This window comes from Paraburkholderia sp. RL17-368-BIF-A (genome assembly GCF_046054045.1).
GTDB classification, from domain to species: Bacteria; Pseudomonadota; Gammaproteobacteria; order Burkholderiales; family Burkholderiaceae; genus Paraburkholderia; species Paraburkholderia graminis.
Genome location: NZ_JARESN010000009.1, coordinates 1 through 57671 on the forward strand (window position 1 = coordinate 1; position 57671 = coordinate 57671).

The 57671-nt window shown below is 63.4% G+C and carries 50 protein-coding genes (1 of these 50 running past the window's edge); 33 read left to right on the forward strand and 17 right to left on the reverse strand.

All coding sequences use genetic code 11. The features are described from left to right. The 3 genes from P0D87_RS16985 to P0D87_RS16995 form a co-directional block, all read left to right on the forward strand. Nucleotides 1-1379 (forward strand): DUF2345 domain-containing protein (locus P0D87_RS16985; RefSeq protein WP_408636964.1); only part of this gene is annotated, 1379 nt, incomplete at its 5' end. Between the two features lie 2 nt (nucleotides 1380-1381). After that, nucleotides 1382-2263 (forward strand): hypothetical protein, encoded by an 882-nt coding sequence (locus P0D87_RS16990; protein ID WP_053860072.1) that lies wholly within the window; start codon nucleotides 1382-1384, stop codon nucleotides 2261-2263. A gap of 79 nt (nucleotides 2264-2342) precedes the next feature. After that, on the forward strand, nucleotides 2343-3515 hold the full coding sequence (locus P0D87_RS16995) for a WD40/YVTN/BNR-like repeat-containing protein (protein ID WP_053860819.1): 1173 nt from the start codon (nucleotides 2343-2345) through the stop codon (nucleotides 3513-3515). A 246-nt stretch (nucleotides 3516-3761) separates the two neighbouring features. Here P0D87_RS16995 and gabD read toward each other — a convergent pair whose 3' ends face one another. The 3 genes from gabD to P0D87_RS17010 form a co-directional block, all read right to left on the reverse strand. Then, the gene (gene gabD, locus P0D87_RS17000) at nucleotides 3762-5222 is read right to left on the reverse strand and encodes an NADP-dependent succinate-semialdehyde dehydrogenase (protein WP_053860073.1); all 1461 of its coding nucleotides are present in this window, start codon (nucleotides 5220-5222) and stop codon (nucleotides 3762-3764) included. A 12-nt stretch (nucleotides 5223-5234) separates the two neighbouring features. Next, nucleotides 5235-6524 carry a 4-aminobutyrate--2-oxoglutarate transaminase gene (locus tag P0D87_RS17005; RefSeq protein ID WP_029970101.1) on the reverse strand — a complete coding sequence of 430 codons (1290 nt, stop codon included), beginning with the start codon at nucleotides 6522-6524 and terminating at the stop codon, nucleotides 5235-5237. A 156-nt stretch (nucleotides 6525-6680) separates the two neighbouring features. After that, nucleotides 6681-7517, reverse strand: a complete 837-nt coding sequence (locus P0D87_RS17010; protein ID WP_053860074.1) for an EamA family transporter — start codon at nucleotides 7515-7517, stop codon at nucleotides 6681-6683. Between the two features lie 289 nt (nucleotides 7518-7806). Here P0D87_RS17010 and P0D87_RS17015 point away from each other — a divergent pair, with 289 nt between their 5' ends. From P0D87_RS17015 to P0D87_RS17035, 5 genes are all read left to right on the forward strand, one after another. Further along, nucleotides 7807-8841 carry a M14 family zinc carboxypeptidase gene (locus tag P0D87_RS17015; protein WP_053860075.1) on the forward strand — a complete coding sequence of 345 codons (1035 nt, stop codon included), beginning with the start codon at nucleotides 7807-7809 and terminating at the stop codon, nucleotides 8839-8841. Further along, a complete protein-coding gene (locus P0D87_RS17020; protein ID WP_053860076.1) occupies nucleotides 8838-9617 on the forward strand; it encodes an alpha/beta fold hydrolase in 780 nt (259 codons plus the stop codon). The genes P0D87_RS17015 and P0D87_RS17020 overlap by 4 nt, the downstream gene beginning before the upstream one ends. A gap of 179 nt (nucleotides 9618-9796) precedes the next feature. Next, nucleotides 9797-14653, forward strand: coding sequence for an NAD-glutamate dehydrogenase (locus P0D87_RS17025; RefSeq protein ID WP_053860077.1), 4857 nt, complete (start codon nucleotides 9797-9799; stop codon nucleotides 14651-14653). A gap of 137 nt (nucleotides 14654-14790) precedes the next feature. Then, nucleotides 14791-15696, forward strand: a complete 906-nt coding sequence (locus P0D87_RS17030) for a cation diffusion facilitator family transporter (protein WP_006049441.1) — start codon at nucleotides 14791-14793, stop codon at nucleotides 15694-15696. Nucleotides 15697-15867: 171 nt separating this feature from the next. Further along, the gene (locus tag P0D87_RS17035; protein ID WP_053860078.1) at nucleotides 15868-16941 is read left to right on the forward strand and encodes a purine-nucleoside phosphorylase; all 1074 of its coding nucleotides are present in this window, start codon (nucleotides 15868-15870) and stop codon (nucleotides 16939-16941) included. 244 nt (nucleotides 16942-17185) lie between these two features. Here the strand turns inward: P0D87_RS17035 and P0D87_RS17040 are convergent, their stop codons facing one another. Beyond that, complete coding sequence (locus P0D87_RS17040) at nucleotides 17186-17497, reverse strand: DUF4148 domain-containing protein (RefSeq protein ID WP_006049439.1); 312 nt, start codon at nucleotides 17495-17497, stop codon at nucleotides 17186-17188. 223 nt (nucleotides 17498-17720) lie between these two features. Further along, nucleotides 17721-18725 (reverse strand): LysR family transcriptional regulator, encoded by a 1005-nt coding sequence (locus tag P0D87_RS17045; RefSeq protein ID WP_006049438.1) that lies wholly within the window; start codon nucleotides 18723-18725, stop codon nucleotides 17721-17723. Nucleotides 18726-18897: 172 nt separating this feature from the next. Between P0D87_RS17045 and P0D87_RS17050 the strand changes: the two genes are divergently transcribed. From P0D87_RS17050 to P0D87_RS17095, 10 genes are all read left to right on the forward strand, one after another. Then, nucleotides 18898-19752 carry an alpha/beta hydrolase gene (locus P0D87_RS17050; RefSeq protein WP_029970114.1) on the forward strand — a complete coding sequence of 285 codons (855 nt, stop codon included), beginning with the start codon at nucleotides 18898-18900 and terminating at the stop codon, nucleotides 19750-19752. Nucleotides 19753-19797: 45 nt separating this feature from the next. Further along, nucleotides 19798-21006, forward strand: a complete 1209-nt coding sequence (locus tag P0D87_RS17055) for an efflux RND transporter periplasmic adaptor subunit (protein WP_053860079.1) — start codon at nucleotides 19798-19800, stop codon at nucleotides 21004-21006. A gap of 70 nt (nucleotides 21007-21076) precedes the next feature. Further along, complete coding sequence (locus P0D87_RS17060) at nucleotides 21077-24262, forward strand: efflux RND transporter permease subunit (protein WP_006052751.1); 3186 nt, start codon at nucleotides 21077-21079, stop codon at nucleotides 24260-24262. Between the two features lie 13 nt (nucleotides 24263-24275). Then, nucleotides 24276-25865, forward strand: coding sequence for an efflux transporter outer membrane subunit (locus P0D87_RS17065; RefSeq protein ID WP_053860080.1), 1590 nt, complete (start codon nucleotides 24276-24278; stop codon nucleotides 25863-25865). 211 nt (nucleotides 25866-26076) lie between these two features. Further along, on the forward strand, nucleotides 26077-26916 hold the full coding sequence (locus tag P0D87_RS17070; protein ID WP_053860081.1) for a MetQ/NlpA family ABC transporter substrate-binding protein: 840 nt from the start codon (nucleotides 26077-26079) through the stop codon (nucleotides 26914-26916). Between the two features lie 43 nt (nucleotides 26917-26959). Continuing rightward, nucleotides 26960-28357: an LLM class flavin-dependent oxidoreductase gene (locus P0D87_RS17075; RefSeq protein ID WP_053860082.1), complete on the forward strand. Its 1398-nt coding sequence runs from the start codon at nucleotides 26960-26962 to the stop codon at nucleotides 28355-28357. Nucleotides 28358-28375: 18 nt separating this feature from the next. Further along, the gene (locus P0D87_RS17080; protein ID WP_053860083.1) at nucleotides 28376-29536 is read left to right on the forward strand and encodes a methionine ABC transporter ATP-binding protein; all 1161 of its coding nucleotides are present in this window, start codon (nucleotides 28376-28378) and stop codon (nucleotides 29534-29536) included. Then, a complete protein-coding gene (locus P0D87_RS17085) occupies nucleotides 29529-30185 on the forward strand; it encodes a methionine ABC transporter permease (RefSeq protein ID WP_053860084.1) in 657 nt (218 codons plus the stop codon). Before P0D87_RS17080 ends, P0D87_RS17085 begins: the two co-directional genes overlap by 8 nt. Before the next feature lie 204 nt (nucleotides 30186-30389). Continuing rightward, complete coding sequence (locus P0D87_RS17090; RefSeq protein ID WP_053860085.1) at nucleotides 30390-31592, forward strand: acyl-CoA dehydrogenase family protein; 1203 nt, start codon at nucleotides 30390-30392, stop codon at nucleotides 31590-31592. Nucleotides 31593-31653: 61 nt separating this feature from the next. Beyond that, nucleotides 31654-32982, forward strand: a complete 1329-nt coding sequence (locus P0D87_RS17095; protein ID WP_029970124.1) for an Nramp family divalent metal transporter — start codon at nucleotides 31654-31656, stop codon at nucleotides 32980-32982. 123 nt (nucleotides 32983-33105) lie between these two features. On the opposite strand, the gene flhC is transcribed toward P0D87_RS17095, so the two are convergent. The 4 genes from flhC to P0D87_RS17115 form a co-directional block, all read right to left on the reverse strand. Next, nucleotides 33106-33684: a flagellar transcriptional regulator FlhC gene (gene flhC / locus P0D87_RS17100; RefSeq protein WP_006052743.1), complete on the reverse strand. Its 579-nt coding sequence runs from the start codon at nucleotides 33682-33684 to the stop codon at nucleotides 33106-33108. Between the two features lie 13 nt (nucleotides 33685-33697). Further along, nucleotides 33698-34018, reverse strand: a complete 321-nt coding sequence (gene flhD / locus P0D87_RS17105; protein ID WP_006052742.1) for a flagellar transcriptional regulator FlhD — start codon at nucleotides 34016-34018, stop codon at nucleotides 33698-33700. Between the two features lie 531 nt (nucleotides 34019-34549). Beyond that, on the reverse strand, nucleotides 34550-35773 hold the full coding sequence (locus tag P0D87_RS17110; RefSeq protein ID WP_053860086.1) for a YeeE/YedE family protein: 1224 nt from the start codon (nucleotides 35771-35773) through the stop codon (nucleotides 34550-34552). A 671-nt stretch (nucleotides 35774-36444) separates the two neighbouring features. Further along, nucleotides 36445-37329: a helix-turn-helix domain-containing protein gene (locus P0D87_RS17115; protein WP_321175821.1), complete on the reverse strand. Its 885-nt coding sequence runs from the start codon at nucleotides 37327-37329 to the stop codon at nucleotides 36445-36447. Between the two features lie 524 nt (nucleotides 37330-37853). Between P0D87_RS17115 and P0D87_RS17120 the strand changes: the two genes are divergently transcribed. The 5 genes from P0D87_RS17120 to P0D87_RS17140 all read left to right on the forward strand — a co-directional run bounded on the left by P0D87_RS17120 (nucleotide 37854) and on the right by P0D87_RS17140 (nucleotide 40115). Further along, the gene (locus P0D87_RS17120) at nucleotides 37854-38222 is read left to right on the forward strand and encodes a nuclear transport factor 2 family protein (RefSeq protein WP_006052739.1); all 369 of its coding nucleotides are present in this window, start codon (nucleotides 37854-37856) and stop codon (nucleotides 38220-38222) included. 65 nt (nucleotides 38223-38287) lie between these two features. Next, nucleotides 38288-38563: a hypothetical protein gene (locus P0D87_RS17125; RefSeq protein ID WP_006052738.1), complete on the forward strand. Its 276-nt coding sequence runs from the start codon at nucleotides 38288-38290 to the stop codon at nucleotides 38561-38563. A 109-nt stretch (nucleotides 38564-38672) separates the two neighbouring features. Next, nucleotides 38673-39134 (forward strand): RbsD/FucU family protein, encoded by a 462-nt coding sequence (locus P0D87_RS17130; protein ID WP_006052737.1) that lies wholly within the window; start codon nucleotides 38673-38675, stop codon nucleotides 39132-39134. 209 nt (nucleotides 39135-39343) lie between these two features. Next, a complete protein-coding gene (locus P0D87_RS17135) occupies nucleotides 39344-39775 on the forward strand; it encodes a DoxX family protein (RefSeq protein ID WP_006052736.1) in 432 nt (143 codons plus the stop codon). A 67-nt stretch (nucleotides 39776-39842) separates the two neighbouring features. Next, nucleotides 39843-40115, forward strand: a complete 273-nt coding sequence (locus P0D87_RS17140; RefSeq protein WP_006052735.1) for a hypothetical protein — start codon at nucleotides 39843-39845, stop codon at nucleotides 40113-40115. Nucleotides 40116-40328: 213 nt separating this feature from the next. On the opposite strand, the gene P0D87_RS17145 is transcribed toward P0D87_RS17140, so the two are convergent. Beyond that, entirely contained in the window at nucleotides 40329-41783 is a 1455-nt protein-coding gene (locus P0D87_RS17145) for an MFS transporter (protein ID WP_149029235.1), read from the reverse strand. Between the two features lie 181 nt (nucleotides 41784-41964). Beyond that, on the reverse strand, nucleotides 41965-43266 hold the full coding sequence (locus tag P0D87_RS17150) for an MFS transporter (protein ID WP_053860089.1): 1302 nt from the start codon (nucleotides 43264-43266) through the stop codon (nucleotides 41965-41967). 396 nt (nucleotides 43267-43662) lie between these two features. Between P0D87_RS17150 and P0D87_RS17155 the strand changes: the two genes are divergently transcribed. Further along, nucleotides 43663-44385, forward strand: a complete 723-nt coding sequence (locus P0D87_RS17155; protein ID WP_006052731.1) for a response regulator transcription factor — start codon at nucleotides 43663-43665, stop codon at nucleotides 44383-44385. A gap of 39 nt (nucleotides 44386-44424) precedes the next feature. Here P0D87_RS17155 and P0D87_RS17160 read toward each other — a convergent pair whose 3' ends face one another. Continuing rightward, nucleotides 44425-45330, reverse strand: coding sequence for a dihydrodipicolinate synthase family protein (locus P0D87_RS17160; protein ID WP_053860090.1), 906 nt, complete (start codon nucleotides 45328-45330; stop codon nucleotides 44425-44427). A 359-nt stretch (nucleotides 45331-45689) separates the two neighbouring features. Here P0D87_RS17160 and P0D87_RS17165 point away from each other — a divergent pair, with 359 nt between their 5' ends. From P0D87_RS17165 to P0D87_RS17190, 6 genes are all read left to right on the forward strand, one after another. After that, nucleotides 45690-46646 (forward strand): 4-hydroxyproline epimerase, encoded by a 957-nt coding sequence (locus P0D87_RS17165; RefSeq protein ID WP_053860091.1) that lies wholly within the window; start codon nucleotides 45690-45692, stop codon nucleotides 46644-46646. Next, nucleotides 46643-47770 carry an NAD(P)/FAD-dependent oxidoreductase gene (locus tag P0D87_RS17170; RefSeq protein WP_408636970.1) on the forward strand — a complete coding sequence of 376 codons (1128 nt, stop codon included), beginning with the start codon at nucleotides 46643-46645 and terminating at the stop codon, nucleotides 47768-47770. Before P0D87_RS17165 ends, P0D87_RS17170 begins: the two co-directional genes overlap by 4 nt. Further along, nucleotides 47763-48038: a (2Fe-2S)-binding protein gene (locus P0D87_RS17175; RefSeq protein ID WP_053860092.1), complete on the forward strand. Its 276-nt coding sequence runs from the start codon at nucleotides 47763-47765 to the stop codon at nucleotides 48036-48038. Before P0D87_RS17170 ends, P0D87_RS17175 begins: the two co-directional genes overlap by 8 nt. After that, the gene (locus P0D87_RS17180; RefSeq protein ID WP_053860093.1) at nucleotides 48035-49351 is read left to right on the forward strand and encodes an FAD-dependent oxidoreductase; all 1317 of its coding nucleotides are present in this window, start codon (nucleotides 48035-48037) and stop codon (nucleotides 49349-49351) included. Before P0D87_RS17175 ends, P0D87_RS17180 begins: the two co-directional genes overlap by 4 nt. A 186-nt stretch (nucleotides 49352-49537) precedes the next feature. Beyond that, entirely contained in the window at nucleotides 49538-50305 is a 768-nt protein-coding gene (locus tag P0D87_RS17185; protein ID WP_006052725.1) for an AraC family transcriptional regulator, read from the forward strand. A 9-nt stretch (nucleotides 50306-50314) separates the two neighbouring features. Beyond that, nucleotides 50315-50644 (forward strand): hypothetical protein, encoded by a 330-nt coding sequence (locus tag P0D87_RS17190; protein ID WP_053860094.1) that lies wholly within the window; start codon nucleotides 50315-50317, stop codon nucleotides 50642-50644. 31 nt (nucleotides 50645-50675) lie between these two features. Here P0D87_RS17190 and P0D87_RS17195 read toward each other — a convergent pair whose 3' ends face one another. The 3 genes from P0D87_RS17195 to P0D87_RS17205 form a co-directional block, all read right to left on the reverse strand. Further along, nucleotides 50676-50936: a hypothetical protein gene (locus tag P0D87_RS17195; protein ID WP_006052723.1), complete on the reverse strand. Its 261-nt coding sequence runs from the start codon at nucleotides 50934-50936 to the stop codon at nucleotides 50676-50678. 165 nt (nucleotides 50937-51101) lie between these two features. Continuing rightward, a complete protein-coding gene (locus tag P0D87_RS17200) occupies nucleotides 51102-51434 on the reverse strand; it encodes a hypothetical protein (RefSeq protein ID WP_006052722.1) in 333 nt (110 codons plus the stop codon). Nucleotides 51435-51710: 276 nt separating this feature from the next. Beyond that, nucleotides 51711-53594 (reverse strand): bifunctional sugar phosphate isomerase/epimerase/4-hydroxyphenylpyruvate dioxygenase family protein, encoded by a 1884-nt coding sequence (locus tag P0D87_RS17205; protein ID WP_053860095.1) that lies wholly within the window; start codon nucleotides 53592-53594, stop codon nucleotides 51711-51713. A 307-nt stretch (nucleotides 53595-53901) separates the two neighbouring features. Here P0D87_RS17205 and aroQ point away from each other — a divergent pair, with 307 nt between their 5' ends. Genes aroQ through P0D87_RS17220 form a run of 3 tightly spaced genes read left to right on the forward strand, consistent with a single transcriptional unit; the run spans nucleotide 53902 to nucleotide 56676 of the window. Continuing rightward, nucleotides 53902-54357 (forward strand): type II 3-dehydroquinate dehydratase, encoded by a 456-nt coding sequence (gene aroQ, locus P0D87_RS17210; protein WP_006052720.1) that lies wholly within the window; start codon nucleotides 53902-53904, stop codon nucleotides 54355-54357. A gap of 8 nt (nucleotides 54358-54365) precedes the next feature. After that, nucleotides 54366-55244, forward strand: coding sequence for a shikimate dehydrogenase (locus tag P0D87_RS17215; protein ID WP_149029236.1), 879 nt, complete (start codon nucleotides 54366-54368; stop codon nucleotides 55242-55244). Between the two features lie 58 nt (nucleotides 55245-55302). Next, a complete protein-coding gene (locus P0D87_RS17220; protein WP_006052718.1) occupies nucleotides 55303-56676 on the forward strand; it encodes an MFS transporter in 1374 nt (457 codons plus the stop codon). Between the two features lie 117 nt (nucleotides 56677-56793). Here P0D87_RS17220 and P0D87_RS17225 read toward each other — a convergent pair whose 3' ends face one another. Together P0D87_RS17225 and P0D87_RS17230 are read right to left on the reverse strand one after the other, a co-directional pair. Continuing rightward, on the reverse strand, nucleotides 56794-57504 hold the full coding sequence (locus tag P0D87_RS17225) for a TetR/AcrR family transcriptional regulator (RefSeq protein ID WP_053860097.1): 711 nt from the start codon (nucleotides 57502-57504) through the stop codon (nucleotides 56794-56796). Nucleotides 57505-57660: 156 nt separating this feature from the next. Then, nucleotides 57661-57671 carry the 3' portion of an NAD(P)/FAD-dependent oxidoreductase gene (locus P0D87_RS17230; protein WP_053860098.1) on the reverse strand. It continues 1279 nt past the right edge of the window, so only the last 11 of its 1290 coding nucleotides appear in the window; its start codon lies beyond the right edge, outside the window; it ends in the stop codon at nucleotides 57661-57663.

Below are 57671 nucleotides of genomic sequence, written 5' to 3' on the forward strand. Positions count from 1 at the left end.
CGCTCGAACCCGACAAATGGGCCCGCATTTCTGGCACGCTCAGCGCCCGTATCTGCAGCCCGGACAAATACACCTACGGCTATCTGAATGCCGCCGGCTATTACACCGTCCGTCTGGATGCGGATTTCGGCAACTGGCCCAAGGGTGCTGAGAGCGTACCGCTGCGGCTTGCAAAGCCGTTCGCGGGCAAGCTGCAAACCGGCATGCACTTCGTCGCGCTGGACAACGACGAGGCCGTGATTGCCTTCCGGGACGGCGACCCGAACAAGCCCGAAATCACCGCGTTCCACCATCACAGCCAGGCGCGCGACCTGGTGACGAACGACCGGCGCTGGCTCTCACGCAACGTGATCCGCACGCAGGCGAACAACAAGCTGCGCATGGAGGACTGGGAAGGTCAGGAAGGCATCAAGCTGAGCACCGAGCATTCGGGCAAGTCGCAACTCAATCTGGGTTACCTGGTCAACAGCAAGCTCGAATATCGGGGCGAAGGCTATGAGTTGAGGTCATCGGGCTGGGGGGCGCTGCGCGCGGGCAAGGGCATCATGGTCACGACTTATGACCGCCCCGGCGCGAGCGGCAGGCAACTCGACATGCAGGAAACCCTCGCGCAGCTTGAGAGCGCGCTGGAACTTGCAAAGGCACTCGCTGCGTCCGCCAGCAGCGCAAAGGCCGAGCCTGCCGACACGGACGCGCAGCAGCAGATGAAGGAGGCTTTCGACGGCCTGAAGAAGCCGGGGCTGCTGATGAGCACGCCTGCATCAATGGCTATCGTCGCGGGCGACGGCGTGCAGTTCGCGGCGCAGGAAAGTATCTCAACCGTTGCCGGCAAGAACGCCGACTGGAGCGTGGCGAAACGCTTCACGGTTGCGGCGGGCGAGAAGATCTCACTGTTCGCGCAGAAGCTCGGCATCAAGATTTTTGCGGCCAAAGGCCCGATTGAAGTGCAGGCACAGAGCGATGCCATGTCGCTGATCGCCGCACAAGACCTGACGATGGCAAGCGTCAACGGCACAGTGCGCATCAGTGCGAAGAAGGAACTCACGCTCGAGTCAGGCGGCGCGTTCATCCAGTTGAAGGACGGCAGCATCACCCTGGGCGGGCCGCTCGATCTTTTCCTCAAGTTCATCACGATCCAGAAAAAAGGCGCGCAGAGACTGTCAACCGTGGTTCCGGCACTGCCGCAATCCACCGGAACGTTCGACGAGGCTTTCGTCGTGCATTGGGCGGGCTCCGAAGTTCCGGTCGCCAATACACGTTATCAGATGTTCTCCGAGGGCAAGCTGATTGCCGAAGGTACAACCAATGAGTATGGCGAAACGTCGCTGGCGCAGAGTCATGTACCGCAAGGCGTTTCGATCCGGTTGAAGGGCAACTAAAAATGGCAGATCAAGAGAAGGATGTGGGCTACGCAGAGTCGTACATGACACTGAAGTCATACACGAAGCGCGCTCGCGTGGAGCGTACTGTCTGTGACGATCATGTACCGCCTGCTGCGGATTCGATAATCGGGCATTGCGAGTACTACTACCGGCCGTTGCAGTGCGAATACACGGAGACAGTCGAGAAGGTCACTGCGGGCAGTGCCTGGGCCACGGTGAAGGCGTTTGCCACGTCCTGGAATCCGTGGACCGACAAGGAAGTTTCTGCACGCCTGCTGCGCCAGCGGCAAACGCTAATCCAGCCCGACTGCACGGCCTCCGACTGGTCCCGGCATAGCAACTTCATGATGCGGCACATCGGCTGCGGGCATAAGCCGCCCAGCTATTACGTCAGCTATGGTTACTTTTACTGTTCTAACTATGGCGCGAAATTGAAGCCAACCTTATCCAAAGATGGGCAGGAGTGGCTAGACAATGCGAGGTTCTACCTCCAAAGAAACATGGAAAGAGGACTTGCGCAAAACATGCAGGGAAATGCAATCCAGATGCGCAGTGTAAAGCCGGGAAACGGCAGTTTCACAATGGCGGCTCCTCGATACAAGCTTGAACTGGACAGTGACATGTTCAGGAGCTTCGCGTTCAAGACACATCCGCTCGCCTACCTTGACGGCGGGCTGGCCGGTTTGCAGCTTGCGGACATGACGAAGATCACGGGCGGCCCCGCGTTGGAAGAATGGGCCGACTGGCGAACTTACGAGCAGGTATGGGACAGCGGCAAGGTCGTTGCACGCAAGGTCATCGGCGATGCATGGGATGCCACGAAGGCCGATATTGACGACCCGGTGAGCAAGGCGCTGGGGCGGCTGATGGGCGGGAAGTGACATGCGGATGCCCAGGCGCAGGACATTCATTTTCGGCAGCCTTCTCCTGGCCGCCATCGCAACTTACGGATATCACAGCATGACGAACCCAGGCTGGCAGACCATTTCAACGACGTTCATGAAGAACGACAAATCATACGGGGGCGGCAATGCCCGGATAAACGGCAACGATGTTATCAGTCTCAAGATTGCTGATCCGGAAATTACGTTCAAGCCCGTTAGTCAGCGGAAAGATCCGGAATATGCGGAACCTACTGAAGCCTGGATGAACAACACAGCGGAAACCCTCAACCGCAATACCGTTAGTTTCTTCCGCGGTACGATCGACGGAGGGCTGAGACGCTACTTCCTGCAGCCGGGACAGGACGCGTCCTGGTGGTATTCGAAGGACTGGAGCACGCAGTACATCAGCACGGACTGGATGGACTACAAGGCTGCTGAGGCGACGAATGACCTGTCACCGCATATCACGAAGCTCTGGCGCTCGCGCGACGGCGGCAAGAACTGGACACAGCTTGACTGGCCGGAGAACCGCAATATCGGCCAGCTACTGTTCCTGGATCCTGACCGGGGGTACGCAGTTGGCTGGGGACCGCGCGTCTGGCGCACAGCGGATGGCGGGCGCACGTGGAAAGCAATTACGGTTTCGCTGCACGCAACGGAAGACGACGCGCCGCGAAAGACGTTTGACGCCGTGGACCTGGGTCCGGACGGCACGCTGCGTGTTGCCTACTACGTGCCGCAAGAAATGGAGGATGTGCAAGCTGAAGCCATGGTGGAGCGGCTGAATTGGGATAGCGACGCGTTCGAGCCTGACGTGAAGCTTCCCGGTCAGATAATCGTTTCACTCCAGACCGAGCAGGTGCTGCCCGATGACGCCTATGCGGTCTATGCGCTGTCGCGGATTGGGCCGCCGAGAGACTTCATCAAGAACCCAAACGAGAATGGCCACCGGACCGGCGCGCTATCGGCATGGGGCAATCGCGGCAAGCAGACGGCCGAACAGATCCATACCTTCGATTCACGCCTGATGCTGGACGGACTCAGCGTGGGCAAGCGCGGCGTACTACTCGTGTATGCGACCGATGCCACCGGGGAAGGCGCGCCGCGCGACATTACGCTTGCCAGCAGGGACTACGGCAAATCCTGGACCGAGACCAACGACGGCATTACGCAGGGCGTCTATTTTGACGCTGCGACAAACACACAGTACGGCCTGTACGCCTATACGCTGAAAAAGCGGATCTGGTAGGCGTCGGCGTGGCTCTGTGCCTGGTGGTTGCTACCCCGCGGGCCGTGCGCCGTCACCGCGCGTCCACTGATATTGCCCCTGACACAAACTCATCGGCCATCACTATCTCCTGTACCTACTGCATGCGCGTCGGCTTCTGAACATGAGACAGCTATCAAGCAACAAAGCCCGGCGCATGGCCAGGCTTCGCAGATACTTTGTCAGCAGCAGTCCGAGAACGGCACGCCTCAGCCTGCCGTCCCCCCTTCAAACCCCACCCACACACATATACTTGACGACCACATAATCGTCGATGCCATAGTGCGAGCCTTCGCGCCCCAGACCCGACTGCTTGACGCCGCCAAACGGCGCCACTTCGTTCGAAATCAGTCCGGTGTTGATCCCCACCATGCCGTACTCGAGCGCTTCCGCGACGCGCCATACGCGCCCGATGTCGCGGCTATAAAAGTACGACGCAAGACCGAACTCGGTATCGTTCGCGAGCCGGATTACTTCGTCGTCCGATGAAAAACGGAACAGCGGCGCGAGCGGCCCGAAGGTTTCGTCGCGCGCCACTTTCATCTCGGGCGTGACATCCGCGAGCACGGTCGGCTCGAAGAAGCCGTGACCGAGCGCATGACGCTTGCCGCCCGTGAGCACGCGCGCGCCTTTGGCGAGCGCGTCCTCGATATGCGATTCGACCTTGAGCACAGCCGCTTCGTTGATCAGCGGACCTTGCGTGACGCCCGCCTCGGTGCCGCGGCCCACCTGCAGTTGTTCGACGGCGGCGCGCAATTTGTCGGCGAAGGCATCGTAGACCTTGTCGTGCACGTAGAAGCGGTTCGTGCACACGCAGGTCTGGCCGCTGTTGCGATACTTCGACGCAATCGCGCCGGCCACGGCGGCGTCGAGATCGGCGTCGTCGAAAACGATGAACGGCGCGTTGCCGCCCAGTTCCAGCGATACCTTCTTCACCGTCGGCGCGCACTGCGCCATCAAGAGACGCCCGACCGGCGTCGAGCCCGTGAACGACAGCTTGCGCACGATCGGATTGCCGGTCATTTCCGCGCCGATCGCTTTCGGCTCGCCCGTCACCACATTGAACACACCGCGCGGCACGCCCGCGCGTTCCGCGAGCACGGCGAGCGCAAGCGCCGAGAGCGGCGTGGCTTCGGCCGGTTTGACGATGATCGGGCAGCCCGCCGCGAGCGCCGGGCCGACCTTGCGCGTAATCATCGCGGCCGGGAAATTCCACGGCGTGATGGCGGCGCACACGCCGACCGGTTCCTTCGTCACGACAATGCGCTTGTCGCTCGCGGGCGTCGGAATCGTGTCGCCATTCACGCGCTTGCCTTCTTCCGCGAACCATTCGAGGAACGACGCGGCGTACTGGATCTCGCCCTTGGCCTCGGCAAGCGGCTTGCCTTGCTCGGTGGTGAGAATCAGCGCGAGGTCGTCGGCGTTCTCCAGCATCAGGTCGTGCCATTTGCGCAGGACCACCGCGCGTTGCTTCGCGGTGCTTGCCCGCCATGCGGGCCACGCGGCGTTCGCCGAGTCGATGGCGCGGCGCGTTTCCGCCGCGCCCATGCGCGGAACCGTCGCGATTACCTCGCCGGTCGCGGGATTCACGACGTCGAAGGTCGCGCCGTCGTCGGCGCCTTGCCATTCGCCCGCAATGTACGCGGTGGTCTTCAGCAGGGACGGGTCTTTCAAAGTTAGCGTGGTCATCGGTCGATTTCCTCAGGCTGCGACAGCAACGCTGTCCTTGATGACGTCCTCGAGAATGGCGAGCGCCTCGTCGAAGACGGCGTCCTGAATCGTCAACGGAAACAGGAAGCGCACCACGTTTGAATAAACGCCGCACACGAGCAGCAGCAGGCCGCGTTCGAGCGCGCGCGCCTGCACGCGCTTCGTGAAGTCCGCGTCCGGCTCCACGCTGCCCGGCTTGCAGAACTCAACGGCCACCATGCCGCCAGGGCCACGCACATCGGCGATTTGCGGCGCATCTTTTTGCAGTTCGATCAGCTTGGCCTTGACGCGATCGCCGAGAACGACGGCGCGCTCGCACAGCTTCTCTTCGTCGATGATGTCGAGCACCGCATGCGCCGCCGCCAGCGCGAGCGGATTGCCCGCGTACGTGCCGCCGAGTCCGCCGGGCGCCGCGGCGTCCATCACGTCGGCGCGGCCGATCACGCCCGACAGCGGCATGCCGCCCGCGAGGCTCTTTGCGACCGTCATCAGGTCAGGCACGACGTCGTAGTGATGCATCGCGAACAGCTTGCCGGTGCGCGCGAAGCCGGTTTGCACTTCATCGGCGATCAGCAGAATGCCGTGCTCGTTGCACAGCTTGCGCAGCGCGCGCACGAACTCGGCCGGCGCGGGATAGAAGCCGCCTTCGCCCTGAACCGGTTCGAAGATGATCGCGGCCACGCGCTTGGGATCGATGTCGGCCTTGAACAAAAAGTCGATGGCCTTCAGCGAATCGGCGGTGGTCACGCCATGCAACGGATTCGGAAACGGCGCATGGAACACGTCCGACGGGAACGGCCCGAAGCCGAGCTTGTACGGCGCGACCTTGCCGGTCAGCGCCATGCCCATCAGCGTGCGGCCGTGAAAGCCGCCGGTGAAGGCGATCACGCCCGGACGCCCGGTCGCGGCGCGCGCGATCTTGATCGCGTTTTCGACGGCTTCGGCGCCGGTCGTGAAGAAAGCGGTTTTCTTCGGATGATCGCCGGGCGCACGCTCGTTGAGCTTTTCCGCGAGCTCGACATACGACGCGTAGGGCACGATCTGATACGCGGTGTGCGTGAAATGATCGAGCTGGTCGCGAATCGCGGCCACGATCTTCGGATGACGATGGCCCGTGTTGCACACGGCGATTCCGGCGGCGAAGTCGATGAAGCGGCGGCCTTCCACGTCCCAGAGTTCCGCGTTTTCGGCCCGCGCCGCGTAAAAATCGCACATTACGCCGACGCCGCGCGGCGTGGCTGCGTCCTTGCGGCTCTTCAGTTCTGCGTTCTTCAGGTTCATCACGTGGCTCCTCGCTGTCGGCGGACGCCGCGCGGCAAGGCGCGGCACATGCAGCGACTATAGTGAGATTTGGCTCTGAGCTTCAGAGCCATTTCTATAAAAATGTAGGAGCCAATTTGGCCGGCGAGCGGATTCACCGGGCGCGGCGGATTTGCGTCAGATGCGAATCAGCACTGCCCCGAGCGTAACAAGCGCGCACGCCACGATGCGCCGCGCGGTCAGCTTCTCGCGCATGAACAGCCAGCCGATCAGCACCGCGAAGATCGAGCTCAATTCGCGCAGCGCGGAGACCATCGCGATCGGCAGATAGCGGTAAGCCTCGATGATCAGGCAATACGCGGACAACGCGAGCGCGCCCGACGCGATGCCCTTGAACACCACCGCGCGGCCGATGAACAGCCCCTTCGCCCCGCCGCGCCAATGCCACGCGAGCAGAAACTGCGGCACGTTCCAGATCAGATAGACCCACATGATGTAACTGAGGCCATTGCCCGCGACGCGCGCGCCGATTCCGTCGACAACCGAATAGGTCGAGATGAAAAAGCCCGTCAGCAGCGCGAACGGCACGCTCTCGCCGGAGAAGCGCATGCCGCGCCGAAACGCGAGCGAAACGATGCCGCACGACACCAGCGCGACGCCGATCGCCGCGAGCGGTTTCAGCGATTCATGAGCGAACACGAGCGCGCCGACGAACACCAGCATCGGCGACAGGCCGCGCGCAATCGGATAGATCTGGCCGAAGTCGCCGCTTCGATAAGCGCGGATCAACGCGAGCAGATAGCCGAACTCGAGCACCACCGACGCGAAGATATACGGCCACGCGGCAGGCGCGGGCATCGGCAGGACGATCACGCCGACCGCGCTCACGGCGAGGTAAGGAATCGCCATCATGCCGAGCAGCCAGATGCGGTCTTCCGACAGATGCAGGAACGCATTCCACGTCGCGTGGAGCAGCGCCGACAGCAGGACCAGCAGGACGACGACGGTTTCCATGGAAGGCGAGAACGGGCCAAGGGTTAGCTGGCCCGACTCCGGCCGCAAGCCCGTGATTATTCCAGCAGAACGCGCGACGCGATGAGTGGGCGACTAAAGCAAAGGGGCTTTATGGGGCGAAAATCGCAAATTTGTGGCACCGAAAATGACGGGCGAATGACGGCCAAATGACGTCCGTGTGACGGCGTTTCACATCTGCTCAGCCGTCATGCTGGCTGACTTGCAGCCAGGCTATATTGCGTCATTCGCCGTGCCGTCCCCGACCTCCCGCACTCCTCGCGACGCCCACATGCAGCCTTTGAGCTTCCTTCCCGACACCTTTGCGGAGTACGAAGATCTCAAGACGATCCTCGATCAGGGCAGCGCGAGCTTCGCGATCCGCACGGTCTGCGAGACGACGGTGCGCGGCCGGCGCTTCGGCGTGCATACCGCGAGTATCGGCTCGACCGATCCGCAGGCGCCGGCCATCGGCTTCTTCGGCGGCATTCATGGGCTCGAGCGAATCGGCTCGCAACTCGTGCTCGACTACATGCGCGCGCTGCTTGCGCGGCTCGAGTGGGACGAACTGCTCGTCCGCCAACTGCAGTCCATTCGCCTCGTGTTTATGCCGATCGTCAATCCCGGTGGGATGTGGGCGGCCACGCGCGCCAATCCGAACGGCGTCGACCTGATGCGCAATGCGCCGCAAAACGCCGACGAACGCGTGCCGCTGCTCGCCGGCGGCCAGCGCGTCGGCGCATGGCTGCCGTGGTATCGCGGACGCCGCGGCGGTCCTATGGAAGCCGAGGCCGCGGCGCTGCTTCAGGTGGTCGAAACGGAACTGGCGGCACGGCCGTTGAGCATCGCGCTCGATTGCCATTCGGGCTACGGCTGGAGCGACAGCATCTGGTTTCCGTACGCACGCACTCGCAAGCTGATGCCGCATTTGCCGGAAATGTACGTGCTGAAAACGATGTTCGAGCGCTCGCATCCGCATCATGGCTACACGTTCGAGCCGCAAAGCCATCAATATCTGCTGCACGGCGATCTTTGGGACTTCGCGTACGACCGCGCGCCCGCACCCAACGTCTTTCTGCCGATGACGCTCGAACTCGGCTCATGGCTGTGGATCAAGAAGAACCCGTGCCAATTGTTTTCGCGTCAGGGCTTCTTCAATCCGGTGAAGGCGCATCGCACGGCGCGCGTGTTGCGGCGTCACGCGAACCTGCTGGATTTTCTGGCGCGCGCGGCTTTCTCGTCGCAGCGCTGGCTGCCGCAAGGCAATCGCCGCGAGCAATTGCTGCAAAGCGCGATCGATCATTGGTACGAGGCGCACACGGCATGAGCACGTGGATTTTGCTGCGCGGCCTGACACGCGAGACGCGTCATTGGGGACGCCTGCCCGACGTGTTGCGCGAAGCCACTGGCGGTGCGGCGCGCCTACTGCTGCTCGATCTGCCCGGCAACGGCGAGTTCGCGCACTTGCGTGCGCCGTCGACGGTCGCCGCGATGGTCGACTTCGCGCGCGCGGCTGCGAGGCAACGAGGCGCGACGGGCCCGTTCAACATACTGGCGATGTCGCTCGGCGGCATGGTCGCGACCGCCTGGGCGCAGCGGCATGCCGATGACATCGAGCGGCTCGTGCTGATCAACACGAGCATGCGTCCGTTCAGCCGCGTGCATGAGCGGCTGCGTCCGTCGGCGTGGCCGCGTCTCGTGACAGTTGCTACGCATTGGCACGACGCGACGCGCGCCGAGACTGTTATTCATCGGTTGACGTGCAATAACGCCGACACGCTCCAGGCCGATCTTGAATCATGGGCCACGATTCGCCGCAGCGCACCGGTGAGCCGCGGCAATGCATGGCGGCAACTGTGGGCGGCGGCGCGCTTTACCGCGGACGCGGCAAAACCGGCTTGCCCGCTGCTGCTTCTGTCGTCGCGCGACGACCGGCTCGTTGATCCCGCATGTTCGGCAAGGCTCGCGGCGGCGTGGGGCGCGCCGCATCGCGAGCATGCATGGGCCGGTCACGATCTGCCGCACGACGATCCCGCGTGGGTCGCCGAGCAAATTCGCGCATGGCTTGCCCACGAAACCGTCGAGAGCACGGCCACGCGTTAAGCCGCGCTAAGCCAGCCGCGTTAAGCCGCAATTGCGCGCTTGCAGCATAAGCCGAGGCAGCGGGTATAACCTAACTCGCGGCGCCGGTCGCCCTGCTGCATGCAGGTGCATAATCGTTCCTCAGACGATGCATCCGATCCGGGCAATTCCCACATTGCCGCCAACCGGGGGAGTTCATCATGCAAGCAAAGAACGAAGAAGCCGTCACGCACTTGCTGAACGATGTCGTCGAGTTTGCACGAGCGCGCTTGCCCGAGCCGGCGTTTGACATCGTCGAACCGTTTTTGCGGCACTACTACGATTTCGTCGACGCCGACGATCTGCAAAGCCGCTCCATCCCCGATCTGTACGGCGCCGCGCTCGCGCACTGGCAGACCGCGCAGCGCTTCGTGCCGGGCAAGGAAAGGCTGCGCGTCTATAACCCGATTCTCGAACAGCATGGCTGGCATTCCGATCACACGGTGATCGAGATCGTCAACGACGACATGCCGTTCCTGGTCGACTCCGTTTCGATGGCGGTCAACCGCCAGGGACTTGCACTGCATTCGGTCGTGCATCCGGTGTTTCGCATCTGGCGCGGCGCCGATGGCGACATCGCGCGCGTGACGCAAGGCGCCGAAGAAGCCGCCGACACGCGCTCGCAACTGGCCTCGTTCATTCACTTCGAAGTGGACCGTTGCGGCGACGCGGCAAAGCTCGACGCGCTGCGCGACGACATCGCGAAAGTGCTGCGCGACGTGCGCGCCGCGGTGGAAGACTGGCCGAAGATAGTCGAGCTCGCGCGCGTCACGATCAAAGGCATGAAGGTCGGCGAGAGCGGACCGGATGCGATGGAAGCGCGTGCGTTCCTCGAATGGATGGTCGCCGATCATTTCACGTTTCTCGGCCAGCGCGACTATGAACTGGTGCAACAGGGCACAGACTACGGCTTGCGCGCGGTGCCCGGCTCGGGCCTCGGCATCATGCGCGACGAATTGCGCGCAAGCGCTGACGGCGCGGCGGCCGCATCGGAAGTGACCGTATTGCCTCCGGCCGCTGCCGAAATCATTTCAAGCGCGTCGCCGATCTTTCTCACCAAGGCCAACTCGCGCGCGACCGTACATCGGCCCGGCTATCTGGATTATGTCGGCATCAAGCTGACGGGCGCGGACGGCAAGGTGATCGGCGAGCGGCGCTTCATCGGGCTTTACACATCCACCGCGTATTTTTTGTCGGCGGCGGAAATTCCTATCGTGCGGCGCAAATGCGCAAATATCGTGAGACGCGCCGGATTCTTGCCAAAAGGTCATCTCGCGAAATCGCTCGTGACGGTGCTCGAAACCTATCCGCGCGACGAACTCTTCCAGGCCGACGAAAACCAGCTCTACGATACCGCGCTCGGTGTACTGCGTTTGCAGGAACATCAGCGCACGCGTCTTTTCGTGCGGCGCGATCGCTTCGACCGCTTCGTGTCGTGCCTCGTGTTCGTGCCGCGCGACAAGTACAACACCGATTTGCGGCAACGTATCGCCAATCTGCTCGCCGACGCCTTCAACGGAGCCAGCGTCGAATTCACGCCGCTGCTTTCGGAATCGACACTCGCGCGGATTCACTTCGTGGTTCATGCAAAGCCGGGCGGCATGCCGCGTGTCGACACGCGCGAACTCGAAGCGCGCCTCGTGCAGGTCGCGCGCCGCTGGCAGGACGATCTTGCCGATGCACTGCTCGACGCATTCGGCGAAGAGCAGGGCAACCGTCTGTTGCAACACTACGCGGATTCGTTTCCGCCGGGCTATCGCGACGACTATGCCGCGCGCACGGCAGTACGCGACATCGAGTTGATCGAACGCGTGCAGGGCAGCGAGCGGCTCGCGATGAACCTCTATCGTCCGATCGAAGCCGGGCCGCGCGCGTTCCGCTTCAAGGTGTATCGCGCGGGCATGCCGATCGCGCTGTCGCGCAGCTTGCCGATGCTCGAACATCTCGGCGTGCGCGTCGATGAAGAGCGGCCGTATCTGATCGAGGCGCTCGGCTCGACGCCAGCATGGATTCACGACTTCGGCCTGGAACTTGCCGACGACGCGGAGTTCGACATCGAGCGCGTGAAGGACCTTTTCGAAGACGCGTTCGAGCAGGTCTGGACCGGCGCGATAGAAAGCGACGACTTCAACCGCCTCGTTCTGCGTGCGCAATTGAGCGCGCGCGAAGTGACGATACTGCGCGCGTATGCGAAGTATCTGCGCCAGGTCGGCTCCACGTTCAGCGACGCGTATATCGAGCGCGCGGTGACCGGCAATCCCGCGATCGCGCGAATGCTGGTCGAATTGTTTGTCGCGCGCTTCGATCCGGCGCATGGCGGCACGCGTGAAGCGCGCATCGAGAACTTGATGAAGACGATCGACGGCGCGCTCGATCAGGTTCCGAATCTCGACGAAGACCGCATCCTGCGGCAGTTTCTCGGCGTCATCAAGGCGACGCAGCGCACCAACTATTACGTGTTCGATACGGATGGCAAGCCCAAGCCGTATCTGTCGTTCAAGTTCAATCCCGCGCAAGTGCCCGGCTTGCCCGAGCCCAAGCCGATGTTCGAAATATGGGTCTATTCGCCGCGAGTTGAAGGCGTGCATTTGCGCGGCGGACGTGTCGCACGCGGCGGCTTGCGCTGGTCCGATCGTCGCGAGGATTTCCGCACGGAAGTGCTGGGTCTGATGAAGGCGCAGATGGTGAAGAACGTCGTGATCGTGCCGGTCGGCTCGAAGGGCGGCTTCGTCGTGAAGAACCCGCCGCCGCAAAGCGAGCGCGATGCCTGGATGCGCGAAGGCATTGCCTGCTATCAAACGTTTCTGCGCGGCCTGCTCGATCTGACCGACAACCTGGCGGGCACAACCGTCGTGCCGCCGCGCGACGTGGTGCGGCACGATCCCGACGACCCGTATCTGGTCGTCGCCGCCGACAAAGGCACGGCCACGTTCTCCGACTACGCGAACGCGATCTCGCAGGAATATGGCTTCTGGCTCGACGACGCATTCGCGTCCGGCGGTTCGGTCGGCTACGACCACAAGAAGATGGCGATTACCGCGCGTGGCGCGTGGGAGTCGGTGAAGCGGCACTTCCGCGAAATGGGCGTCGATACTCAAACGATGGACTTCACGGTGGTCGGCATCGGCGATATGTCGGGCGACGTGTTCGGCAACGGCATGCTGCTGTCGCCGCATATCAGGCTCGTGGCCGCGTTCGATCATCGGCATATTTTCCTCGACCCGAATCCCGATCCGGCGACGAGTCTTGCCGAGCGCGGGCGGCTCTTTCTTCTCGACCGCTCGAGTTGGGCCGACTACGATCCTTCGCTGATTTCAGCGGGCGGCGGCATATTTGCGCGCACCGCCAAGACGATTCCGTTGTCGCCCGCGGTGCAGTCGGTGCTCGGTATCAGTGCGCCGGCGTTGTCGCCCGCCGAACTGATGCGCGCGATTTTGCAGGCGCCCGTCGATCTGCTTTACAACGGCGGCATCGGCACCTACGTGAAGGCGACGCGCGAAACGCATCTGCAAGTGGGCGACCGCGCGAACGATGCGATCCGCGTCAACGGCGCCGAATTGCGCTGCAAAGTCGTGGCCGAGGGCGGCAATCTCGGGCTCACGCAACTCGGCCGCATTGAATTCGCGCAGCGCGGCGGGCGCATCAATACGGATGCAATCGACAACTCCGCTGGTGTCGACTGCTCGGACCACGAGGTCAACATCAAGATCCTGCTCGGACTGGTCGTGGCCGACGGCGAGATGACCGACAAGCAGCGCAATGCGCTGCTCGCCGAAATGACCGACGAAGTCGGCCTGCTCGTGCTGAAGGACAACTACTATCAGACGCAGGCGCTGTCGATTGCAGGCCGTTTCGGCGTCGAACTGCTCGATGCGGAAGCTCGCCTCATGCGTTTTCTCGAACGCGCGGGCCGCCTGAATCGCGGGATCGAGTTTCTTCCTAGCGACGAAGACGTGGCCGAGCGGCAAGCCGCCAAACAAGGACTCACCACGCCGGAGCGCGCAGTGCTGCTCGCGTACAGCAAGATGTGGCTGTACGACGCGCTGCTCGATTCGCCGGTGCCGGAAGATCCGCTCGTCAGCGACATGCTGATCGAATACTTTCCGAAGCCCTTGCGCCAGCGTTTCAGCGAGCCGATGCAGCGGCATCCGCTGCGTCGCGAGATCCTCGCGACGCATCTCACGAACGCACTCGTGAACCGCGTCGGCTGCGAGTTCGTGCACCGGCTGATGGAGGAGACGGATGCGCGACCTGGCGACATCGTGCGGGCCTGCATCATGGCGCGCGATGTGTTCGACCTCGATCACGTCTGGCACAGCATCGACGCGCTCGATAACCGCGTCGCCGACGACGTGCAGGCACGCATGTTCGTCGAAGTCGCGCGGCTCGTCGAACGTTCGGCGTTGTGGTTCTTGCGGCATCTGTCGTCGCCGGCAGTGAATGGCGACGACGTGACGGATCTGCTCGCGCGTTGCCGCGACGCCGCGCAGCGTCTCGCGCCGCAATGGCCCGCGCTGTTGCCGGCCGCGGATCTCGAAGCGCTGTCCGAACGACAACGCGTGCTGGTGGATGCGGGCGTCGACAGTGACCTCGCGGTACGCATCGCCAGTGGCGAAATCTCGGCTGCGCTGCTCGACATTGCGGAAGTCGCATCGACGTGCGAGCGCAAACTCGAACTCGTGGCGGGCGTTTATTTCGCGCTCGGCACGCTGCTGAATTACCACTGGATCAGCGAACGCGCGGCCGCGCTGCCCGCGCCGTCGCACTGGGACATGCTCGCGCGCGCATCGGCATTGGCGGAACTCGCGCGCCTCAAACGCGCGCTCACCACGAGCGCGCTCGCCGGCGCAGACGACTCAGCCGCGCCCGACACGCTGGTTCATGCCTGGCGCGACAGGCGCGGCGCACAACTGGAACGCTATGCGCGTTTGCTTGCCGATCTGCGCGCCACGGGGGGCGCGAGTCTGTCGATGCTGCTGGTGATCGTGCGCGAGATGGCCGCGCTCGAGAGGGCATGAGGGTTGCGTGGAGAGTGCGTTGACGGCGCGGCGCAACACATGGCGCGCCGCTGTTGGACATGCTGTGCGGCATGGCCATAATACGCATTCCCGGAAGCCGAAAGCCTTTCGCAAATTGAACAACGCCCTCGATAACGATGAAAGAAGAATCGCCGAAAGCCATTATTTATGCGCTGGCCGCCAACTTTGGTATTGCCGTTTGCAAGTTCGCTGCCGCTTCATTCACCGGTTCCGGCTCGATGTTCGCCGAAGCCATTCACTCGACCGCCGACTGCGGTAATCAATTGCTGCTGCTGTTCGGCCTGCGTCAGGCACGCCGGCCGGCGAGTCCCTTGCATCCAATGGGCGGCGGCCGCGAGATCAACTTTTATTCGCTGCTCGTCGCGTTACTGCTGTTCTTCGTGGGCGGCGCGTTCTCGGTCTATGAAGGCGTGCATCGGCTGATGGCGCGCGAGCCATTGCAGTACGCGTATGTCGCGCTCGTGGTGCTGGGCGTGTCGGTGGTGCTCGAGGCGTTTTCACTGTGGGGCGCGCTGAGGGAAATCCGCCGCGTGCATCCTGAGAAAAACATCTGGCGATGGTTCAGGGAAACGCGCGAGTCGGAACTACTGGTAGTCGCTGGCGAAGATATTGCCGCGCTGGTGGGCCTCGCGATCGCGTTTGCCGCGGTGCTGCTCACGCTCGTGACCGGCAATCCTGTCTATGACGCGTTTGGCTCCATCGCCGTCGGCTTGCTGCTGATGGTGATCGCGGGACTGGTGGCGCGCGAGGTGAAGTCGATGATCGTCGGCGAATCGGCGAGCCCCGAAGTGCGCCGCGCCATCGAGGCGCATTTGCGCGCGCGCAGCGAAATTCGCGGCATCATCAATATGATCACGCTGCAATGGGGACGTCACGTGGTGGTCGCGGTGCAGGCCGAGATGATCGACTACGCGAGCGGCCGCGCGATGGTCGATGCGATCAACATCATCGAGGCCGATTTGCAGGCCGCTTTTCCGCAAGTACGCTGGGTGTTTTTCGAACCGGATGTACCGCGCGCGTGATTTTCCTTTTTCTGGTGCACGCGACTGGCGACTCGCCACTCGCGGAGAGCTTCGTGCGATTAACGTGATCGACGTGTCGTGTAGTGGACAATAATTTCGTCGCATCTATACTTCTTCCGGCTTGAAGCGGCACTCTCCCCAACTGCATCACAAGCAAAAAGGAAGATCACGATGCTGACTCGCACATTGGGCGCGCTATCCGTCATTGCACTCGCGGCATGCGCAGCCTTTACTTCCGGACCCGCAAGCGCGGACGACAGCGACGCTTTCTCGCATGGCGACGGCGGCTCGCGCGGGCGGCCGGTCAAGGTGATGATCATCTCGATGTTCGGTCCCGAGGGCCAGGTGTGGCTCGACAAGCTCGGACCGTGGCGCGATATTCCGGTGGACGGCTTGTCGCCGGATTATCCGGCAGTGCATTGCAACCGCCAGGACGTCTGCGTGATGACGACCGGCATGGGGCACACCAATGCCGCGGCGTCCATCATGGCGCTGACGTTCTCGCCGCGTTTCGATTTGCGGCATACGTATTTCATGGTCGCGGGCATTGCCGGCATCGATCCTCAGCAGGGCACGGTGGGCTCGGCGGCGTGGGCGAAATATCTCGTCGACTTCGGCATTCAATGGGAAATTGACGGGCGCGAAATTCCGGCCGGCTGGAACACCGGCTATCTTGGGATCAATACAAAGAGCCCCTCGGAAAAGCCGCCGCTCGATTACCGCACCGAAGTATTCCAGCTCAATACGCAACTCGCCGATACGGCATTCGCTTTATCGCGCAACGTTGTGCTTTCGGACAATGCGCAGGCGCAGGCTGCGCGCGCCAAGTATTCGTACGCGCCGGCTAATCGTCCGCCGACGGTCATTCAATGCGATACGCTCGCCGGCGACACATGGTGGTCCGGCACATTGCTCGGGCAACGCGCTCGCGACTGGACCAAAATATTGACCGATGGAAAGGGCACGTATTGCACGACGCAGCAGGAAGACAATGCGACGTATGAAGCACTGAAACGCGCGGCTTCGGTGCATAAGGTCGATTTGAACCGCGTGGCTGTAGTGCGTGCGGGCTCGGATTTCGACCGCCCTTATGACGGACAGACGAGCGCCGATAACTTGCTCAACTACTCAGCACAAGGCGGCTTTACGATTGCGCTGGAAAACCTGTATCGCTCGGGCAATCCGCTTGTGCAGGACATTGTCACGCACTGGGGCGAATGGCGCGAAGGCGTGCCGAAGCGCTAATCCAATGATTGCAACAAGGGCCGCCCGATGTGAACTGCGGCCCTTGTTGCAATGGCGCGGCGCATTAGCGTTGCGGCGCGCGATACGGCGTCCATACTGCGGAGTCGGTGTTCCAGTGGTCGAGTTCCGATGGTGTCATGGTGTACTCCTTTATAAAGTGCTGAAGTCTGTTTGGCTCGCCGTCATCGGCATTAATCCGGATGGCTAACTATTGCAGCGAGCTTCTTGTTGCATTGCTGAGAATTTACTGACCGTTTGCCACGCGGGTGACATCGCCATTCGCGCCTTCTTGCAGCGCGATACGCGCGGCTTGCGTCTGGCCGATCAGGCCTTTGTTCGGATACGTCGTGCGATTGAGCGAAGGCAGCGAGCCGTCGCGATAGGCGGCGACCAGTTCGGCCTGCACTTCGGCGCGCGTCTTGCCGCCCGTCGCCGTCGTCGAGGCGGTGGGTTGAGTCTGATAGCTGCCTGCGTGGCCGATGCCGTTGCTCTGTGCGAATACCGGCGCGCTCACGAGCAGCGAGAGAGTAAGACCTGCGAGAAGATTGCGTTTCATGATTCACTCCTGTCGATTCATTTGCAGCACGACGGGTGCTGCGACAGGGTGAAATGTAGACTTCGAGCGAGCGCCGATAAATTGCGCTTTCGCGAAATGAATTGTCGCGATTCCAGAACAATCGAACGACAAGCCTTATAAACACAGGCCGAAACAACAACCGCGGCATTAGCGCCGCGGTTGGAATTCACTGTTTCACTATCTGCACTTCAATTGAGTTGAGTCACGCGACCCATTCGGATATAACCGGTGTGTCGAGTGCCGGAGCGGACTCGCGTTCTTCGAGCGTGCGCTTCGAGCAGGTTGCGTCGAGCGTGCCGCGGCCACTCAGTAGTGGGCAACGGTCGAACACTTCCGCAATCCAGTCTACGAAAACACGGACTTTAGGCGACAGATGCCGACTGTGCGGATAGACTGCCGAAATAGGCATCGGCAAAGGCTTCATCTCGGGCAGTACTTCTACGAGTTGGCCCGCACGCAAATGCGGCAGCACCATGAAGAGCGCCGGCTGAATCAGGCCAAAACCTTCCAGCCCGCAGGTCACGTAGGCATCGGCGTCGTTCACCGACACAATGCTCTTCATTTTTACTTCAACCTCTTTACCATCAACCAGGAATGCCCAATCGAGCGTGCGTCCCGTGCGGCTCGAGAAGTAATTGACTGCTTTGTGATTTTCCAGGTCCTCGAGCGAAGTCGGCATGCCGGCCCGTTCGATGTACTCCGGCGACGCACACGACACGCCCTCGAAGAGGCCGATCCGTCGCGCCACCAGCGAGGAATCCTGTAGCGCGCCGACGCGCACCACGCAATCCACGCCTTCCTGCAGCAAGTCGACCGGCCGGTCCGACAAGCCGAGTTGCAGATCGATGTCCGGGTAGCGCTTGTGGAATTCACATAGTTGTGGAATCACCAGCAGGCGGCCAATCGAACCCGGCATGTCGATGCGCAGCTTGCCGTGCGGCTTTTTATTGCCGCTCTGAAAACTGGCCTCGGTCTCTTCCACGTCCGCGAGGATGCGCACGCAGCGTTCGTAGTACGCCGCGCCGTCCGGCGTGAGCGACAGGCGCCGCGTCGTGCGGTGCATGAGCCGTGTGCCGAGGAACGCTTCGAGGTTCTGAATGATCGTGGTAACCGATGCGCGCGGCAGGTCGAGCGTTTCAGCCGCGCGAGTAAAGCTGTTTGTGTCGACGACACGCGTGAACACTTGCATGGCCTGAAGCCGGTCCATTGCAAACCTCCAGAAGGGGCAGGCGTACTGAGCAGGATTCGAATCCGCCGAGCAATCGGTTCGATTGTTCAGAGGGGCCGAATTGTGTTGCCGGATTATAGGCATTTATTTACGAGTCTGCCGAACCCACAATTCGCACCATTGAAGTTCTTTGCGCATTGCGCGGCTCGACATGGAAGCATTCAAACCGCCGTACTCATTTGTGCCCGCCGGCATTGCGCCGGCCGGGGCCGACAGCACGGCACTGGAAGTCACTGACGTACAGATAGAAGGACACGCGCAGGACATCACATTGCGTTTGTATCGGCAGCCGAAGAAAACCGCACTGCCAGTACTGCTTTATTTTCACGGCGGCGGTTTTACGAAGGGGTCGATCGATCAGGCCGACTTTGCGTCGCGCTATTTCGCAGAACATTTACCTGCATTGGTGGTGTCGGTCGGTTATTCGCTCGCGCCGCAGTTTCCATTTCCGGCCGCGCCCGAAGACGCACATCGCGCGGCATTGTGGGTGCAGACGCGGGCGCGTGCATTTGGCGGCAATAGCAGGAAGGTTGGCGTAGCCGGCCATGACGCGGGCGGTCAATTGGCCAATTGCCTCGCGTTCATCGCGCGCGATCGCGGCGACGTGCAAATTTCCGCGCAAGCTTTGTTCGGGCCGATGCTGGACCCGAGTCTCACGCGCCTTGGCGATGAAAAGCGCCTCGGCTCGGACATCACGGCAAGAGAATGCGCGGCCTGTTATCGCGCGTACTTGCCGCAGGCGTCGCAACGCATGCATCCGTATGCGGCGCCGCTGGAATCGTCGCGGCTCGCCGGCTTGCCGGCCACGCTGATTGCGACGGCGCAAAACGACGTGCTGCATGTCGAGGCGGAGAAATACGCGAGCAGTCTGATCGACGCCGGTGTGCTGACCCAGGTGGTCCGCTATCCAGCCGTCTCGCATGCGGCGCTCGCCGATCATCCGCCCGCCTTGCAGGAGGCAGTGCGATTTTTTCAGTGGCGCTTCGATGCGCGCGCCCATCGCTGAAACAGAAACAAGCAGAACTTTAATCAACGATACCGGGAGCTACACATGACCATCCTTCCTCTTTCCCGCCGCCGCGTGGCGGTTGCCACACTAGCGGTACTCGTGCTGGCCGGACTCGGCACATTCGGCGCAATTCGCGTGGACGCGAGTTCGCCTGCCGCCCCGACCATCGTGCCGGAAGTCGATGTCGCCACCGTGGTGCAAAAAACGATCACCGACTGGCAGAGCTATTCGGGCCGTCTAGAAGCGGTAGAAAAAGTGGACGTGCGTTCGCAGGTGCCAGGCACCATCGTGTCCGTTAACTTCAAGGACGGCGCGCTCGTGAAGAAAGGCGACACGCTGTTCGTGATCGACCCGCGCCCGTACGCGGCTGAAGTCGCGCGCGCGGAAGCGCAGCTCGCGGCCGCGCAGGCGCGCACGGGCTACACGCAAAGCGATTGGGAACGCGCGCAACGCCTGATCACCGACAACGCGATCGCCAAGCGCGACTACGACGAGAAGCAGAACGCCGCGCGCGAAGCGAGTGCGAACCTGAAGGCCGCGCAAGCCGCGCTCGAAACCGCACGCATCAATCTCGGCTATACGAAGATCACGGCGCCGGTATCGGGCCGCGTATCGCGCGCGGAGATCACGGTGGGCAACGTCGTGTCGGCAGGTGCGGGCTCGTCGCCGCTGACCACGCTCGTGTCGGTATCGCCGATCTACGCATCGTTCGACGCGGACGAACAAACGTATCTGCAATACCTGCGTCGCGCGAAAGACGGCGGCAAGGTGCCGGTGGAACTCGGTCTCGCGGATGAAAGCGGCTACTCGCGCAGCGGCACGATCGAGTCGGTGGACAACCGTCTGGATACGTCGTCGGGCACCATCCGCGTGCGCGCGCGTTTCGACAACCAGGACGGCACGCTGATTCCGGGCCTGTATGCGCGCGTGAAAGTGGGCGGCAGCGAACCGCATCCGGCGGTGCTGATCGACGACGCCGCCGTCGGCACCGACCAGGACAAGAAGTTCGTGCTGGTGGTCGACCAGAACAATCACGTCGTGTATCGCGAGATTTCACTCGGCGATATGCAGGGCAATCTGCGTGTCGTGAAGGGCGGCCTGAAACCAGGCGACCGGATTGTGGTGAACGGCGTTCAGCGCGTGCGGCCCGGCGATGCAGTGCGCGCGCATATGGTGCCGATGACGACCGACCAGGACCCGAACAGCGCGCCGCTCGCGCAGCAGCGCGCCAAAGCGGACAAGAACTCGTGAGCGTTCGCGCCGCGGCATTGAACGCGCGGCGCGTGCTCCAACCGCTTGCTCCAAACATCAAGAGCTTCCAATGAACATATCCAAATTCTTCATCGATAGGCCGATTTTCGCGGGCGTGCTATCGGTATTGGTTCTGCTGGCGGGCGTGATTTCGCTCTTCAAGCTGCCGATCTCCGAGTACCCGGAAGTGGTGCCGCCGTCGGTCGTGGTGCACGCGCAGTATCCGGGCGCCAATCCGAAAGTGATCGCGGAAGCCGTCGCTTCGCCGCTCGAAGAGCAGATCAATGGCGTCGAGAACATGCTGTACATGCAGTCGCAAGCAAATAGCGACGGCAATCTCACGCTGACGGTCACCTTCAAGCTCGGCACGAACCCGGACCTCGCGACCCAGCTCGTGCAGAACCGCGTGAACCAGGCGTTGCCGCGTCTGCCGGAAGACGTACAGCGGCTCGGCGTGACGACCATCAAGAGCTCGCCTACGCTCACCATGGTCGTGCACCTGATCTCGCCGAACGACCGCTACGACATGACGTATCTGCGCAATTACGCGGTTCTGAACGTGAAGGATCGTCTCGCGCGGATTCAGGGCGTGGGCCAGGTCCAGTTGTGGGGTTCGGGCGACTACGCAATGCGCGTGTGGCTCGATCCGCAGAAGGTCGCGCAGCGCGGTTTGACCGCGACCGAAGTGGCTAACGCGATTCGCGAGCAGAACATTCAGGTGGCGGCCGGTGTGATCGGCGCATCGCCTTCGGTGCCGGGCACACAATTGCAATTGTCGGTGAATGCGCGCGGCCGTCTGAAGACCGAGGACGAATTCGGCAACATCATCGTGAAGACCACGCCCGATGGCGGCGTGACCTATCTGCGCGACATTGCGCGCGTCGAACTCGCGGCGTCGGAATACGGCCTGCGTTCGCTGCTCGACAATAAGCCGGCCGTTGCGCTCGCAATCAATCAGGCGCCGGGTGCGAATTCGCTCGCGATTTCCGATGAAGTGCGCGCCGCGATGAAGGATCTCGCGCAGGACATGCCCGCGGGCGTCGAATACAAGATCGTCTATGACCCGACGCAGTTCGTGCGTTCGAGTATCGAGGCGGTCGTGCATACGCTGCTCGAAGCCATCGCGCTGGTGGTGATCGTCGTGATCGTGTTCCTGCAGACGTGGCGTGCGTCGATCATTCCGTTGATCGCCGTGCCGGTGTCGATTGTCGGCACGTTCTCACTGCTGCTGGCATTCGGCTTCTCGATCAATGCGCTGTCGCTGTTCGGCATGGTGCTCGCAATCGGCATTGTGGTGGACGATGCGATCGTCGTGGTGGAGAACGTCGAGCGGAACATTGAAAACGGACTCAGTGCGCGCGATGCGACGTACAAGGCGATGCAGGAAGTGAGCGGGCCGATTATCGCCATTGCGCTGACGCTCGTCGCCGTGTTCGTGCCGCTCGCGTTCATGACGGGTCTCACGGGCCAGTTTTACAAGCAGTTCGCGATGACCATCGCGATCTCCACGGTGATCTCGGCGTTCAATTCGCTGACGCTGTCGCCGGCGTTGTCCGCGATGCTGCTGCGCAGTCATGGCGCGAAGGAAGACTTCCTCACGCGCATCATGAACCGCCTGCTGGGCCGCTTCTTCAAGGGCTTCAACAAGGTGTTCCATCGCGGCTCCGAAGGTTATGGCCGCGGCGTGACGGGCGTGCTGCGCCGCAAGGGCGCGATGCTCGCGGTGTACGCGATCCTGGTCGGTGCAACGGTGCTGATCGCGCGTATCGTGCCGGGCGGTTTCGTGCCCGCGCAGGACAAGGAGTATCTGATCGCGTTCGCGCAACTGCCGAACGGCGCGTCGCTCGATCGCACCGAAAAAGTGATCCGTGACATGAGCGCGATCGCGCTGAAGCAGAAGGGCGTGGAAAGCGCGGTGGCGTTCCCCGGTTTGTCGGTGAACGGCTTCACGAACAGTTCGAGCGCGGGCATCGTGTTCGTCACGCTCAAGCCGTTCAAGGACCGCGGCGACAAGAAGCTCTCGGCAGGCGCGATTGCGGGCTCGTTGAATCAGCAATACGGCGCGATCAAGGATTCGTTCGTTGCGGTGTTTCCGCCGCCACCTGTGCTCGGTCTCGGCACGCTCGGCGGTTTCAAGATGCAACTGGAGGATCACGGCGCGCTCGGCTACGCGGAGTTGAACAAGGCAGCGGAGGCATTCGTGAAGAAGGCGGCGCAAACGCCTGAGCTTGGCCCGACCTTCTCGAGCTATCAGATCAACGTGCCGCAACTGAACGTGGATCTGGATCGTGTGAAGGCGAAGCAGCTCGGCGTGCCGGTCACTGACGTGTTCAACACGATGCAGATCTATCTGGGCTCGCTGTATGTGAACGACTTCAACCGCTTTGGCCGCGTGTATCAGGTGCGGGTGCAGGCGGACGCGCCGTTCCGTCAACGCGCCGACGACATCCTGCAACTGAAGACGCGCAACAGCGCGGGCGACATGGTGCCGTTGTCGTCGCTCGTCACGGTCACGCCGACGTATGGTCCGGAAATGGTGGTACGTTACAACGGCTATACGGCCGCGGACATCAACGGTGGACCGGCGCCGGGCTTCTCGTCGGGACAGGCACAGGCCGCGGCTGAGCGCGTGGCGGCGGAAGTTCTGCCGCATGGCGTGAAGCTCGAATGGACCGACCTGACGTATCAGCAGATTCTCGCCGGCAATGCGGGCTTGTGGGTGTTCCCGATCAGCGTGCTGCTCGTGTTCCTCGTGCTGGCCGCGCTGTACGAGAGCCTGACGCTGCCGCTCGCGGTGATCCTGATCGTGCCGATGAGCGTGTTGTCCGCGTTGACCGGCGTATGGCTCACGGGCGGCGACAACAACATCTTCACGCAGATCGGCTTGATGGTGCTGGTGGGCTTGTCGGCGAAGAACGCGATTCTGATCGTGGAGTTCGCCCGCGAACTGGAACACGACGGACACACGCCGCTGTCGGCGGCAATTGAAGCGAGCCGCTTGCGTCTGCGGCCGATTCTGATGACGTCGATCGCGTTCATCATGGGTGTCGTGCCGCTGGTGCTGTCGACCGGAGCCGGTTCGGAAATGCGTCATGCAATGGGGATTGCGGTGTTCTTCGGCATGCTCGGCGTGACGCTGTTCGGGCTGATGCTGACGCCGGTGTTCTATGTGGTGCTGCGTACGTTGGCCGGCGGGACGATTCATGTCGCGCAGAAGGATTCGCCGCGCATCGGCGCGCCGGTCACGGACGCCTGAGGAGAGAACAACAATGAAACGCTTTGAGATTTTGAGTGGATGGGGCCGTGCGGCAGCGAGCGGTTTGCTGCTCGCGCTGCTCGCCGCCTGCTCGGTTGAGCCCACGTACAAGCGTCCCGAAGTGGACACGCCGACCGCGTTCAAGGAAGCGCCGGTCGCGGCTTCGGGCGCGTCGGCTGCATCGGCTGCGTCGGGTGCATCGGGTGCGTCGGCTCAGGACACCGGTACGTGGAAAACCGCGCAACCCGCGGACGACGCGCATCGCGGCGAATGGTGGAAGATTTTCGGCGACCCGCAACTCGACGCGCTCGAAGAGCAGGCGGCTGCCGCGAATCAGGACCTGAAAGCGGCGGCAGCGCGTGTGCAGCAGGCGCGTGCGGTCACGCGTGCCGCGAAGTCGGACTGGTTTCCGAAGTTCGACGCGGGCTTCGGCCCGACGCGCGAACGTGCATCGGCGGCCTCGCAATTCCAGCCGGATAGCGTGGGCGGCACGACCGGCACCATTTGGCGCGCGCAGGTCGGTGCGTCGTATGAGGCGGATCTGTTCGGGCGTGTCGGTTCGAACGTGAACGCCTCGCGTGCGGACGAGCAGCAAAGCGAAGCGCTGTTCCGTTCGGTGCAGTTGTCGCTGCAGGCCGACGTCGCGCAAAACTATTTCCAGTTGCGCGAGCTCGATACCGATCAGGACCTGTACCGCCGCACGGTCGCGTTGCGTGAAGATACGCTGAAGCTCGTCGAGCGCCGCTTCAAGGAAGGCGACATTAGCGAACTGGATGTGTCGCGTGCCCGCAATGAACTCGCGAGCGCACGCGCCGACGCAGTAGGCGTCGCACGTCAGCGCGCGGCGTCCGAACACAGCCTCGCGATTTTGCTCGGCAAGCCGCCGGCGCAATTCTCGTTCGCCGAAGCGCCGCTCGTGCCGGTCGGAGTGCGCGTGCCGCCGGGGTTGCCTTCGGCACTGCTCGAACGCAGGCCCGATGTGTCGGCGGCCGAGCGCGCGATGGCGGCGGCAAATGCGCGCGTCGGTCTCGCGAAGTCGGCGTTCTTCCCGAAGCTCGACATTACCGGCGCATTCGGCTATGAGTCGGCCACGCTCGGCGATCTCTTCATGTGGTCGAGCCGCGCGTTCATTCTCGGGCCGTTTGCCGGCACGGCATTGACGCTGCCGCTGTTCGACGGCGGCCGGCGTAAGGCGAATCTCGCGCAGGCTCGTGCGAAATACGACGAGGACGTCGCGCAGTATCGTCAGCAAGTTCTCGTCGCGTTCCGCGAAGTCGAGGACAACCTGGCCGATCTGCGTCTGCTCGACGATCAGATGCGCGAGCAAAACAATGCCGTGCAGGCGTCGCAACGCGCGGCGCGTCTGTCGCGTACGCAGTACACCGAGGGCGCGGTGAGCTATCTGGACGTGATCGACGGCGAGCGGCAGGTGTTGAGCACGCAACTGCAAGCGAGCCATTTGCAGGGCACGCAAGCGGTCGCGACCGTCAACCTGATTCGCGCGCTCGGCGGCGGTTGGGGCGATGTGCCGGCGTCGGATACGGCCGTGGGCTCGGCTGCAACGCCGGCTGCACCTTCCGACCAACAGGTGGCAAAGCGCTAAACGCTTCGGTCTATTATTGACTGCTGTTGTAGAACCGGACCGCGCCGCAAGCGCGCTCCGGTTTTTTTTCGCAAATCTTTTTTCGCGCTTTCCTTTCGAAAATCCGTTCGTAGACCCGCAGGCATCGTGGCCTCTATGATGATTCGCACCTTGGCGCAGGCCGTCGATCTGACTCGCCGCGAATACATCACATCTTCATCAAGAGTCCACCATGCGCACTTTTCTTTTCAATGCGCGGCGCTTTTTCCGTGCGCCGACGCTCGCGCTTCTGAGCGCATTTGGCTTTGCACTTGCTTTGCCCGCGGCGCCCGCGTTCGCGGCGGATGCGCCGACGCTGAAGATCGGCACCGCGACGAGCCCGCAAATCGAAGCACTCAAAATCGCGGTGCGCGAGGCGAAAGAGCAGGGACTCGATGTAAAGGTGATCGAATTCACCGACTGGAATACGCCGAACGCCGCGCTCGCGAACAAGGACATCGACGTCAATTACTTCCAGCACATTCCGTTTCTCGAGAATGCAAAGAAGCAGGGCGGCTATAACTTTGTCGCGATTGCGCCGGGCACGATCATGAAGATCGGGCTGTACTCGAAAAAGATTAAACGCTTCGACGAACTGAAAGACGGCGCGACCGTGGCCATCGCAAACGATCCAGTGAACGGCGGGCGCGGCCTATTGCTGCTGCAACGCGCGGGGCTGATCAAGCTGACGCCGGGCATCGACTATCGCGCGACGACGCTCGACATTATCGACAACCCGAAGCATCTGAAGATCGTTCAGCTCGAAGCCTCGCAACTCGCCCGTTCGCTCGACGACGTCGACCTCGCGCAAGGCTACCCGAGCTTCATCAAGCTCGCAGGAACGACGGACCCGAATAGCGCGCTGCTATTCGACGGCCTCGAGAACAAGAACTACGCGATTCAATGGGTCGTGCGTCCGGAAAGCGCGAACGATCCGCGTATTCGCAAGTTCATTTCGATCTATCAGCATTCGCCGGCCGTGCGCGCCGCGCTCGATAAAGCGTTCGGCAATCTGTACGCAGTCGCGTGGTAAGGGGCGCTCGCGCGCCGGATAGAACAACAGGAGCGACTACGCGATGCCGAAGAAAAAGATCCTGCTGAACGCGTTCAATATGAATGCGGTCGGCCACATCAATCATGGCTTGTGGACGCATCCGCGGGATCGCTCTGCGCACTACACGGATCTCGACTACTGGACGAGTCTCGCGCAGACGCTCGAACGCGGCAAGTTCGACGGCATCTTTCTCGCGGATATCGTCGGCGTATACGACGTTTATCAAAACGGTCCCGATACGCCGTTGCGCGAGGCGGTGCAGATTCCGATCAACGACCCGGCGCTCATCGTGCCTGCAATGGCGCATGTGACGCGGCATATCGGCTTTGGCGTCACGTCGAATCTCACGTATGAGCCGCCGTATCTGTTCGCGCGCCGCATGTCGACGCTCGACCATCTGACCAAAGGCCGCGTGGGCTGGAATATCGTGACCGGCTATCTGGACAGCGCCGCGCGCGGCATGGGACTCGCGCAGCAGATCAGTCACGACGACCGCTATGATCGCGCCGACGATTACATGGACGTGGTCTATAAGCTCTGGGAGCAAAGCTGGGAAGACGACGCCGTGGTGCGCGACCGCGCCGCACGCATTTTTTCGCAGCCGGGCAAGGTGCATCGCGTGAAGCATGACGGTCCCTACTATTCGCTCGACGCGATTCATTTGAGTGAGCCTTCTCCGCAACGCACGCCGGTTTTGTATCAGGCGGGTTCTTCGAGCCGCGGGGTGGATTTCGCGGCGCGTCATGCGGAGTGCGTGTTTGTCGGCGGACAGAACAAGCAGTTGACGCGTTCCATTGTCGACGACATTCGCGCGCGAGCCGTGAGCTTTGGGCGCGCGCCCGACGACATCAAGATCTTCGCGGGCATTACGGTAGTGGTCGGCGAAACGGAGCGCGCGGCGCAGGAGAAGTTCGAAGAGTACCGGCGTTATGCAAGCGCTGAAGGAGGCATCGCGCACTTTTCCAGCTCGACAGGTATCGACTTTTCGCAATACGAGTTGGACGAGCCGATCTCGTATGTGAAGACGGAGTCGATGCAATCCGCGGTCGAAGCCATTTCCAAAAAGAGCGTGAGCGGCGTGTGGACCAAACGCAAAGTGCTCGAACAGATGACGCTCGGCGGTCGCGCGAAACCGGTGGTCGGCTCGCCGCAGCAGATTGCCGACGAACTCGTGTCGTGGATCGAAGAAGCGGGCGTGGATGGCTTTAATCTGACGCGCACGGTGATGCCGGAATCGTTCGAGGACTTCGTGGATCTCGTCGTGCCCGAACTGCAAAACCGCGGCGTCTACAAGGAAGACTACGATCCCGCGCCGACTTTGCGCGAGAAGCTGTTCGGCGGCGGCCGCGCGCGTTTGCCCGATGTACATGCCGGCGCGCAGCATCGGCGCGCGCTTGCAAACGTCGAGCAAACCGCGTAAGTCTGACAGGAGCAAAGCATGGCTAATCTTTTCGATGTGCCGCAGTTCATTCAGGACGCGCCGTCGCGCGCAGCCGAACCTGTTTCGAACGCGGCGCCGACGCAGGCCGCTGTCGTATTCGACAACGTAGGCAAAGTGTTTGCGGGCACGCGCGGCGCGTCGACCGCGGCTCTCGCGGACGTCACGTTGAACGTTGCGCGCGGCGAAGTGTTCGGCATTATCGGGCGCAGCGGCGCGGGCAAATCGACGTTGCTGCGGCTCGTCAACGGACTCGAAAAGCCGAGCTCGGGCGCGGTGCGAGTGAATGGCGTAAGTGTCGGCGAACTCGACGAACGCGGACTCGTGACGCTGCGCCGACGCATCGGCATGGTGTTTCAGCACTTCAATCTGCTGTCCGCGAAGACGGTGCGCGAGAACATCGCGTTGCCGCTCAAAATTGCGGGCGTGCCGAAGGCGGCAATCGACGCGAAGGTCGATGCATTGCTCGAACTCGTCGGTCTGGCGGCGAAGCGCGATGCGTATCCGGCCAGTTTGTCAGGCGGGCAGAAGCAGCGCGTCGGCATTGCACGCGCGCTCGTTACGGACCCCGACATTCTTCTCTGCGACGAGGCCACGTCCGCACTCGATCCCGAAACGACGCAGGCGATTCTCGCACTGCTGCGCGACATTAATCGGCGCCTGAAGCTGACTGTTGTTCTAATCACGCACGAAATGCAGGTGATTCGTGAAGTGTGCGATACGGTTGCCGTGATCGAGCGTGGCCGTGTGGTCGAAACGGGCCCGGTGTGGCGCGTATTCGGCGAGCCGCAGCACGATGCCACGCGAGCGTTGCTGCGCACGCTGGTGCATGATTTGCCCGCCGATCTCGCGGAGCGCGTGAAGCCGCTCGCCGATATCGAGCAAGCCGACGCACGCGTTCTGCTCGACGTGCGCTTCACCGGCGATGACGCGCGCGACCCCGATCTCGCCGGCCTCGCGTCCGCGCTCAGCGTCGACGGAAGTAGCGTGAGTTTCGTGCATGGCGGCATCGACCGGATTCAGGGGCATGCGCAAGGGCGCCTGATCGTGTCGGCGCAAATGCGCGCGAACGGACGCGCGAGCGTGCATGCGCAGATCGCCGCATTGCTCGAACGCGCGCGCGGCCACGCGAATCATGTCGAGGTGCTGGGCTATGTCTGAGCTCTGGCTTTCCGAACTCGTCGGTGCGATACGCGATACGGTGCTGATGGTCGGCATCTCCGCGTTGATCGCGGCGCTCGTCGGCATTCCGTTGGCGCTGGTGCTGGTCACGACCACGCGCGGCGGCATCTTCGAAAAGCGTGCGGTGAACAGCACGCTCGGCGCGCTCGTCAATGCATTCCGCTCGACGCCGTTCATCATTCTGCTGGTCGCATTGCTGCCGCTCACGCGCTTACTCATCGGCACGACGATCGGCGTGTGGGCAGCGGTCGTGCCGCTTAGCATCGCCGCGATTCCGTTTCTCGCGCGCGTGGCCGAAGTGAGTCTGCGTGAAGTGGACCGTGGATTGATCGAAGCAGCGCAGGCGATGGGCGCCCAGCGCCGGCATATCATCTGGCATGTGCTGTTGCCGGAAGCGTTGCCCGGCATTGTCGGCGGCTTCACGATCACGGTGGTCGCGATGATCGGCTCTTCCGCGATGGCGGGCGCGGTCGGCGCGGGCGGCCTCGGCGATCTGGCGATCCGCTACGGCTATCAGCGTTTCGATACCACGGTGATGGTCACGGTCATCGCGTTGCTGATTGCAATCGTGACGGCGGTGCAACTGGTGGGCGATCGCTTCGTGCGGCGGCTCGCGCAACGCGGGTGATGAGGCGGCTTCGTGCATCGAACGAATGCAGGGTACTCGCAAAGCAGCGGCCATACAGCGCTTTCGCATGACGAATAACGCCGCTCCTATCGGTTGCCAGCATCACCGCCTATCATGAAACCTGCTGGATGACGGTCGTGAGCCTCTCGTGAGCGTTGCGAGCACGGTCCCATCCACACCGCAAACATCATCACTGGAAACAGCATGAACGATTCAGGTCACGCCGCGGCGCTGCACGCGCGCGAGGCGTCCGCCGCGCCGGCGGTGCGAGATCTCACCGGTCTGCTCGACGCATTGCATGCGAGCGCCGCGCAACGCGATCTTGCCGGCGGCCATGCCGCACAGGAAAAACAGTGGATCGCCGACGCCGGCCTGCTCACACTCGCCGTGCCGCGCGAATTCGGCGGCGAGGGCGCATCGTGGCCGCATATCTATCAGGTGATTCGCAAGATCGCGCAGGTCGACAGTGCGCTTGCTCATCTGCTCGGCTTCACTTTCCTGCAGGAAGTGAGCGTCAATGTGTGGGGCAATGCCGAACAGCGCGCGCGCTATTTGAGCGGCACAGTCAAGGAACGCTGGTGGTGGGGCAATGCGGTGAATCCGCTCGATACGCGCCTCGTTGCAAGTGCAACGATCGACGGCGGCTATCTTCTGAACGGCCAGAAGGGCTTTTGCTCAGGCACGCGCGGCTCGCAGATGATGACGGTTTCCGCACAAGACCCGCTCACCGGCAATTCCGTATTCGCAGTGGTGCCGACCACGCGCGAGGGCATCACCGTCAATGAGGACTGGAATCCGATCGGGCAGCGGCAGACCGACAGCGGCAGCGTTTCATTCGCGCAGGTCAGGGTCGAGCCGGATGAAGTGCTGCATCGCGCGGACACGCCGTACGCGAGTTTGCGCACGCTCGTCTCGCAGCAGGTGATGACCAATCTGTTCGTCGGCATTGCACAAGGTGCGCTCGACGAAGCCCGCGCGTATGTCACGCAATACGGCAAACCGTGGCTGACTTCGGGCGTGGCCAAAGCGACCGACGATCCGTATCTGATCCAGCGCTTCGGCGAAATGCGCATCCAGGCGGTGTGCGCCGAGGCGCTGGCGGAACGCGCCGCGCAGGCGCTCGACGCCGCGTGGCGCGAAGGCCCCTCGCTGTCCGCCGAAGCGCGCGCACATGTGGCGCTCGCCACATCCGAAGCGAAAATCGTCGCCCATCGCGCGGCGCTCGACGTCAGCGAAAAACTGTTCGATGCATGCGGCGCGCGCGCCACGCACGGGCCGCTTGCGCTCGACCGCTTCTGGCGCAACGCGCGCGTGCACACGCTGCACGATCCGCTCGACTATCGCGTGCGCGATGTCGGCCGTTATGCACTGAGCGGGACATTGCCGGAAATTTCTTTGTACACTTGAGGCGGTCCGCGGCGCAGCCATGCTGCGCGGCGGTTTTATTCCTCCTCGAGAGATTCCCGGATTGCAGTTCAAACTACCGACCACGGCAACGGCGCCGTTTTGTCCATCCGAAGTGCAAGGCTCGGTCGCCGTCTCGCAAGGCGCGCCTTTCTGGAAGAAGATCCTGCAGTTCGCGGGCCCCGGCCTGCTGGTTTCGATCGGCTATATGGACCCCGGCAACTGGGCGACCGACATCGAGGCCGGCTCGCGTTACGGCTACAGCCTGTTGTTCGTCGTCATGCTCTCGAGTCTCGCGGCGATGGCGCTGCAATGCCTGAGCATGCGTCTTGGCATCGTCACCGGGCGCGATCTCGCTGAACTATCGCGAGCGCGTTATTCGCCGGCCGTCGCGCGGTTCCAATGGTTGCTCGCCGAGTTGTCGATCATCGCGTGCGATCTCGCCGAAGTGCTCGGCGGCGCGCTTGCATTCCATCTGCTCTTCAAATGCTCGCTGACCACGGGCGTGCTGCTCACGGCATTCGACACGCTGATCGTGCTCGGCCTGAAGGGCAAAAATTTCCGCGATCTCGAAGCGATCATGCTCGGCCTGATCGCGACGATCGGCGTCGGCTATATCGTCGAACTGGCGCTCGTGAAGCCGCATTGGCCGTCGGTCGCGCAAGGGCTGATTCCGTCGTGGCAGGCGCTGAGTTCGCGCGAGCCGATGTATCTCGCGATCGGCATTCTCGGCGCGACCGTGATGCCGCATAACCTGTATCTGCATTCGTCGATCGTGCAGACGCGCGCGGTCAAGCGCGATCCCGCGAGCATCGGCTCCGCAATCGGCATGTCGCGCATCGACACCATCGCTTCGCTGCTGCTCGCGTTGATGATCAACATGGCGATCCTGATTCTCGCGGCCGCTGCGTTTCATGCAACCGGCCACAATCAGGTCACCGAAATCGAAGACGCGTACAAGCTGCTCGCGCCGATTGTCGGCACCGGCTTCGCGGCGGTGTTGTTCGCGGTCACGCTGCTGGCATCGGGACAAAGCTCGACCTTCACCGGCACGGTCGCGGGACAGGTCATCATGGAAGGCTTTCTGAAGCTGAAGATTCCTTGCTGGCAGCGTCGCTTCATCACACGCGCGCTTGCGCTGATTCCCGCGCTGATCGGCGTGCAGATGATGGGCAACGGCGCGGTGGGCAAACTGCTCGTCGCAAGCCAGGTCGTGTTGAGTCTGCAATTGCCGTTCGCGCTTTATCCGCTGATCCGCATGACGGGCGACCGTTCGCTGATGGGCGAGTTCGCGAATACGCTGCTGACGAGAATCGTCGCGTGGTCGCTGTTTGCGGTGATTACTGCGGCGAATCTCTGGCTTGTCGTGCAGACGGTGGGACTGGCGGGGTAAGAGAACAGCGCAGCACCAAACAAAAAAGTCCGCGCAGAATTTGTTCTGCGCGGACTTTTTCTTGAGGCTTCGGTACGAATCGGGCGGACCAGCCGTCATCGTGGGTCCAACGAGTTGCCTGGCTCAGGCGGCTTGAGCGACCTGCGCGACCTGCGCAGCTTCCATTGCTTCCTGGCGAGCCGCTGCGGCCTTCTTCGTCTTGCCGGCACGCGACGGCGGCTGGCATGCGCCGCACACCACGTTGTGCTGCAAGTCGTGCTTGTGCGCGACGAACTTGCCGGTGCAACGGCAGCACTTCGTCAGTTGCAGAATGTCGGCGTCGAAGAAACGCACCAGCGTCCACGCGCGCGTCAAGTCCAGCACCGGTTCGGTTTCGCTGTGCTTGCAGTGCTCGAGATACAGCCGATATCCCTTCGTCAGCGCGTCGAGATGCGAGCAGCGCGCTTCGTTCTTGAGGAACAGGTACGTGTTGTAGAACAGCGAAGCGTGAATGTTCGCGAGCCACGTCATGTACCAGTCCGCCGAGAACGGCAGCATGCCCTTGGGCGGCGATACGCCCTTCACCTCACGATACAGGCGGATCATGCGATCGCGCGAGAGCGTCAACTCGCTCTCGAGCACCTGCATGCGTGCGCCCAGTTCGATCAGCGCGATGGCGCGAAACACTTCTTGTGCGTCTTCCGTCAGGCTACGCTTAAGCATCGCAGTCACCCTATTAGGCAAATTGCTCGGCGGGCTGGCCTGCAAGCAGGATGGCCGCGTGAGTCGGTGCAACTGCGGTGTGCTTCGTCGTTTGCGTCAACGCCGACAACATCGAGTGGTCGTTGAAGCGGAAGAAGCACAAAAGCTGATCGGAAGAGGCCAGCTTGACGATCTGCGCGAGCGACAGCCCGGCAAGCAGATCGGCCAGTTCCGACGACAAGCCCAGACGGAACATGCCGACGGGTTTGTCCTCACGCAACATGCGTTGCGCAAGCATGATGTACGACAGGTTAATCTCGCGGATTGAGTCCAGCGTCTCGCTGCTACGGTCCATTTTCTGTGTTTCCGAAGCCCCGAATTACTAAGTCGGCTTTTTGCCGTTATCTCTTTTGTGCCTCGCCGAAAACGTTGTCCTTCGGCTACGGGTCGCTCGGTTGATACAGATGGCGACCTTTTGATACATCGCGTTACATTTCGTAACAGCTTGGGACGAATTGTATGAAGGGCAAAACAAGAAATCAATCCCTTCTCGAAAAAATATCTCAAAAAGATGCATCAAATTTCGGTAAGAATTTCACCGGCCTGTAATAGGCGATGCTACACGGCTTTTGCGGCCGTGCCGACAATGGTCTGATCCATGAAAACCCTTGTGCGGCGGGGATGAGGGCGTATCGTCCGCGCAACAGCGGATCGTTGTGCGCACAACCGGTAAATAAGTCTGAATGAAAGGGAAAGAGAAAAGCCGAAGAAAAATGTGTAATAAATACCGTCGGCTTTTCGTGCTTTGGGGACAGAAGACAGTTGTAACGGACTGCTGCCGCCCCGGTTACAAACCAAGGCGACTTTGTAACTTCCCCGGTGCGAATCAGCAGCCGGTGCGACGTACCCGTTCGACTTCGAGGCCGAACGCGGGCCGCAGGCGCGTGCCTAGCACGTTGCCGGCAAACGCCGCGACGAGCCACAGCCAGCCGTGCAGGCTGCCGGAGACGATGCCGCTGAAGTACGCGCCGATGTTACAGCCGTAGGCGAGGCGCGCGCCGTAGCCGAGCAGCAGGCCGCCGACCACGGCCGCGATCAGCGAACGCATCGGCACTTTCCAGACCGGCGCGTAACGCCCGGCGAGCGCGGCGGCGGCCATCGCGCCGAGAATGATGCCGACGTCCATCACGGTCGTGACGTCGTGTGTAACAGGCGCTGCGAGCGCGCCCGCGTTCGCGCGGGTCGCCCAGTACGGCCAGCTCGCGACGTCTATCCCGAGCGCGGCGAAGAGCTTTGCGCCCCACAGCGCGAACGCCGAGGTGACGCCCCACGGGCGGCCCGACAGCGCGAGCGTCGCGAAGTTGAGCAGCACGAGGGCGAGCGCGCCGACGAACAGCGGCCACGGCCCTTGCAGCCACGGCGACGCACGCGGCGGGCGCGCCGCCTCGTTGACGAGAGCTCCGTGCCGGCGCCGTTCGACGAGCACTGTCAGCGCGGCGATGGCCGCGAAAATCGCCAGATTGAGCGCGATGGCGCTGCCTGCGCCGAGCGTCGTCACCATCGAGAGCGGCTTGAGCGACGGGAGCGCGGTCCAGAACGGCATATGCGCGGTGGCCACGACGGAGCCGGTGACGAACGCGGCGAGCGTGACGATCATTCGCGTGCTGCCGCCGCCGACCGTGTACAGCGTGCCGGACGCGCAACCGCCGCCAAGCTGCATGCCGACGCCGAACATGAACGCGCCGACCACCACGGAGGTGCCCGCGGGCGCGACCAGACCGACAACCGGATGCCCAAACAGGCTGCCCGACGCGAGCGCCGGGAAGAACAGCACGACGCCGACGGCGAGCATCAGCATCTGCGCGCGAAGGCCGGCGCCGCGGCCATCGGCTATAAATACGCGCCACGCCGACGTAAAGCCGAATGCCGCGTGATAGAGCGACAGGCCGAGCAGCGCGCCGACTATATAGAGCGCGGCCTGGCGGCCGCTGACCGTCTGCGCCAGATAGACGGCGCCGAGCGCGATCAGCAGCAGCGCCGCGGCAAGCGGTTTGGGGTTGAGGTCGAAGCGGCGCGGGGCGCGCGAAAGCGGAGTGGAGAGATCGGACATGATGAGTACGGTAGGCGGACTTTGGCGCGGCGGCGGCTCGCGACGTGAACGTCGTCGGGAGGCTCAGCGCGCTGGGTCGACACATGCAAAGTGGATCGAAAAAGATAGCACGTGGGGGAGATTCGCGCAGAGGGGCGGGGCGTGCGTTGGGTGAGCGCGGCGCTCGCGTATGTGTCTCGGTCGAGAGGGACGCTAGCGTATGTGCGTTGGTTCGGCAGTGCTCTGGCGTGTGCCTGTCGGTTCAGCGTGGCGCTGGCTGCGTTCCGTTGAGCGTCACGCCGCCGTGCGCGGGCGGTTGAGCGGAGCGCTGGCATATGCGGTCCGTTGAACGCCACGCCGCCGTCTGCGGTCGCTCAAGCGCTGTGCCGGCGTCTGCGGTCCGTTGAGCGTCGCGTCGCCGTGTGCGGTTGGTCAAGCGGAGCGCTGTCATATGCGTTCTGGTCCCGCCTGTTCGCGGCCACGAGCTGAGCCCGCAGGCCGCAATCAACTCCACGATCCTGACCGCAACCTCGCGGCGCTGCTTCAGGCGACGCGTGAGAGGGCGTCGCCGATCCTGCGGGCGGTCCGGCGTTGCGTCGCGCGTACAAGCGACTACGCAGCCACGCGACCACGCAGCCACGCAGCCACGCAGCCACTCGACCACTCGACCACTCGACCACTCGACCACGCTTTCACGCGCCGGCAGCCGTCTCCCTGTCCGCAGCGCCGTCCACGCGCTGCTTCTCCGCGAAGTCCCGCAGTGCGGCCGCGGTTTGCGGATCCGCCGGAAAGAACGCCTCAATGGCGAGTTCAGATAGCGTCACGTCCACTGGCGTGCCGAACACCGTCGTCGTGCTGAAGAACGACAGCACGCCAAGCGGCGTGCGCAGCCGCAGCGGCACGGCGATCTGGTTGAGCGGGCTATCGGCGGCATCGGGCGCGGCGGCGCCGGGCGGGCTCGGGTAAGCAGCCAGCTCGTCGCGCAGCGCGCTGAGGGTGTCGTCGCCGCTTACGTCGATTTGCCGTTGCAGCCGCGCGAGCACGTGCTCGCGCCACGCGTGCCAGTTGACGATCGACGACGCAATGCCTTCCGGATGCAGGCTCAGGCGCAACGCGTTGACGGGCGGCTTCAGCAATTGGGGACTCGCGCCCGCGAGCAGCGGTGCGAGCGCATTGTTGGTGGCGACGATCGTCCAGTGACGGTCGATGGCAAGCGCCGGATACGGCTCGTGGCCCTTCAGCACCAGCTCGACGGCCTCGCGCGCGGCGCTCAGTTGCGGGTCCGACAGCGGACGCTCGCGGAACAGCGGCGCGTATCCCGCGGCGACCAGCAGCGCGTTGCGCGCGCGCAGCGGCACGTCGAGGCGCTCGGCGAGATGCATCACCATTTCGCGGCTCGGCGTCGCGCGGCCGGATTCGACGAAGCTCAGATGCCGCGTCGAGATGTCGGCTTCGGCGGCGAGCAGCAATTGGCTCATTCGCCGACGCTGCCGCCATTCACGCAGCAGATCGCCGACGCTGCGGCTGGCCGTGGGCGGCGCCGACGCGGCGCCTTGCGCAAGAGAAAGTGTGTTCATGCCACCGATGATAGCCAAAGCGCCGCGGCAATCCATTACCTGGGAGGTAATGGGTGGGGCGTGTCGCACGTCGTTTGTGGCTTGACGCTCGCCGCGTGTAGCCGCACCTCGCTGCCCCTCTCGTCGCGCATGGCTGCGCCTCGCCGCTAGCCGTCCCGTCGCTCGTGTCGCCGCCCGCCGCGCGTGGCCGCACCTCGCTGCCGCTCTCGCCGCGCGTGGCCGCGCCTCGCTTCCGCTCTCGCCGCGCAGTGCTACGCCTCGCCGCTGGCTGTCCCACCGCTGGCCGTCCCCGTCCCGTCGCTCCCGCTGCCGCTCGCCGCGCGTGGCCGCACCTCGCTGCTCCTCTCGCTGCGCATGGCTACGCCTCGCCACCCCAGCCGCCACATTGCCCCGCCCACCGCAGCACCCCGATTACCTGCCACGTAATCGACCGACGTCGCGCAAACCGCGAATCTTCACTCCGAGCCCGCCGCACGCGACCCGCGTGCCGAGCGTAGCGCTCTATCACGCCATAGGAGTGGGAGATGAACGCGCATACCAACCTGATCGACCGTTATTTCGATGCATGGAACGAGACCGACGGCGCGCGCCGCCGAGAACTTATCGCCGCGACGTGGGCACGCGACGCCGACTATCGCGACCCGCTGATGACCGGCGCGTGCCACGACGGCATCGACGCGATGATCCAGGCCGTGCAGGAGCGCTTTGCCGGTCACACGTTTCGCCGCTCGACCGACGTCGACGGCTTCGGCAATCGCCTGCGCTTTTCGTGGGAACTCGTGACGCCCGCCGGCGATGCGATCGTCAAGGGCTCCGACTTCGGCACGGTCGACGCGCACGGGCGCCTTCAGTCCGTGACCGGCTTCCTCGACCAGGTGCCAGCGGGCGCCTGAGCGGCCACCGCCAATCGCAATTAGCCATCGCCAATCACCACCGCCCATCTTTCATGGAGAGCATCATGCACGAGCCCGCCGGCGTCACGACTCGTTCGCCCGTCAGAACGTTCGCGCGATTCGCTGCCGCGATGGACGCGTTCTCCGGCGCGATCGCCGGCTTCGCGCTGCTCGCCGGCACGCGCGCGTTCATGTTCACCGCGTTGCTCGGCTGGCGCGAACCGGTGCTCGGCGGCGCGGGGCTGATGCTGCTCGCGATCATCGGATGGTTGCGGTGGCGTTGCCGCGGCAAGAGGCGTGGGGCGTCCGGCGCGCCCGGCGCGTCTTGCGCGGCGCACTGAATCTCTCCGAAGCGCGCGACGTTGCTTGCTACAATCGTTTGCCGTATTGCGATCAAGGCAATCGATTCAATCCATTCGAATAACCGCAAGCAACTTGCATGGAGACACAGTGCTAAAGAACCTCGATCCCCTGCTTAACGCCGACATCCTGCATGCACTACGCTCAATGGGTCACGGCGACGAACTCGTGATCTGCGACGCGAACTTTCCGGGCAACTCGGTCGCGCATTCCACGGTGCTCGGCAAGCTGCTTCATCTGGACGGCGTGAGCGCGCCGCGTGCGGTCCGCGCCGTGCTTTCCGTGCTGCCGCTCGATACCTTCATCGAGCAACCGGCGTCGCGGATGGAAGTCGTCGGCGAGCCGCATACCATTCCGGCCGTGCAGCGCGAGGCGCAGATCGAGGTCAATGCCGCCGAGGGGCGCGAGGTGCCGTTTGCATCCATCGAACGCTTCGCGTTTTACGAGCGCGCGCGCAAAGCGTATTGCGTGATCGCGACGGGTGAAGACCGTGGCTACGGCTGCTTCGTCTTCACGAAAGGCGTGCTGCTCGCGCCGGACGCGCCGCGTTGATCGTGCACGACGCCGCCGGTTCGCGGCGTCAGCGTCGGTGAAGACGTTTGAAGCCAATCGTGCCGCCGGGCATCCCGGGCGTCGCAGACTACGCATCCAACGCTTGCCCGCCTTGGAAAGCGCGGGCAATCCACTTATGCTCAGAGGCAAAGCAGGGAACTGTGGCCCTTTCACCGGGTCTGCTGCTTATTCATCTACAGGAGCACCTCATGACGCGTCCCGTCGATTCCGGCGTTATTCTCATCGCGCGTATCGCGCTTGCCGTTCTGTTCCTGTGGGGCGGCGTGATGAAACTGCTGGGCTATGCGGGCTTTGTCGGCTACCTGCATTCGAAGGGCGTGCCGTTCGTGCAGATCGCCGCGCCGATCGCCACCGCCGTGGAGGCATTGGGCGGCCTGCTGCTGATCGTCGGCTTCAAGGTGCGTCCGCTCGCGCTCATCATGGCGGTCTATACGGTGGCAACCGCGGTCCTGGGCCACGACTTCTGGAATGTGACCGACGCCGCCTTGCAGCGCGACATGGTGATTCATTTCTGGAAAAACATCGGTATCGCCGGTGGTTTTCTGCTGCTGTTCGTGACCGGCGCGGGGCGTATCAGTATCGACGGTGCGCGCGCGCCGCGCAGCGGGTTGGGCCTTTGAGCGCCCGCGTTCACGATTTAGCCGGTTCGACCGGCTGCCGTATTCGGCCGCAATCAAGGGAGCACATATGATTCAAAGTTTCGAGCAATCCATTGGGGGCAAGGTGCTGCAGTTGTGCGCGAGTCTTGGCGAAGGGCCCACGCCGCATCGCGTGATCATCAGCCTTGCCGATTCCGCGAAAACGCTCGTCGTTCTCGATGCGTCCGGATTCCTGGGCGCGATCAAGGCAGAGATCGAAGAGCCGGAAAAACTGATCGCCGATGCAATCAGCAAGGCGCAAAACGAAGGGCTGATCGAAGCCGCGATCAACACCGGCACGATTCAGGAAGCGCCGCTGTAGCTCGCCGGCGCAGTGGTGCAGGGCGCGCTCGTGGCTGAGCGCCGGATAGACGCCGGATAGACGCCGGATAGACGCCCGATAGACCGCTGACGACCCCTGTGGCCTCGAGCCGCCGGGGTCGTTTTTTATTGCGCGTGCGTTTAAAGGCGAGCCGAGACGAACGAACGCGAACCGAGACGCGGCGCACGAAGCCTCGACAGCCAGTCTGCAACATCAGCGCGAATTGCCCACGCGCACGGAGTCCGCGTCGCCCCGCGCCGTCGACGACGAATGCGGCTGCGGATGCACGAGGCAACTCATCACGCCGCCGAACACCAGCAGCCCGACCGAGATCGCCGTCGCCGTTTGCATGCCCGAAACGATTTGCGTCGCCGCGGAGCCGCTCGCGAGCGCGCCGAAGGCGGCCACGCCCACCGCGCCACCCGCCTGGCGCGCCGTGTTCAATACCGCCGATGCCGTGCCCGCGCGCCGCGCTTCCACCGATGCCAGCACGGCGGTCGTCATCGCCGGCACGGCGAGCCCCATGCCGGACGGGATCAGCAGGAACGGCAGCAGCAAGCCGATGAGCGGCGTGCCGGCATCGACGAAATGCAGCAGGCCGTAGCCGAGCCCGGCGGTGATGGCGCCGGCGATCATTGGCACACGCACGCCGAAGCGCCCGACCACCCAGCCGCTCGCCACGTTCGAAATCAGGAAGCCGCCGGTCAGCGGCAAAAACGCGAGCCCGGCCTGCAACGGCGTGTAGCCGCGCGCCCGCTGCAAATACAGGCTCAGCACGAAGACCATGCCGTAATAAGTCATGTTCACGCAGATGCCGAACAGCACGGCCGCGCTGAAGCTGCGCTTGCCGAAGAGTGAGAGCGGCAGCATCGGCGCGCGCGCCCGCACTTCGACGGCGACGAAGGCGCCGCCCGCGAGCGCCGCGAGCACGAAGCCGCCCGCGACGAGCGGATGAGTGAGCCCCAGCGGCCGCCATTCGATCACGGCGGCGACAAACGCCGTCAACGCGACGATAGCGAGCGACTGGCCGCCGAGGTCGATGCCGCGCGGGCTGGTATCCGCTTTCGCGGCGGCCTGCGGACGCGGCACCCACAGCAAGGTCGCGAGAAAGCCGGCGGCGCAAATCGGCAGATTGACGAGGAAAATGCTGCGCCAGCCGAAGGCCGCGATCAGCAGGCCGCCCAACACCGGGCCTGCGGCGATCGAAATGGCTCCCGAGGCCGTCCACAGTCCGACCGCGCGGGCGCGAAGTTTCGGGTCGTGCCCGTACGACTGGTTGAGCAGCGCCAACGAATTCGGCAGCATCGCGGCGGCGCCGACGCCTTGCAGCGCGCGGGCCGCGACGAGCATCGGCGCGTCGAGCGCGAGGCCGCAGGCAAGCGACGCCAGCGCGAACAGCACGATGCCTGCCGCATACAGCCGGCGCGCGCCGAAGCGGTCGCCGAGCGCGCCGGCCGACAGCATCAGCACGGCGAAGGCGAGCGTGTACGCATCGACGACCCATTGCAGGCCCGCGACGTTCGCGTGCAGATTCGCGCCGATCTGCGGCAGCGCAATATTGACGATGGTCACGTCCAGCTGCGTGACGACGAAGCCGACGCTGACGGTCGCGAGCACGCGGCCGAGGGCGGGCGAAACGGGTGTTTTTTGGGAGTTCATGCGACACATCGTAGGCCGATGGCGCGCCCGATGTTTCGGGCCGGCGTGAAGTGTCGATGTCGGTGGAAGACCGTGCAGGATATGCGCTCAGTCGCGTCGCCGCCTGAACGAACGCACTCGCTCGCACATGCGAAAACGGCGCGCCTGCAAAGGCGCGCCGTTCGCGTCATTCATGAGCGCACACGCAGGATCAGCGCTTGTACGGCGCGTCCTTGATGAAGAGCGCAGTCAGCGCGCCCAGCACGCAGATCGTGCCGACGTACAACGGCGCGGCCATCGGGTTCGATTTCATCATCAGCGAGACGGCGATCGGCGTCAGTCCGCCGAAGATCGCGTACGCGACGTTGTACGAAAACGAGATGCCCGAGAAGCGCACGACCGGCGGAAAGGCTTTCACCATCACGAACGGAATCGCGCCGATCACGCCGACCAGCAGGCCGGTCACGCCGTACAGCGGCACGAGCGTGGACGTATCGACGGCGAGCTGCTGGAACATCGCATAGTAGGTCGCCGCCAGCGCCAGGCCGCCGATGAAAATCGTGCGTCCCGCGCCGACGCGCCCGGCGATCGAGCCCGCCATCACGCAGCCGATCGTCAGGCACAGCGTCGCCACGCAGTTCGCGAGCAGCGCGGTGGCCGGCGCGATGTGAAACTGCTTTTGCAGCAGCGTCGGCGTCATCAGGATCACGACGACGATCGCGGCCGACAGCATCCACGTAAGCAGCATCGACACGATGACCGCGCGGCCGTGGTCGCGCAGCACGGCCTTGAGCGGCACTTCGGCGGCAATCGCCTTGCGTTGCTTGAGTTCGGCGAACACCGGCGTCTCGTGCAGCCAGCGGCGCAGATAAACCGAAAACATGCCGAACACGCCGCCGATCAGGAACGGAATGCGCCACGCGTAATCGGCGATTTCAGCAGGCACGAAATTGCGATTCACCGCCGACGCGATCAGCGAGCCGAGCAGGATGCCCGCCGTCAGCCCGGCCGTCAGCGTGCCGCACGCGTAGCCGATGTGCCGCTCGGGCACGTGCTCGGAGACGAACACCCACGCGCCCGGCACCTCGCCGCCGACCGCCGCGCCCTGCATCACGCGAAACAGCAGCAGAAGAACCGGCGCCATTACGCCGATGCTCGCGTAAGTAGGCAGGAGACCCATCATCAGCGTCGGCACGGACATGAGCAGCACGCTTAGCGTGAACATGCGCTTGCGGCCGAACAGATCGCCGAAGTGCGCCATGATGATGCCGCCGAGCGGCCGCGCCAGATAACCCGCGGCGAAGATGCCGAAGGTCTGCACCTGGCGCAGCCAGTCCGGCATCGCGGCCGGAAAGAATAGCTGGCCGATTGCCGGCGCAAAAAACACGAAGATGATGAAGTCGTAGAACTCGAGTGCGCCGCCCAGGGCCGCGAGGCCGAGCGTTTTATAGTCGCTGCGCCCAAGCGGGCGTGGGGTGACAGCCTGCGCTCCACCCAGATTTGTCGCTTGCATTGCTATGTCGTTGTGTTGAATTGGAAACCACGTGTGGCGTGGAAAAACGGCGCTCGTCGGGCGAGAAGTGTGGCAACGGCTGGGTAGAGCGCGGGACACCGGCGCGCCGTCCCGGGTAGGGCGGCGCGATGACGAAGTAAGCCAACCGGCGATTTTACAGGATGAAAGCGATTCGCCTCGGGAAGTGCTTAATTAGATTGGGAAAGTTCTGCTTGAGTCCGCGTTTCGTGGCGGGCTTGGGGAAAGCCGGGCCTGGGTACAGGAAGTCGGCTGTAGTCCGTCGGCGATTCGTCGAGCGGATTCGTCTGAGCAAACGCTAAATTAGGATTGGTCCTATGGGATAGCGCGGGTGGGCCTTCGAGAATCGCGTCCACGCCATCAGTTATGAGTCATCCCATGCGCATTGCCATTCTCCAACGTGATCCCGTCATGCGTCAGTCGATTGAAAAGATTCTGACGAGCGCCGGCCATACCTGCGCGGGCTACGACGACGGTCTCACCATGTCGAAAACGCTTGCCCGATCCACCGTGGATCTGCTGGTGCTGGACTGGCACGGCACGCGCCTGTCGGGCACCGAGGTGTTGCGCACGGCGCGCGCGGTCGGCGGCGACCGGATGCCGGTGATTTTCGTGTCGCGCGACACGTCCGAGGAGAGCATGGTGCGCGCGTTCGTCAACGGCGCCGACGACTACGCGTCACTGCCGCTGCGCCCGGCCGAATTCCGCGAGCGCGTCACGGCGTTGCTGCGGCGCGCCTATCCGGAGCGCTTCGGCACCGCGAGCTTCGACGTGGGCCCGTACCGCTTCGACACGCATCGCCAGGTCGTCATGCTGCGCGGCCAGCCGGTCGCGTTGTCCGGCACGCAATACCGGCTCGCCTCGCTGTTCTTCTCGAACATTGGCCGCGTGATGTCGCGCGATCACATTTTCGCGATGGTGTGGGGCCGCGAATTCCGCGAGTTCACGCGCACCATCGACAGCCACGTGTCGCGGCTGCGTCTGTTGCTCGCAATCGAGCCGCAAAACGAGTTTCGCCTGCAGCCGGTTTATAAGAGCGGCTACAGGCTGCTGCATCTGCGTCACGAGGACGCCGTGCATGCGCAGCCGCAGGCGGCCTGAAGCCTTTATTCACGCTCAAACTCGCACACCGGCACTCGCTCAAAGGCGCGGCAATTGCGGCCGCGTTTCTAGCGCCTTGCGGATCAACGCTTCCACCGCCGCGCGCTCGTCGCCGGCAAGCGGCAGGCGCGGCGGGCGGACCGGCTCCGTGCCGAGTCCCACCATCGCTTCGGCGAGCTTGATGTTCTGGACGAGTTTCGACGATACGTCGAGCGCGAGCAGCGGCGCGAACCAGCGGTAAATCGCCCGCGCTTCTTCCAGGCGTCCCGCTTTCAACAGCTTGTAGATCGCCACCGTCTCATGCGGAAACGCGCACACGAGACCGGCCACCCAGCCATGCGCGCCCATCAGGATGGCTTCCATCGCGAGATTGTCGACGCCGCACAGAATCGCGAAGCGGTCGCCGACCGCGTTGATCAGATCGGTCACGCGCCGCACGTCGCCGCATGATTCCTTGATCGCGACGATCTTTTTCTCGTCGGCGATTTCGGCGAACATCTCGGGCGTCATATCGACGCCGTACGCGAGCGGATTGTTGTAGATCATCAGCGGCAGCGCGCTTGCGTCGGCGACGCTGCGAAAGTGATGCAGCGTCTCGCGCCGATCGGACAGATAGCGCAGACCCGGCAGCACCATGAAACCGGCCGCGCCGTGCCGGCCGCCGTGTTCGGCCTGGCGGCAGGCGTCGAGCGTGCTGTTTTCCGCGATCGTCAGCAGCACCGGCACGCGGCCGCGCGAGGCGTCCACGGCGATGTCGAGCACTTCCAGCTTTTCGTCGAGCGAGAGCGTCGACGCTTCGCCAAGCGATCCGCACACGATGATGCCGTCCACGCCCGCGTCGATCTGCGCTTCGATATTCTTTGCGGTCCACGCACGGTCTATGCTGAAATCCGCGTTGAACTTGGTGGTGACCGCCGGCAATACGCCTTCCCAGATATGCGCCACGACTGCTCTCCTGAATGTGATGAGTCGAAGCACAGTGTAAGCAGCGAAAACGCCGCCGTCTTGCGTCAATCGCGCGTGGCGGATGACGATTTCGGCATAGTGGGGTTCGAGGTCGCACTTAGAAGGCGGGGCGGTGCTGCGTTTTTGCGATATGTTAAGAGGCGGCTGGCCGGTGCGTGCGCGGCGGTCCGCGCTGGGCAAACGGCCGTGCCTTTGCCGCTGCGGCCGAGGCGCGGCCGCAAGTTCATTCAGCGTTGCGTGGCCTGCGGAACCACGCAGCGGTAAAACTACAACCTATGCCGAAATCGTCACAATCCACGCGCAGTCGCACCAAGACTCGCGCGTGCGCCGTTCCTACCATGTGCGTCATGAAAACGCTCAATATCATCGACTCCCACACCGGCGGTGAACCGACCCGCCTGGTCGTGTCCGGCGGCCCCGATCTCGGCGGCGGAACGCTCGCAGAGCGGCTCGACGTATTCCGCACGCGCTTCGACGACTGGCGCGCCGGCATCGTCACCGAACCGCGCGGCTCGGACGTGGTAGTCGGCGCGCTGCTGTGCGAACCCGACGACCCGTCGTGCGCGGCCGGCGTGATCTTCTTCAACAACGTCGGCTATCTCGGCATGTGCGGGCACGGCACGATCGGCCTCGTGGTGTCGCTCGCGCATATGGGGCGGATCGCGCCGGGGCGTCATCGGATCGAGACGCCCGTCGGCGTGGTGGAAGCGACGCTCAACGACGACGGCAGCGTCGCCGTGCGCAACGTGCCGGCGTATCGCTATCGCGAGGCCGTTCAGGTGGACGTGCCGGGATATGGCGTGTTGACGGGCGACATCGGCTGGGGCGGCAACTGGTTTTTCCTCGTCGCCGAACATGGCCGTTCGTTGGAGCCGGCGCACATTCCTGAGTTGACGGCGTTCAGCGCCGCGATCCGCGACGCGCTGATCGCGCAGCGGATCACCGGCGCCGACGGCGCGCTGATCGACCATATCGAGCTCTTCGGGCCGGGCTCGCGCGACGGCATCGACAGCCGCAGTTTCGTGCTCTGTCCGGGCAACGCGTACGACCGCTCGCCGTGCGGCACGGGCACCAGCGCGAAAGTGGCGTGCCTCGCGGCGGACGGCAAGCTCGCCGAAGGCGCGGTGTGGCGGCAGGAGAGCATTATCGGCAGCGTGTTCGAGGCGAGCTATCGTCACGCGGACGACGGCCTCGGCGTGATTCCGACCATCACCGGACACGCGCATATCACGGCGGAAGGGCGGCTTTGCTTCGACGAACGCGATCCGTTTGCGTGGGGCATCTGCACGGCATGACGGCGGATGTCTTGATCGTCGGCGCGGGCATCGTCGGCGCGGCCTGCGCGGCCGAACTCGCCGCACTCGGCATGCGCGTCGAGGTGCTGGACGCGCAAGGCATCGGCGGCGGCGCGACGGCGGCCGGGATGGGCCATATCGTCGTGATGAACGACTCGCCCGCTGAACTGGCGCTCTCGCTTTACTCGCGCGACCTCTGGCTGCAACTCGCGCCTCGACTGCGCACGCGCGACGCGTTCGCGCGCTGCGGCACGCTCTGGCTCGCCGCCGACGAAGAAGAATGGCAAGCCGCCCGCGCAATGCACGCCGCTTACGAAGCGCATGGCGTTGCAGCGCAACTGCTCGACGCGTCCGCGCTGCGCCAATGCGAGCCGGCGGTGGCGGCGTCGCTTGTCGGCGGTTTGCGCATCGAGCACGACAGCATTGTGTACGCGCCGACGGCCGCCGAGTGGCTGCTGACGCAATCGCCGGCGTCGGCGAACATCGGCGTGCGGCTCGGCGCGCCTGTTATTTCCGTGGATGCAACGGGCGTCACGCTCGCGAACGGCGAGCGGCGCGGCGCGCGGCATGTGATCGTCGCAAACGGCCTCGGCGCTCGCGAACTCGTGCCGACGCTGCCGCTGCAACCGAAGAAGGGCCATCTGCTGATCACCGACCGTTACCCCGAGCTGATCCATCATCAATTGCTCGAGCTCGGGTATATCAAGAGCGCGCACCACGCGACGGGCACGTCGGTCGCATTCAATGCGCAGCCGCGGCCGACGGGGCAGTTGCTGATCGGCTCATCGCGCCAGTTCGACACGACCGACCCCGCAGTCGAGATGCCCGTGCTCGCGCAGATGCTGCAGCGCGCCGCGCACTATCTGCCGATGCTGCCGCAGCTCAACGGCATTCGCGCATGGACCGGCTTTCGCGCGGCATCGCCGGATGGCTTGCCGCTCATCGGTCCGGCCGGCGACGCCGCGCCCGGCGTGTGGCTTGCGGTCGGTCATGAGGGGCTGGGTGTGACGACATCGCTTGCGACGGCGAAGCTGCTTGCCGCACAGATGGTCGGAGAGACGGCGGCGATTCCGGTCGAGCCTTATTTGCCTGCGCGGTTCGTGCACGAGGTGGCGCATGAGTAAGAGTGGCGAGGCGCGGGTTCGGGTGATGATCGACGGAGTGGCTGTCGAGGTCGACGCCGGGACGACCGTGGCGGCGGCGCTGGTGGTTGTGGGTTGCGGGAGCGGCACGCGGGTGTCCGTGCGCGGCGAGCCGCGCGCTGTTCTCTGCGGGATGGGTGTCTGTCAGGAATGCCGCGTGACGATAGACGGACGCGCGCATGTGCTCGCGTGCCAGACGTTGTGCCGCGATGGGCAAGTCGTGCATACGCAGAAGGTGAACGCACCGTGACTCAGCACTTCGACGTGATCGTAGTAGGCGCCGGCCCGGCCGGTCTCCACGCCGCGCTTGCATCGGCACGCGAAGGCGCGGCCGTCGCGTTGCTCGACGACAATCCGCGCGTCGGCGGCCAGATCTGGCGGCAGGGACCGGGCATCGCGCCGCAGTCGCCGCTGCGCGCTCTGCTCGCCGATTTAAGCCGCCACGGCAACGTGACTCATTTTCCGTCGACGCGCGTCATTGCGCCGCTCGCGCCGCGTGGTCTGCTGGTCGAATCGGCGGAACGAGGCGGCGTGTGCATGACATACGAGCGCCTGATTTTGGCGACCGGCGCACGTGAGCGCTTGCTGCCGTTCGCCGGCTGGACGCTGCGCGGCGTCACCGGCGCGGGCGCGCTGCAGGCGCTGATCAAAGGCGGCATGCCGGTACGCGGTGAGCGCGTCGTGATTGCGGGCAGCGGTCCGTTGCTGATCGCCGCATTGGCCACGGCACGCGCAGCCGGCGCGCGAGTGCTCGCGGTGGTCGAGCAGGCTTCGGCCATAAAGGTCGCGCGTTTTGGCGCTTCGCTTCTACGCGAACCCGCGAAGCTGCGGCAGGCCGTGAGCATGACGCGCGGTTTCGGCGGCACGCGCTACTGGACGAGCAGCATGGTCGAAGCGGCGCACGGCGAACACCGCGTGCAACAGGTCACGATCCGGCGCGGCGAGCGCAGGGTGACGCTCGATTGCGAGCGTGTCGCGTGCGGCTTTGGGCTGGTGCCGAATGTCACGCTCGCGCAGGCGTTCGGCTGTGCGATCGACGAAGCAGGCGGCATCGTCGTCGATGCTTCGCAGCGCACCTCGGTCGAGGGCGTGTTTGCGGCGGGCGAGTGCACGGGAGTGGGCGGCGCGGAGTTGGCGTCGATCGAAGGGGAAATCGCGGGGTTGGGCGTGGGTGAACGCAGCAGCGTCGACGGATCGAGCCCCGAACTAACCGCAAGCTCCCGCCTCCGCACACTTCACGCACAACGCCAACGCTGGCGCCGCTTCGCGGCGCGCGTCGAAACCGCCTTCGCTCTGCAGCCCGCCGCGCGCATCCCGCCCGCCGACGACACCCTGCTATGCCGCTGCGAAGACGTCAGCGTCGGCGAAGTGCGCGCGTTCCAGAACTGGCGCGACGCCAAGCTGCACACCCGTTGCGGGATGGGCGCCTGCCAGGGAAAGATCTGCGGGACCGCCGCCAACGTGTACTTCGGTTGGCCATCGGCGGCGCCGCGTCCGCCATTCAGTCCCGCGCAAATCGGCACGCTGATCGCAGCGGCCGGGCATCCGCCGCAGACCGAATGACGTGCGCCGATCATCGCCGGCACGCGCATATTGTCGGCGAATCGGCGGCTTTATAATCGACGGCGCATGCATGGTGAATCGACCAGAACCGAACCGCATCGGCTGCAAACAACCCAGCGCCGCAAGCGTCAAAAACCGCTCACGCATCCGCCCTCACAACCGGCTCGGACCCACGGGACCCGCACGATGAACACGCTGGCTCATCAGTTTCCCCCTGACGAAGCACCGTTGTCCGCCATGCTGTCGCACTTCCGGCAGCTCGAGCCCGTATTCGACGCGCTGCCCGACGTCGTTTTCTTCGTGAAGGACGCCGACGCGCGCTACGCGCTCGTGAACCGCACGCTCGCTTCGCGCTGCGGCTTCAAGGAGAAAACGGCGCTGCTCGGCAAGACCGCCGAGGACGTGTTTCCGCGCCGCTTCGGCCGCATCTACACCGCGCAGGACGAGGGCGTGATCCACGTCGGCAATCAGATGATCGATCAGCTCGAATTGCATCTTTATCCGGGACGTCAGCCGGGCTGGTGCCTGACGAGCAAGCAGCCGTTGCGCGACGCGGCAGGCAAGATCATCGGATTGGCCGGCATCTCACGCGATCTGAGAGCGGACGAGAGCAGCCATCCCGCGTATAGCAGGCTCGCGACGGTCGTGCAGTTCATCCAGGAAAACTATGTGCAGCCGCTGAACCTGAAGCAGTTGGCTGCAATGGCGGATATGTCGGTCGCGCAGCTCGAGCGTTACTTTCACAAGGTGTTTCATCTGACGCCGCGTCAGGTTCTGCTGAAGACGCGGCTCGATGCCGCGACCGCGCTGCTGGTCTCGAACGACAAGGTCACCGACGTCGCCGCGCTATGCGGCTACACCGATCACAGCGCGTTCACGCGGCAATTCAAGGCGACTGTCGGCGTCACGCCGACCGAATACCGGATGCTGCTGCACGGCACGTCGAGGAACTGAACCTGGCTTATGGTTCGCCGCAAGCATCACTATTACGTGTACGTCGTCTTGCTCGACGACACCGTCTGGAACGAGCCGCGCTTTCGCCGCGCGAATCCGGACTACCGGTTCGACAAGCCCTGCGTGTATGTGGGGATGACCGGGCTCGATCCCGATCTGCGCTTCGACCGGCACAAGGCCGGCATTCAGGCGAATCGCTACGTGCGCGACTACGGCTTGCGCCTCGTGCCTGAGTTATACGAAGTGTTCAATCCGATGCCCTATCGCGGCGCACAGGACATGGAAGTCGAATTGGCGATTGGACTGCGTGATGCGGGGTACGGCGTGTGGCAAGCGTAACCGTGGCAAGCGCAGGTGTGCAGGCGTAGCGTTACTTAACACCGAGTCCGCGCAGCACGGCATTGCCCTCGGACGTCAAACGGATGCGCGAGCCGCCGGCATCGTTCGAAATGGTTTCGATCAGACCGGCTTCGTGCAGTTGCGGAATCTCGGGTTTGGCGGAAGCGTCGATCGGCGCGTGCAGCAGGAGCAGCAGCGTCGCCAGTTCGTGATGGCTCAGCAGGCGGCGCAGGATGGTGGGGCGCTTCGCCGGCGGCGGGTTGTCGTTGGTATTTTGTTCGGGCTGGTTCATGGTGCGCACCTCGTGCGGTAGTGTCCGAGGCATGATGGGGACGAAGTCTTAAACGGTTCTTAAGAACCATTGTCCTGTAACACCGTGACACGAAGATGGCAGCGGCGCAGCTTACCAACCCTTAACGGCCGGGCTTTCGATTGCTTTCTGCTGTGCTTGCGTGACTTACGGCGCGCAGGTTTTCCCGGCGGTTTCGATCCACAGATTATTGACGTGGCGCTTGCCCGCGTAGAAGCGGTACGTTGTCGCACCATTGTCGCTGCGCACCTTGACGATGTTCGAATCGCCGAAGTCGAGCATCTGGCCTTGCGGGATCGACGTGGATTTGAAAGCGGCGTTGTGGTTCGTCGCGAGTTGCGTGAGGCAAGCGATGACGTCGTTGACCGAGCGCTGCGTGGTGGTGTCCGTGACCGGCTCGCCGGCGTCCGGATTCTTCTGGAAGTAGGCGCAAGCGCTGAAAAGAAGGGGAACTGACAGGACTACGGCAAACTTCTTCATATCTCTCCTGGCGTTTCGTTCGGCGGGCGGTGAGTGCGGGCGCAAGCCCGCGACGAGCGGGCTCGGGCTCACGCTGCGGACACCGCCGCCGACATGACCGGCGATGCAGCCGCGCGGCGCGGACCGCGAATCAGGCTGCATTATATCGGGCGAGAGCCCGCTTCTAGCCGATCCGCACGGCGCGTGCCTGCCGCGTTGCTTTGCGCGGTTGCGAACCCGTAGCGGCGGCGAAAAGCAAAGACGCCAACAAGCCGACACGCCAACGCTGAGCGCCGCCTATCTCCGCCGCTGCGCCTGCGCTGCGAGCCGCACCGCCGCGTTGCCCGCGCCGTAGCCGTCATAACCGCCGCGCCGCTCGACGATCTCCATGAAGAAGCGCTGATCGAGCTGTTCCGTATAGGCGTGGAAAAATTCGCCGCCGCGCTCATCGCGGTCATACAGGATGTTGTGCTCGCGCAGCGCGTCGAGCGTCTCGTCCGGCAATGCGTAGCGAGCGGCCAGATCGTCGTAGTAATTACGCGGAATGCGCAGCACCGGCAAGCCATCGGCGACGAATTCGGGAATTGCGCTGAAGATGTCGCCCGTGCTGAACGCGACATGATTCAGACCCGAGCCGTGATAGGTATGCAGCGCCTCGGCGACCGCAGTATGGTGATCCACCGACGCATTCAGCACCACGCGAACCGAGCCGTCGCGGCTGCGCAGCGCGCGGCTGCGCACGAGGCCATACGGATCGGGCACGAGCACGCTGGGCTCCGCCTGAAAGCCAAACGCGGTGCGCAGAAACAGCACCCACGTATCGAGCGAATTCGCCGGCACGGCAAGGCACACGTGATCGATACGGCTGAGCGGCCCCACTTCCGCCGGGCCGTTGATGTCCGTCAGAACGAAATCGGCTTCGAACAACGTCGGCTGGTCAGGCGTTTCGTCGACGAAGTAATTGAGGCTGCCGTCCGGCGCCTGCACGGCGGGCAGCACGCGTTCGTTCGGGCCGATCTGGCCGGAGAACGGCGCATAGCCGAAGCCGGCGGCGCGCTCGAATGCCTGATGCGCATCGTCGACGCGAAACGCCGACGCGCACAGCGACAAACCATGCTGCTGAAAGAACGCATTAGCGAACGAATCGGGCTCCGCGTTCAGCACGATCGAAGCGGCGCCATGCTGATAAAGCGTCACGTCTTTCGAACGATGCTGGCCCGCCTGGCGAAAGCGCAGTTTGCCGAGCCAGTCGGCGAGATGCGCGCGCGTGGTGTGATCCACGGCGAATTCGAGGAACTGATAGCCGACGTGCGCGGGCGCGGCCGGCGACTCATAGAGCTCACCGGCCGGTTGCCGCTCGCTGTCCAGCAACGCACGCGTCTGCTCCTCGAGAAACAGCAGCGAACGATGCCCGTCCGCGGCGGTGATCGTGGTCGGCGCGGCACGGAAGCCATCGTTGAAAATTTCCAGCGAAAGCGGGCCCTTGTAGCCCGCTTTCACGACTTGAGCCGTAAAGTTCGCGACATCGAAATCGCCTTGGCCTGGAAAGCAGCGGTAGTGGCGGCTCCATTCGAGCACGTCCATTGCGAGCTTGGGCGCGTCGGCGATCTGCACAAAGGCGATGCGCTCGCCCGGAATGTCGGCGATGCCGTCGACGGTATCGCCAAGCGACAGCGTATGAAAACTGTCGAGCACAAGTCCGAGATTGGGATGGTTCACCGCGTTCACGAGCTTCCACGCATGCCGGTACGTCTTGACGTGCCGGCCCCACGCGAGGGCTTCGTAACCGGCGATCACGCCGGCCGCCTCGGCCGCCTGCGCGAGCGCGCCGAGCTGGTCGGTCATCAGCGCATCGTCGCAGAGGGTGTCGGGCTGCACGTTGCTGCACACCAGAATGCGATCCGTGCCCAGTTCGTGCATCACGTCGAATTTGCGTTTTGCCCGATCGAGATTGCGCGCGAGACGCTCCGCGCTCACGCCGTCGAAATCGCGGAACGGCTGAAACAGCATGATTTTCAAGCCGAGATCTTCGGCGATGCGCCGTACGTCGGCGGGCGAACCGTCGAAATACAGCAGATCGTTTTCGAAAATCTCGACGCCTTCGAAGCCGGCCGCCCGGATCGCGGTCAGCTTCTCGACGAGGGTGCCGCTGATCGACACGGTGGCAATCGAACGTTGCATGAACAGCTCCTGCAAAAACGGTCAGACGGCTTATCGCGATCGCGCGCTGTGGCTACGGCGCAGGCTCTTCGCAGCGATGTTGCGATGCGTCAAATGGCCTGGTTCGTTACTTTGTGAGCAAGACGCAGGCCAGAATTTCCCAGAATAAGCGCATTTTCCGACAGTCTATACAAACTAACTAGATGGTACAAATTCGTATAAACCCCGAATGACGGACACGGCTGAATGCGCGCACACTTCGCCATACGTTGAGAAGCGTTGCGAGCCCGCGGCTCTGCGCTTCCTGTTCTACCCGCTGGAGACGACTATGAGCTTTGCGTCAGTACTGGTCCTCAATGGACCGAATCTCAACCTGCTCGGCACACGCGAGCCGGCTATCTACGGTTCCGAGACGCTCGACGACGTCGCCCGGCTTTGCCGCGATGCGGGAGAGCGCCTCGATCTGTCCATCGATTTCTGCCAGTCGAACGCCGAGCATCAACTGATCGACTGGCTGCATGCTGCGCGCACGAAGGTCGACGGCATTGTCATCAATCCGGCTGCGTACACGCACACGTCCGTCGCGATTGCCGACGCGCTCACCGCCATTGAAAAGCCCGTCATCGAAGTACACATATCGAACGTGCATCGGCGCGAAGCGTTCCGTCACCACTCGTATGTGTCGGCGGTGGCGGACGCGATCATCGTCGGTTGCGGCACGCAAGGCTATGTGCTCGCGCTCGAGCGGATGGTCACCATCCTTAAGAATAGGGCGGCGAAATGACTACGCCAATGAATGCACAAACGAACGCGCAGGCCAGCGCCAATTCATATCTGGTCGGATTAATCGGCGCGGGGATCAGCGGCTCGCTGAGCCCCGCCATGCACGAGGAGGAAGGCAGCAAGCTCGGCTTGCATTACGTGTATCGCCGCATCGACCTCGAAGCGTTGAAGCTGGACATCTCGGCGCTGCCCGATCTGCTGATTGCCGCCGAACGCATGGGCTACAACGGCCTGAACATCACGTATCCATGCAAGCAGGCGGTGATTCCGCTGCTCGACGAATTGTCCGACGATGCGCGCGCGCTCGGCGCCGTGAACACCGTGCTTTTCAAGGACGGCAAACGCATCGGCCACAACACGGACTGGTCCGGCTTTGCGCGCGCTTTTCAACGCGGCTTGCCTGACGTGTCGCTCGAACGCGTCGTGCAACTCGGTGCAGGCGGCGCAGGCGCGGCCGTCGCGCATGCGGCGCTCGCAATGGGCGCGCAAACGCTCACGCTGTTCGACGTCGATCCCGTGCGCGCCGAATCGCTTGCCGCCGAATTGCAGAAGCGCTTCGCCGATCGCACGGTCACTGCCGGCACATCCCTCGGCGAGACGCTCGCCACCGCCAACGGCCTGATTCACGCGACGCCTACCGGCATGGCGAAGCTGCCGGGCCTGCCGTTGCCCGCCGAATTGCTGCATCGCGACTTGTGGGTCGCGGACATCGTCTACTTCCCGATTCGCACGGCGCTGCTGCAGGCCGCGGAAGCGCTCGGCTGCCGCACGTTGTCGGGCGGCGGCATGGCGGTGTACCAGGCAGTCGACGCGATGCGCATTTTCACCGGGCTCGAACCGGATGCCGAGCGCGTCTATACGCATTTCCAGTCACTGCTGGAACGCTAACCGGTCGCACACGCCGGTAAATGACGGATACCTAAATAGTTTGAGGAGACGACCACCTATGCCACAACCGATTCAATCCAGTCCATCCGACGCCAATCAACAGTCCGGCGCAAATACGAAAATGAGTACGAGCACGGCGCGCCGCTCGAATGCGCGTTATCAGATACTCGGGCTGCTCGCCGTCGGCACGATGATCAACTATCTCGACCGCACGGTGCTCGGCATTGCCGCGCCGCAGTTGACGAAAGAGTTGGGCATCAACGCCGCGATGATGGGCCTGCTGTTCTCGGTGTTCTCGTGGAGCTACGTCGCTTCGCAGATTCCAGGCGGGCTTTTTCTCGACCGTTTCGGCAGCAAGCTGACTTACTTTCTGTCGATGACCTTTTGGTCTTTATGCACGCTCGCGCAAGGGCTCGTGCATGGCATCGCGGGCCTGTTCGTATTCCGCCTCGGTCTCGGCGTCTCCGAAGCGCCGTGCTTTCCGACCAATAGCCGCGTCGTCGCGACGTGGTTCCCGCAAAGCGAACGCGCGATGGCGACGGGCACCTACACCGTCGGCGAATATATCGGGCTCGCGTTTTTCAGCCCGTTCCTGTTCATGCTGATGGGCGCATTCGGCTGGCGTTCGCTCTTTTATGTGGTGGGCGGCGTGGGCATCGTGTTCGGCGGCATCTGGTGGCTGCTGTATCGCGAGCCGCGCGATCATCCGTCGGCGAATCAGGCCGAACTCGACTATATCGAAGCAGGCGGCGGTCTCACGCAGCGGCATAGCAGCGCCGCCTCTGCCGCGGCGCCCGCGAAAAGCGGCTTCGAATGGCGCACCATTGGCCGCTTGCTGAAGCATCGTCAATTGACGGGCATCTGTCTGGGCCAGTTCGCCGGCAACTCGACGCTCGTGTTCTTTCTCACCTGGTTCCCGACTTACCTCGCGACCGAACGTCATATGGGCTGGCTGAAAATCGGCTTCTTCGCGATCATGCCGTTCATTGCGGCGTCGATCGGCGTGATGTTCGGCGGGCTCTTTTCGGACTGGCTGCTGCGTCGCGGCAAGTCGGCGAACGTCGCGCGCAAACTGCCGATCATCGCCGGCTTGTTGCTCGCGTCCACGATCATTCTCGCCAACTACGTGGAGAGCAACGTCGCGGTGATCGCGATTCTGTCGGTGGCGTTTTTTGCGCAAGGCATGGCGGCGCTCGGCTGGACGCTGGTGTCCGATATCGCGCCCGAAGGACTGCTCGGCGTGACGGGCGGCATCTTCAACTTCGCCGCGAATCTGGCCGGCATCGTGACGCCGCTCGTGGTCGGCTTTATCGTCGCGGCGACGGGATCGTTTGTCGGCGCGCTGGTGTTTATCGGCATCGTGGCGCTGATTGGCGCGCTGTCGTACATCTTTATTGTCGGCGACATCAAGCGGATCGTGCTGGTGGATTGAGTAGTTGTTTGAGTGCGAGCGCAGTTGCAAACGCAAACTCAAGCGCGATAAAAAACGGGACGTGGCGCAAGCCACGTCCCGTTTTGCATTTGCGAGCGACGCGCTTCAACCTTCGCTTCAATCTTCCTTACGCACGAAACGCAACACAGCGTCGACGATCATCGCGCGATGACGCGCGCGCAATCTCGGATGCGACGGATCGCGGCCAAACGCCGTGCCGAACGTATGACGATTGCCGACGCGATGAAAGCACAGCGAACTGATCAGCAGATGCAGATCGATTGCGTCGACGTCATCGCGGAATTTGCCCGCCGCGATACCGCGTGCAAGCAGATCTTCTATCGTGTGAATGACCGTGACGTTGCGGCCTTTAAAGCTCTTCACCTGCTCGACATACTTCGCGCCGTTAATGTTTTCTATCGTCACGAGGCGCACGAAGTCGCGCTGGCGGTCGTGATAGTCGAACGTGAATTCGACCAGCGCGCGCATGCCTTCCACGGGGTCGAGTTCACTGACATGCAGATCCTGTTCGAGCGCGCGAATGTCGCCATACACCTTTTCGAGCACCGCCTGATACAACCCTTCCTTGCTGCCGAAGTAGTAGTACAGCATGCGCTTGGTGGTGTTGGTGCGCTCCGCGATCGCATCGACGCGCGCACCCGTCAGTCCCATCGCGGAGAACTCCTGCGTCGCGACGTCGAGGATATTGCGTTTGGTTTGTTCGGGATCGTACTTGCGGCGGACATCGCTACGCCGCGCGTCCTTCTGCGTCGCGTCGGACGGGATGCCGTTGGTATCGGGCCCGGCGGCCTTGCTTCCCTTTTTCATTGTCTATTCGAGCGGCGGTGACGGCGCATTCTAGCATGGCGAAAACCCGCGCCGACGCGAGGTTCAAGCGCGTCGAGCCTTGCGTCGAGCGTTGCATCGCGCCTTGCATCGAGCCCGCTCGAGACGGCTTGAATACAGTCCATACGCGAGCCGCCTTTAATGTGGGC

Excerpts from the sequence above, each read along its gene's own strand:
- P0D87_RS17115 (WP_321175821.1), bottom strand. The coding sequence starts at position 37,329 with ATGAACACACTTTCTCTTGCGCAAGGCGCCGCGTCGGCGCCGCCCACG.
- P0D87_RS17005 (WP_029970101.1), bottom strand. The coding sequence starts at position 6,524 with ATGAACCTGAAGAACGCAGAACTGAAGAGCCGCAAGGACGCAGCCACG.
- P0D87_RS17195 (WP_006052723.1), bottom strand. The coding sequence starts at position 50,936 with ATGAACCAGCCCGAACAAAATACCAACGACAACCCGCCGCCGGCGAAG.
- P0D87_RS17150 (WP_053860089.1), bottom strand. The coding sequence starts at position 43,266 with ATGCAAGCGACAAATCTGGGTGGAGCGCAGGCTGTCACCCCACGCCCG.
- P0D87_RS17120 (WP_006052739.1), top strand. The coding sequence starts at position 37,854 with ATGAACGCGCATACCAACCTGATCGACCGTTATTTCGATGCATGGAAC.
- P0D87_RS17090 (WP_053860085.1), top strand. The coding sequence starts at position 30,390 with ATGAACGATTCAGGTCACGCCGCGGCGCTGCACGCGCGCGAGGCGTCC.
- P0D87_RS17225 (WP_053860097.1), bottom strand. The coding sequence starts at position 57,504 with ATGAAAAAGGGAAGCAAGGCCGCCGGGCCCGATACCAACGGCATCCCG.
- P0D87_RS17205 (WP_053860095.1), bottom strand. The coding sequence starts at position 53,594 with ATGCAACGTTCGATTGCCACCGTGTCGATCAGCGGCACCCTCGTCGAG.
- P0D87_RS17070 (WP_053860081.1), top strand. The coding sequence starts at position 26,077 with ATGCGCACTTTTCTTTTCAATGCGCGGCGCTTTTTCCGTGCGCCGACG.
- P0D87_RS17085 (WP_053860084.1), top strand. The coding sequence starts at position 29,529 with ATGTCTGAGCTCTGGCTTTCCGAACTCGTCGGTGCGATACGCGATACG.
- P0D87_RS17110 (WP_053860086.1), bottom strand. The coding sequence starts at position 35,773 with ATGTCCGATCTCTCCACTCCGCTTTCGCGCGCCCCGCGCCGCTTCGAC.
- P0D87_RS17030 (WP_006049441.1), top strand. The coding sequence starts at position 14,791 with ATGAAAGAAGAATCGCCGAAAGCCATTATTTATGCGCTGGCCGCCAAC.
- P0D87_RS17025 (WP_053860077.1), top strand. The coding sequence starts at position 9,797 with ATGCAAGCAAAGAACGAAGAAGCCGTCACGCACTTGCTGAACGATGTC.
- P0D87_RS16995 (WP_053860819.1), top strand. The coding sequence starts at position 2,343 with ATGACGAACCCAGGCTGGCAGACCATTTCAACGACGTTCATGAAGAAC.
- P0D87_RS17065 (WP_053860080.1), top strand. The coding sequence starts at position 24,276 with ATGAAACGCTTTGAGATTTTGAGTGGATGGGGCCGTGCGGCAGCGAGC.
- P0D87_RS17215 (WP_149029236.1), top strand. The coding sequence starts at position 54,366 with ATGAATGCACAAACGAACGCGCAGGCCAGCGCCAATTCATATCTGGTC.
- P0D87_RS17060 (WP_006052751.1), top strand. The coding sequence starts at position 21,077 with ATGAACATATCCAAATTCTTCATCGATAGGCCGATTTTCGCGGGCGTG.
- P0D87_RS17080 (WP_053860083.1), top strand. The coding sequence starts at position 28,376 with ATGGCTAATCTTTTCGATGTGCCGCAGTTCATTCAGGACGCGCCGTCG.
- P0D87_RS17200 (WP_006052722.1), bottom strand. The coding sequence starts at position 51,434 with ATGAAGAAGTTTGCCGTAGTCCTGTCAGTTCCCCTTCTTTTCAGCGCT.
- P0D87_RS17125 (WP_006052738.1), top strand. The coding sequence starts at position 38,288 with ATGCACGAGCCCGCCGGCGTCACGACTCGTTCGCCCGTCAGAACGTTC.
- P0D87_RS17045 (WP_006049438.1), bottom strand. The coding sequence starts at position 18,725 with ATGGACCGGCTTCAGGCCATGCAAGTGTTCACGCGTGTCGTCGACACA.
- P0D87_RS17035 (WP_053860078.1), top strand. The coding sequence starts at position 15,868 with ATGCTGACTCGCACATTGGGCGCGCTATCCGTCATTGCACTCGCGGCA.
- P0D87_RS17190 (WP_053860094.1), top strand. The coding sequence starts at position 50,315 with ATGGTTCGCCGCAAGCATCACTATTACGTGTACGTCGTCTTGCTCGAC.
- P0D87_RS17040 (WP_006049439.1), bottom strand. The coding sequence starts at position 17,497 with ATGAAACGCAATCTTCTCGCAGGTCTTACTCTCTCGCTGCTCGTGAGC.
- P0D87_RS17135 (WP_006052736.1), top strand. The coding sequence starts at position 39,344 with ATGACGCGTCCCGTCGATTCCGGCGTTATTCTCATCGCGCGTATCGCG.
- P0D87_RS17155 (WP_006052731.1), top strand. The coding sequence starts at position 43,663 with ATGCGCATTGCCATTCTCCAACGTGATCCCGTCATGCGTCAGTCGATT.
- P0D87_RS17185 (WP_006052725.1), top strand. The coding sequence starts at position 49,538 with ATGAACACGCTGGCTCATCAGTTTCCCCCTGACGAAGCACCGTTGTCC.
- flhD (WP_006052742.1), bottom strand. The coding sequence starts at position 34,018 with ATGGACCGTAGCAGCGAGACGCTGGACTCAATCCGCGAGATTAACCTG.
- P0D87_RS17165 (WP_053860091.1), top strand. The coding sequence starts at position 45,690 with ATGTGCGTCATGAAAACGCTCAATATCATCGACTCCCACACCGGCGGT.
- gabD (WP_053860073.1), bottom strand. The coding sequence starts at position 5,222 with ATGACCACGCTAACTTTGAAAGACCCGTCCCTGCTGAAGACCACCGCG.
- P0D87_RS17140 (WP_006052735.1), top strand. The coding sequence starts at position 39,843 with ATGATTCAAAGTTTCGAGCAATCCATTGGGGGCAAGGTGCTGCAGTTG.
- P0D87_RS17055 (WP_053860079.1), top strand. The coding sequence starts at position 19,798 with ATGACCATCCTTCCTCTTTCCCGCCGCCGCGTGGCGGTTGCCACACTA.
- P0D87_RS17075 (WP_053860082.1), top strand. The coding sequence starts at position 26,960 with ATGCCGAAGAAAAAGATCCTGCTGAACGCGTTCAATATGAATGCGGTC.
- P0D87_RS17175 (WP_053860092.1), top strand. The coding sequence starts at position 47,763 with ATGAGTAAGAGTGGCGAGGCGCGGGTTCGGGTGATGATCGACGGAGTG.
- P0D87_RS17220 (WP_006052718.1), top strand. The coding sequence starts at position 55,303 with ATGCCACAACCGATTCAATCCAGTCCATCCGACGCCAATCAACAGTCC.
- P0D87_RS17145 (WP_149029235.1), bottom strand. The coding sequence starts at position 41,783 with ATGTGTCGCATGAACTCCCAAAAAACACCCGTTTCGCCCGCCCTCGGC.
- P0D87_RS17170 (WP_408636970.1), top strand. The coding sequence starts at position 46,643 with ATGACGGCGGATGTCTTGATCGTCGGCGCGGGCATCGTCGGCGCGGCC.
- P0D87_RS17015 (WP_053860075.1), top strand. The coding sequence starts at position 7,807 with ATGCAGCCTTTGAGCTTCCTTCCCGACACCTTTGCGGAGTACGAAGAT.
- P0D87_RS17020 (WP_053860076.1), top strand. The coding sequence starts at position 8,838 with ATGAGCACGTGGATTTTGCTGCGCGGCCTGACACGCGAGACGCGTCAT.
- P0D87_RS17010 (WP_053860074.1), bottom strand. The coding sequence starts at position 7,517 with ATGGAAACCGTCGTCGTCCTGCTGGTCCTGCTGTCGGCGCTGCTCCAC.
- flhC (WP_006052743.1), bottom strand. The coding sequence starts at position 33,684 with ATGCTTAAGCGTAGCCTGACGGAAGACGCACAAGAAGTGTTTCGCGCC.
- aroQ (WP_006052720.1), top strand. The coding sequence starts at position 53,902 with ATGAGCTTTGCGTCAGTACTGGTCCTCAATGGACCGAATCTCAACCTG.
- P0D87_RS16990 (WP_053860072.1), top strand. The coding sequence starts at position 1,382 with ATGGCAGATCAAGAGAAGGATGTGGGCTACGCAGAGTCGTACATGACA.
- P0D87_RS17050 (WP_029970114.1), top strand. The coding sequence starts at position 18,898 with ATGGAAGCATTCAAACCGCCGTACTCATTTGTGCCCGCCGGCATTGCG.